At 65.1% G+C, this 56,956-nt stretch carries 51 protein-coding genes; 26 read left to right on the top strand and 25 right to left on the bottom strand.

Translation table 11 applies throughout. The annotated features are described in order from the left end of the window. Positions 1 to 102: 102 nt before the first annotated feature. The 3 genes from ACFTOW_RS00255 to ACFTOW_RS00245 are packed head-to-tail and all read left to right on the top strand — an operon-like array spanning position 103 to position 2,935. Positions 103 to 975, top strand: coding sequence for an ABC transporter permease (locus tag ACFTOW_RS00255; protein ID WP_379911872.1), 873 nt, complete (start codon positions 103 to 105; stop codon positions 973 to 975). Next, the gene (locus tag ACFTOW_RS00250) at positions 975 to 1,946 is read left to right on the top strand and encodes an ABC transporter ATP-binding protein (RefSeq protein WP_379911870.1); all 972 of its coding nucleotides are present in this window, start codon (positions 975 to 977) and stop codon (positions 1,944 to 1,946) included. Before ACFTOW_RS00255 ends, ACFTOW_RS00250 begins: the two co-directional genes overlap by 1 nt. Beyond that, on the top strand, positions 1,943 to 2,935 hold the full coding sequence (locus ACFTOW_RS00245) for an ABC transporter ATP-binding protein (RefSeq protein WP_379911868.1): 993 nt from the start codon (positions 1,943 to 1,945) through the stop codon (positions 2,933 to 2,935). The genes ACFTOW_RS00250 and ACFTOW_RS00245 overlap by 4 nt, the downstream gene beginning before the upstream one ends. Positions 2,936 to 3,091: 156 nt before the next feature. Here the strand turns inward: ACFTOW_RS00245 and ACFTOW_RS00240 are convergent, their stop codons facing one another. Then, positions 3,092 to 3,982 carry a LysR family transcriptional regulator gene (locus ACFTOW_RS00240; protein WP_379911866.1) on the bottom strand — a complete coding sequence of 297 codons (891 nt, stop codon included), beginning with the start codon at positions 3,980 to 3,982 and terminating at the stop codon, positions 3,092 to 3,094. Between the two features lie 126 nt (positions 3,983 to 4,108). Between ACFTOW_RS00240 and ACFTOW_RS00235 the strand changes: the two genes are divergently transcribed. From ACFTOW_RS00235 to ACFTOW_RS00225, 3 genes are all read left to right on the top strand, one after another. Then, positions 4,109 to 5,284 (top strand): cytochrome P450, encoded by a 1,176-nt coding sequence (locus ACFTOW_RS00235; RefSeq protein ID WP_379911929.1) that lies wholly within the window; start codon positions 4,109 to 4,111, stop codon positions 5,282 to 5,284. Between the two features lie 95 nt (positions 5,285 to 5,379). Beyond that, positions 5,380 to 6,399 (top strand): TRAP transporter substrate-binding protein, encoded by a 1,020-nt coding sequence (locus ACFTOW_RS00230; RefSeq protein ID WP_379911864.1) that lies wholly within the window; start codon positions 5,380 to 5,382, stop codon positions 6,397 to 6,399. Positions 6,400 to 6,626: 227 nt separating this feature from the next. Continuing rightward, positions 6,627 to 7,103: a DUF3237 domain-containing protein gene (locus ACFTOW_RS00225; RefSeq protein WP_379911862.1), complete on the top strand. Its 477-nt coding sequence runs from the start codon at positions 6,627 to 6,629 to the stop codon at positions 7,101 to 7,103. Positions 7,104 to 7,115: 12 nt separating this feature from the next. Here the strand turns inward: ACFTOW_RS00225 and ACFTOW_RS00220 are convergent, their stop codons facing one another. After that, positions 7,116 to 7,358 (bottom strand): accessory factor UbiK family protein, encoded by a 243-nt coding sequence (locus tag ACFTOW_RS00220; protein ID WP_024811310.1) that lies wholly within the window; start codon positions 7,356 to 7,358, stop codon positions 7,116 to 7,118. 96 nt (positions 7,359 to 7,454) lie between these two features. Here ACFTOW_RS00220 and lgt point away from each other — a divergent pair, with 96 nt between their 5' ends. From lgt to ACFTOW_RS00195, 5 genes are all read left to right on the top strand, one after another. Beyond that, complete coding sequence (gene lgt / locus ACFTOW_RS00215) at positions 7,455 to 8,357, top strand: prolipoprotein diacylglyceryl transferase (protein WP_379911859.1); 903 nt, start codon at positions 7,455 to 7,457, stop codon at positions 8,355 to 8,357. Next, positions 8,354 to 9,415, top strand: a complete 1,062-nt coding sequence (locus tag ACFTOW_RS00210) for a class I SAM-dependent methyltransferase (RefSeq protein WP_379911857.1) — start codon at positions 8,354 to 8,356, stop codon at positions 9,413 to 9,415. Before lgt ends, ACFTOW_RS00210 begins: the two co-directional genes overlap by 4 nt. Further along, positions 9,412 to 10,167: a peptidoglycan editing factor PgeF gene (pgeF, locus tag ACFTOW_RS00205; protein ID WP_379911855.1), complete on the top strand. Its 756-nt coding sequence runs from the start codon at positions 9,412 to 9,414 to the stop codon at positions 10,165 to 10,167. Before ACFTOW_RS00210 ends, pgeF begins: the two co-directional genes overlap by 4 nt. A 33-nt stretch (positions 10,168 to 10,200) precedes the next feature. After that, a complete protein-coding gene (locus ACFTOW_RS00200; RefSeq protein ID WP_379911853.1) occupies positions 10,201 to 10,602 on the top strand; it encodes a hypothetical protein in 402 nt (133 codons plus the stop codon). 282 nt (positions 10,603 to 10,884) lie between these two features. Next, complete coding sequence (locus ACFTOW_RS00195; protein WP_379911851.1) at positions 10,885 to 11,619, top strand: Hint domain-containing protein; 735 nt, start codon at positions 10,885 to 10,887, stop codon at positions 11,617 to 11,619. 9 nt (positions 11,620 to 11,628) lie between these two features. On the opposite strand, the gene ACFTOW_RS00190 is transcribed toward ACFTOW_RS00195, so the two are convergent. Then, positions 11,629 to 12,129 carry an Lrp/AsnC family transcriptional regulator gene (locus ACFTOW_RS00190; protein ID WP_379911849.1) on the bottom strand — a complete coding sequence of 167 codons (501 nt, stop codon included), beginning with the start codon at positions 12,127 to 12,129 and terminating at the stop codon, positions 11,629 to 11,631. 196 nt (positions 12,130 to 12,325) lie between these two features. Between ACFTOW_RS00190 and trxB the strand changes: the two genes are divergently transcribed. Together trxB and ACFTOW_RS00180 are read left to right on the top strand one after the other, a co-directional pair. Next, entirely contained in the window at positions 12,326 to 13,270 is a 945-nt protein-coding gene (gene trxB / locus ACFTOW_RS00185) for a thioredoxin-disulfide reductase (protein WP_379911847.1), read from the top strand. Positions 13,271 to 13,488: 218 nt separating this feature from the next. Continuing rightward, complete coding sequence (locus tag ACFTOW_RS00180) at positions 13,489 to 15,204, top strand: bifunctional sulfate adenylyltransferase/adenylylsulfate kinase (RefSeq protein WP_379911845.1); 1,716 nt, start codon at positions 13,489 to 13,491, stop codon at positions 15,202 to 15,204. A 103-nt stretch (positions 15,205 to 15,307) separates the two neighbouring features. Here ACFTOW_RS00180 and ACFTOW_RS00175 read toward each other — a convergent pair whose 3' ends face one another. Beyond that, a complete protein-coding gene (locus tag ACFTOW_RS00175; protein ID WP_379911843.1) occupies positions 15,308 to 15,535 on the bottom strand; it encodes a DUF1150 family protein in 228 nt (75 codons plus the stop codon). 5 nt (positions 15,536 to 15,540) lie between these two features. Beyond that, a complete protein-coding gene (locus tag ACFTOW_RS00170; protein WP_379911841.1) occupies positions 15,541 to 15,954 on the bottom strand; it encodes an Hsp20 family protein in 414 nt (137 codons plus the stop codon). Between the two features lie 164 nt (positions 15,955 to 16,118). Here ACFTOW_RS00170 and ACFTOW_RS00165 point away from each other — a divergent pair, with 164 nt between their 5' ends. From ACFTOW_RS00165 to dtd, 4 genes are read left to right on the top strand one after another with little or no spacing between them, the layout of a single operon-like run. Continuing rightward, entirely contained in the window at positions 16,119 to 16,355 is a 237-nt protein-coding gene (locus ACFTOW_RS00165) for a YdcH family protein (RefSeq protein ID WP_024811299.1), read from the top strand. A gap of 52 nt (positions 16,356 to 16,407) precedes the next feature. After that, positions 16,408 to 16,896: a 5-(carboxyamino)imidazole ribonucleotide mutase gene (gene purE, locus ACFTOW_RS00160; protein WP_379911839.1), complete on the top strand. Its 489-nt coding sequence runs from the start codon at positions 16,408 to 16,410 to the stop codon at positions 16,894 to 16,896. Continuing rightward, positions 16,889 to 17,965, top strand: coding sequence for a 5-(carboxyamino)imidazole ribonucleotide synthase (locus ACFTOW_RS00155; protein ID WP_379911837.1), 1,077 nt, complete (start codon positions 16,889 to 16,891; stop codon positions 17,963 to 17,965). Before purE ends, ACFTOW_RS00155 begins: the two co-directional genes overlap by 8 nt. Beyond that, positions 17,965 to 18,402 (top strand): D-aminoacyl-tRNA deacylase, encoded by a 438-nt coding sequence (gene dtd / locus ACFTOW_RS00150; protein ID WP_379911835.1) that lies wholly within the window; start codon positions 17,965 to 17,967, stop codon positions 18,400 to 18,402. The genes ACFTOW_RS00155 and dtd overlap by 1 nt, the downstream gene beginning before the upstream one ends. A gap of 141 nt (positions 18,403 to 18,543) precedes the next feature. Here the strand turns inward: dtd and ACFTOW_RS00145 are convergent, their stop codons facing one another. From ACFTOW_RS00145 to ACFTOW_RS00050, 20 genes are all read right to left on the bottom strand, one after another. After that, positions 18,544 to 19,731 (bottom strand): HlyD family efflux transporter periplasmic adaptor subunit, encoded by a 1,188-nt coding sequence (locus ACFTOW_RS00145; RefSeq protein ID WP_379911833.1) that lies wholly within the window; start codon positions 19,729 to 19,731, stop codon positions 18,544 to 18,546. 3 nt (positions 19,732 to 19,734) lie between these two features. Beyond that, positions 19,735 to 21,942, bottom strand: a complete 2,208-nt coding sequence (locus ACFTOW_RS00140) for an ATP-binding cassette domain-containing protein (RefSeq protein ID WP_379911831.1) — start codon at positions 21,940 to 21,942, stop codon at positions 19,735 to 19,737. Continuing rightward, a complete protein-coding gene (locus tag ACFTOW_RS00135) occupies positions 21,939 to 23,225 on the bottom strand; it encodes a TolC family protein (RefSeq protein ID WP_379911829.1) in 1,287 nt (428 codons plus the stop codon). Before ACFTOW_RS00135 ends, ACFTOW_RS00140 begins: the two co-directional genes overlap by 4 nt. 90 nt (positions 23,226 to 23,315) lie before the next feature. Beyond that, positions 23,316 to 27,245, bottom strand: coding sequence for an Ig-like domain-containing protein (locus ACFTOW_RS00130; RefSeq protein WP_379911827.1), 3,930 nt, complete (start codon positions 27,243 to 27,245; stop codon positions 23,316 to 23,318). Positions 27,246 to 27,571: 326 nt separating this feature from the next. Further along, positions 27,572 to 28,408 (bottom strand): alkaline phosphatase family protein, encoded by an 837-nt coding sequence (locus ACFTOW_RS00125; protein ID WP_379911825.1) that lies wholly within the window; start codon positions 28,406 to 28,408, stop codon positions 27,572 to 27,574. Positions 28,409 to 28,463: 55 nt separating this feature from the next. Continuing rightward, complete coding sequence (locus tag ACFTOW_RS00120) at positions 28,464 to 30,101, bottom strand: ABC transporter ATP-binding protein (protein WP_379911823.1); 1,638 nt, start codon at positions 30,099 to 30,101, stop codon at positions 28,464 to 28,466. Beyond that, entirely contained in the window at positions 30,098 to 30,913 is an 816-nt protein-coding gene (locus tag ACFTOW_RS00115; RefSeq protein ID WP_379911927.1) for an ABC transporter permease, read from the bottom strand. The genes ACFTOW_RS00120 and ACFTOW_RS00115 overlap by 4 nt, the downstream gene beginning before the upstream one ends. Next, the gene (locus ACFTOW_RS00110) at positions 30,913 to 31,869 is read right to left on the bottom strand and encodes an ABC transporter permease (protein ID WP_379911821.1); all 957 of its coding nucleotides are present in this window, start codon (positions 31,867 to 31,869) and stop codon (positions 30,913 to 30,915) included. The genes ACFTOW_RS00115 and ACFTOW_RS00110 overlap by 1 nt, the downstream gene beginning before the upstream one ends. A gap of 1 nt (position 31,870) precedes the next feature. Continuing rightward, the gene (locus ACFTOW_RS00105) at positions 31,871 to 33,457 is read right to left on the bottom strand and encodes an ABC transporter substrate-binding protein (RefSeq protein ID WP_379911819.1); all 1,587 of its coding nucleotides are present in this window, start codon (positions 33,455 to 33,457) and stop codon (positions 31,871 to 31,873) included. Between the two features lie 144 nt (positions 33,458 to 33,601). After that, positions 33,602 to 35,587 carry a CocE/NonD family hydrolase gene (locus tag ACFTOW_RS00100; RefSeq protein ID WP_379911817.1) on the bottom strand — a complete coding sequence of 662 codons (1,986 nt, stop codon included), beginning with the start codon at positions 35,585 to 35,587 and terminating at the stop codon, positions 33,602 to 33,604. A gap of 191 nt (positions 35,588 to 35,778) precedes the next feature. Next, positions 35,779 to 36,180 (bottom strand): RidA family protein, encoded by a 402-nt coding sequence (locus ACFTOW_RS00095; protein ID WP_379911815.1) that lies wholly within the window; start codon positions 36,178 to 36,180, stop codon positions 35,779 to 35,781. Further along, positions 36,177 to 36,587 (bottom strand): acyl-CoA thioesterase, encoded by a 411-nt coding sequence (locus ACFTOW_RS00090; protein WP_379911813.1) that lies wholly within the window; start codon positions 36,585 to 36,587, stop codon positions 36,177 to 36,179. Before ACFTOW_RS00090 ends, ACFTOW_RS00095 begins: the two co-directional genes overlap by 4 nt. A 4-nt stretch (positions 36,588 to 36,591) precedes the next feature. Continuing rightward, the gene (locus ACFTOW_RS00085; protein ID WP_379911811.1) at positions 36,592 to 36,828 is read right to left on the bottom strand and encodes an Lrp/AsnC ligand binding domain-containing protein; all 237 of its coding nucleotides are present in this window, start codon (positions 36,826 to 36,828) and stop codon (positions 36,592 to 36,594) included. A gap of 4 nt (positions 36,829 to 36,832) precedes the next feature. Further along, positions 36,833 to 38,449 (bottom strand): AMP-binding protein, encoded by a 1,617-nt coding sequence (locus ACFTOW_RS00080; RefSeq protein WP_379911809.1) that lies wholly within the window; start codon positions 38,447 to 38,449, stop codon positions 36,833 to 36,835. A gap of 1 nt (position 38,450) precedes the next feature. Further along, the gene (locus tag ACFTOW_RS00075) at positions 38,451 to 39,614 is read right to left on the bottom strand and encodes an acyl-CoA dehydrogenase family protein (protein ID WP_379911807.1); all 1,164 of its coding nucleotides are present in this window, start codon (positions 39,612 to 39,614) and stop codon (positions 38,451 to 38,453) included. Positions 39,615 to 39,704: 90 nt separating this feature from the next. Further along, positions 39,705 to 40,508, bottom strand: coding sequence for an enoyl-CoA hydratase family protein (locus ACFTOW_RS00070; protein ID WP_379911925.1), 804 nt, complete (start codon positions 40,506 to 40,508; stop codon positions 39,705 to 39,707). A gap of 2 nt (positions 40,509 to 40,510) precedes the next feature. Beyond that, the gene (locus tag ACFTOW_RS00065) at positions 40,511 to 40,993 is read right to left on the bottom strand and encodes a MarR family winged helix-turn-helix transcriptional regulator (protein ID WP_379911805.1); all 483 of its coding nucleotides are present in this window, start codon (positions 40,991 to 40,993) and stop codon (positions 40,511 to 40,513) included. Further along, on the bottom strand, positions 40,990 to 41,742 hold the full coding sequence (locus ACFTOW_RS00060) for an SDR family NAD(P)-dependent oxidoreductase (RefSeq protein ID WP_379911803.1): 753 nt from the start codon (positions 41,740 to 41,742) through the stop codon (positions 40,990 to 40,992). The genes ACFTOW_RS00065 and ACFTOW_RS00060 overlap by 4 nt, the downstream gene beginning before the upstream one ends. Then, positions 41,742 to 44,042, bottom strand: a complete 2,301-nt coding sequence (locus ACFTOW_RS00055) for a bifunctional salicylyl-CoA 5-hydroxylase/oxidoreductase (RefSeq protein WP_379911801.1) — start codon at positions 44,040 to 44,042, stop codon at positions 41,742 to 41,744. The genes ACFTOW_RS00060 and ACFTOW_RS00055 overlap by 1 nt, the downstream gene beginning before the upstream one ends. A 253-nt stretch (positions 44,043 to 44,295) precedes the next feature. After that, positions 44,296 to 45,453, bottom strand: a complete 1,158-nt coding sequence (locus tag ACFTOW_RS00050) for an acyl-CoA dehydrogenase family protein (RefSeq protein ID WP_379911799.1) — start codon at positions 45,451 to 45,453, stop codon at positions 44,296 to 44,298. Positions 45,454 to 45,724: 271 nt separating this feature from the next. Here ACFTOW_RS00050 and ACFTOW_RS00045 point away from each other — a divergent pair, with 271 nt between their 5' ends. From ACFTOW_RS00045 to ACFTOW_RS00005, 9 genes are all read left to right on the top strand, one after another. Beyond that, a complete protein-coding gene (locus ACFTOW_RS00045; protein WP_379911797.1) occupies positions 45,725 to 46,600 on the top strand; it encodes a branched-chain amino acid ABC transporter permease in 876 nt (291 codons plus the stop codon). A gap of 4 nt (positions 46,601 to 46,604) precedes the next feature. Next, complete coding sequence (locus ACFTOW_RS00040; protein ID WP_379911795.1) at positions 46,605 to 47,687, top strand: branched-chain amino acid ABC transporter permease; 1,083 nt, start codon at positions 46,605 to 46,607, stop codon at positions 47,685 to 47,687. Next, positions 47,684 to 48,454, top strand: coding sequence for an ABC transporter ATP-binding protein (locus ACFTOW_RS00035; RefSeq protein ID WP_379911793.1), 771 nt, complete (start codon positions 47,684 to 47,686; stop codon positions 48,452 to 48,454). The genes ACFTOW_RS00040 and ACFTOW_RS00035 overlap by 4 nt, the downstream gene beginning before the upstream one ends. Next, positions 48,451 to 49,320 carry an ABC transporter ATP-binding protein gene (locus ACFTOW_RS00030; RefSeq protein ID WP_379911791.1) on the top strand — a complete coding sequence of 290 codons (870 nt, stop codon included), beginning with the start codon at positions 48,451 to 48,453 and terminating at the stop codon, positions 49,318 to 49,320. The genes ACFTOW_RS00035 and ACFTOW_RS00030 overlap by 4 nt, the downstream gene beginning before the upstream one ends. Before the next feature lie 4 nt (positions 49,321 to 49,324). Further along, entirely contained in the window at positions 49,325 to 51,208 is a 1,884-nt protein-coding gene (locus ACFTOW_RS00025) for an AMP-dependent synthetase/ligase (RefSeq protein WP_379911789.1), read from the top strand. Positions 51,209 to 51,254: 46 nt separating this feature from the next. Further along, positions 51,255 to 52,415, top strand: a complete 1,161-nt coding sequence (locus ACFTOW_RS00020; protein WP_379911787.1) for an ABC transporter substrate-binding protein — start codon at positions 51,255 to 51,257, stop codon at positions 52,413 to 52,415. A gap of 284 nt (positions 52,416 to 52,699) precedes the next feature. Further along, a complete protein-coding gene (locus ACFTOW_RS00015; RefSeq protein WP_379911785.1) occupies positions 52,700 to 53,905 on the top strand; it encodes a tyrosine-type recombinase/integrase in 1,206 nt (401 codons plus the stop codon). A gap of 317 nt (positions 53,906 to 54,222) precedes the next feature. After that, positions 54,223 to 54,393, top strand: a complete 171-nt coding sequence (locus ACFTOW_RS00010; RefSeq protein WP_379911783.1) for a helix-turn-helix transcriptional regulator — start codon at positions 54,223 to 54,225, stop codon at positions 54,391 to 54,393. A gap of 11 nt (positions 54,394 to 54,404) precedes the next feature. Next, complete coding sequence (locus ACFTOW_RS00005) at positions 54,405 to 56,891, top strand: primase-helicase family protein (protein WP_379911781.1); 2,487 nt, start codon at positions 54,405 to 54,407, stop codon at positions 56,889 to 56,891. Positions 56,892 to 56,956 lie beyond the last annotated feature (65 nt).

The following is a 56,956-nucleotide window of genomic DNA, read 5'->3' as shown; positions in this document are numbered from 1 at the left end:
GACCAATGGGGGGCCAGCCCCCCAAACCACAGGACCAAATGGGGGGCCAGCCCCCCAAACCCCCCGGGATATTTCCAGAGAGAGGAAGGAGCACAGCGCGGAATGAGTGATCCGACCGACACCTACAAGGCCCAGAGCCCCGCACGCGAGGCGTGGCGCATGTTCCGCCGCAACATCCCGGCACTAGCGGGCACGGCGATGTTGACGGTGATTGTGCTGGCCACACTCTATGGCAGCTTCATCTACACCGGCAATCCGTTCGAAATCGTCTGGGCCCCGCACGAGGCCCCCGGCGTGACACCCGAGTGTCCCCTGGGCACGGATTACCTGGGCCGCGACATCCTGGCGGGCATCCTGACCGGCGGCGGCCCCACCCTAGCGGTGGGGGCCGCGGCGGCGATGATCACGATGGTGATCGGCGTCACCCTGGGCGCGCTGTCGGGATTTTACGGCGGGTGGATCGACAACCTGCTGATGCGCGTGACCGAGTTCTTTCAGGTGCTGCCCGCGCTGCTGTTCGCCATGGTGCTGGTCACGCTGTTCTCGCCCTCGCTCTGGACCATCTCGATCGCCATCGGCGTCGTCAGCTGGCCCCAGACCGCGCGCCTGACCCGCGCCGAGTTCCTCAAGATCAAGGAGCTGGAATACGTCACCGCCGCCCGCGCCATCGGGGCCAGGAACCGCCGCATCATCTGGACCGTGATCCTGCCCAACGCTATGCCTCCGCTGATCGTGTCGGCCACGCTGACCATCGGCATCGCCATCCTGTTCGAGGCGGGGTTGTCCTTTCTGGGCCTGGGCGATCCCAACGTGATGAGCTGGGGCCTGATGATCGGGGCCAACCGCGATTACATCCTAGATGCCTGGTGGCCGGTCACCTTTCCCGGCCTTGCGATCTTTTTCACCGTCTTTTCCGTTAGCCTGATCGGCGACGGGCTGAACGACGCGTTCAATCCCAAACTGAGGGAACGCTGATGGCCCTGCTGGAAATCGAGGACCTGAACGTCACCTTCAACACCCGTCACGGGCAGGTCACCGCGCTGGATTCGGTGTCGATGCACGTGAACGCGGGCGAGACCCTGGGCGTGGTGGGTGAATCCGGCTGCGGCAAGTCGATCACCGCCCTGTCGGTCATGGGGCTGATCCCGATGCCGCCCGGGCGCATTGCGGGCGGATCGATCCGCCTGAACGGCGAAGACCTGGTGGGTGCCAGCGACGCCCGGCTGCGCCAGCTGCGCGGGGCCGAGGTGGCGATGATCTTTCAGGAGCCGATGACCAGCCTGAACCCCGTCTTCACCGTGGGCGACCAGATCGCCGAGGCGATCATACTGCACCAGAACGTCAGCCGCGACCGCGCGTTCCGCGATGCCATTGCCCTGCTCGACCGTGTGGGCATCCCCAGCCCCGACACCCGCGCGCGCGACTATCCGCACCAGTTGTCGGGCGGCATGCGCCAGCGCGTGATGATCGCCATGGCCGTCAGTTGTCGGCCCAAGGTGCTGATCGCGGACGAACCCACCACCGCGCTGGATGTCACCGTGCAGGCGCAGATTTTCGACCTGCTGAACGAGATCCAGCGTGATTTCGGTGCTGCCATCGTGCTGATCACCCATGACATGGGTGCGATCAGCGAAATGGCCGACCGCGTCGCGGTGATGTATGCTGGCCGCGTGATCGAAGAGGCCCGCGCCGACGATGTGCTGGACCACCCCCAGCACCCCTATGCCCGTGGCCTGATCTCGTGCATCCCGGCCCTTGGCAAGGACGATGACAAGCTGCGCGAAATCCCCGGCGTCGTGCCGCCGCTGCACCTGCTGGGGCAGGGCTGCGCCTTTGCCGAGCGGTGCGATCACGCCCAGGCCCGCTGCCTGCGCGAGAAACCGGCGCTGATCGACCACGGCCATCACCCCGCCGCCTGCCACGCCGTTCAGGAGGGCCGGATATGACCGCCCTTCTGGACGTGCAGGACCTGACCGTGCGTTTCGCCATGCCCAAGGCGTCGATCTTCGGGCCGCGCCGGTATCTCGAAGCGGTGCGCGAGGTCTCGTTCACACTCGAACAGGGCCGCGCGCTGGGGATCGTGGGCGAATCCGGTTCGGGCAAGACCACCACCGCGATGGCAGCGATCCGGCTGGTGCCCGCCGCGAACGGCAAGGTAATCTTCGACGGCCAGGATCTGCTGGAGCTGAGCGACGAGGACATGCGCCAGCGCCGCCGTGACGTGCAGCTTATCTTTCAGGACCCCTACAGCAGCCTCAATCCGCGCGCCCGGGTGGCCGACATCGTGCGCGAACCGCTGGACCTGATGGGCATCGGCACAGCCGCCGAACGCCGTGCCCGCGTGACCGAGCTGTTCCGGCTGGTCGGCCTGCGCCCCGATCAGCTCAGCCTGTTTCCGCACCAGTTCTCGGGCGGGCAACGCCAGCGCATCTCGATCGCGCGGGCGCTGACCACCAATCCGCGCCTGCTGGTCTGCGACGAACCGGTCTCGGCGCTCGACGTGGCGATCCAGGCGCAGATCCTGAACCTTCTGGCCCGGCTCAAGACCGAACTGGGTCTGTCCTACCTGTTCATCAGCCATGACCTCGGCGTGGTGCGCCACGTCTGCGACGACGTGGCCGTGATGTATCTGGGCAAGATCGTCGAGATGGGCAGCCGCACCGCCCTGTTCGACAACCCGCAACACCCCTACACACAGGCGCTTTTGTCCGCCGCACCCAGCCTTGCCCGCCGCAAATCGCGCGGCTATGTGCGCCCGCTGAAGATCAGCGGCGACCCTCCAAGCCCGCTCAACCCGCCCAGGGGCTGCGCCTTTGTCGAGCGGTGTCCGCGCGCGCAGGACCTCTGCCGCGCCACCCAGCCCGCGCTGGAAACCGTGGCCGGCCATCAGGTCGCCTGCCACTTCCCCGGACCCGCCGAACCGGCGCACTCCTGAACTGGTCCAGCTTCATCTTGCCAGGTAAACTCCGGGGGGTGAATTGGCCCATCGGGCCAAGAGGGGGGCAGCGCCCCCCTGACACGGCGTGGCCCGCAAGGGCCGCGCAAAGCCTGCGTCGTGCCAGCGGCACGACCCATTTCCGACGGCAGTCACTCACACCTCGGTTGCCGCCTGCGCGATCAGGCCGCGCAGCCATTTGTGCATCGGTGCCTCGTGGGTGCGCCCGGTCCAGTACAGGTCGATCCCGAACGGGGCCGGGAACGGGCACTCGCACACCGCCAGCCCGGGGCCGAAACCCCGCGCCACGCGGGCGGGCACCGTGGCGATCAGGTCGGTACCGGTCAGCAGTTGCGGCAGGTTCGCGGGGCTGGGCAGTTCGGCCACCATGTTGGGCACAGCCCCCGCCCGCTCCATCTCGACCAGCCAGGCCGAGCGCCAGTTGCCCCCGTATGTCACCACCGCCTGCGGGACCGCGGTGAACCGCGCCGCATCCAGCCCGCCCCGTGCCAGCGGGTTGGCCGGGTCCATCACGCAGACATAGATATCCTCCATCAGCCGGCGTCGGAAAAACCCTGCATCCTCGATCCGGATCGGCCCGATCAGCAGATCGCTTTCGCCCCGGCTCAACTGCTCCTTGCCGCGCACGGTGCTGGAAATGATGTGCAGCCGCAGGCCGGGCGCCTGGGCGCGCAGGGCATGCATCAGCCAGGGCACAACCGTCACCCGTTCGTAATGGTTGCAACTGATCGTCACCGCCGCCTCGGCCCGGCCGGGGTCGAACCCGCGCGGCGCGCTCAGCGCGGCAAAGCGGTCCAGCATCCGCGCGGCCTCGGCCACGATCTCGTCGCAGCGGTCGGTGGCCACGATGCCGGCACCCTGGCGCACGAACAACGGATCGTCAAACGCCCGGCGCAGGCGCTCGATCGTGTAGCTGACAGCGCTTTGCGTGGTGTCAAGCGCCTCGGCCGCGCGGGTGAACGAGCCATGCGCATGCACCAGCCGCAACACCCGCAGCGCCGCGAAATCGACCGAATAGGCGTCCATCCTGCCTCCTCCATCAGGATTTCCGATGCAGCCCATCAAATCCATCGGATTGCCAGATGGCAACCCCTGCCCCTATCCTGGGCGGATCATGGATCAGGGGAGGGATCAGTGACCATCACCACACAAATGCCGCACGCGCCCGTCGACGACACCATCACCATTCCGCAGATGGTGCGTGATCCCTACAGCGTCTACGCGCGACTGCGGCGGGAAACGCCGGTGCTGCACGTCAAGGCGCTGGGGCGCACCCTGCTGACCAGAGCCGAGCACACCAAGTGGGTCAAGGATTCGCCCGAACTGTTTTCCACCAACGACCCCGACACGCCGATGCAGCGCGCCTTTCGCGCCCACACGCTGATGCGCAAGGATGGCGAGGAGCACGCCCGCGAGCGCGGCGCGATGGCTCCGGCCTTTTCCGGGCGCAACATCAACCAGTGCTGGACGCCGACCTATACCCGGATCGCCGAAGACTACGTGGCCGCCCTGCCCCGTGGCGAAACGGTGGACCTGTTCACCGACCTGACCGGCCCCTATGCCGCCGCCTGCCTGTCGCATCTGCTGGGCATCCCCGAGGTCGATGCCCACACAATGCAACGCTGGAGCCAGATCCTGATCGACGGGGCGGGCAATTTCGGCTGGGATCCGGCGCTGTTCGCCGAATGTGACAGGGCCAATGACGAGATGGACGCGGTGTTCATCACCGCTGCCGACAGGCACCGGGCCGAACCGGATCAGAGCGCACTGTCGGTCATGGTCAATGCCGAGGACCCGATCGCGCAAAGCCAGATCCACAGCAACATCAAGATCGCCATCGGCGGCGGCATCAACGAGCCGCGCGATGCCGCGCTGACCATCATCTATGGCCTGCTGTCCAACCCCGACCAGTTCGACGCCTGCAAGCGCGACGGGTTGTGGACGCAGGCCTTCGAGGAAGGCGTGCGCTGGGTTGCGCCGATCCAGGTGTCCAGCCGCGTCGCCAAGGAGGATGTCGAGATCGGCGGATTCGTGATTCCCAAGGGCGATACGGTGATGACCTCGCAAGCTTCGGCCAATCACGATGAGGCGGTGTTCGAGAACGGGCACCTGTTCGACATCTTCCGCGCCAAGACCCCGCATCAGGCCTTTGGCAATGGGCCGCATTTCTGCCAGGGCACCCATATCGCGCGGCGGATGCTGGCCAATATATTGCTGCCGATGCTGTTCGAGCGCTTTCCGAACATGGAACTGGCCGATGCGGGCAAGGTGGCCTTTACCGGTTTCGGCTTTCGCGGGCCACGCAGCCTGCCGGTGGTGCTGAATTAATTTCTGGACATAATAGTTATCTTGGATAACCATTTGCTCAGCGGTCGGATCAACCGGCCAAACCCCAGGGAGGAAACATTAAACGACGTTATCTGATGAAATCCGTGGCGGCCGCCGCGCTGGCACTGGGGCTGATGCCCGGGATCGCCGCCGCGCAGGAGGTGACGCTGCGCCTGCACCAGTTCCTGCCCCCCCCCGCGCCCGTGCCCGCGCATATCCTGAAACCATGGGCCGAGCGCATCGAGGCGCGCACCGACGGCAAGGTCAAGATCGAGCATTACGACGCGATGGCCCTGGGTGGGCGTCCGCCGGATCTGATGGATCAGGCGATCGACGGCGTGGCCGACATCATCATGACAGTCGTGGGCTACACGCCGGGGCGGTTCCCCAAGACCGAAGTGTTCGAACTGCCCTTCATGATGACCAACCCGATCGCCACGTCCAAGGCGTTTCAGGACCTTGTCGAAACCGAGCTTCAGGACGGGGAATACAGCAACGTCAAGGTCTTGGGCGCATGGGTGCACGGGCCGGGCATGATCCATTCCAAATCCCCCATCACCAAGCTGGAGGACATGGAAGGCAAGAAGCTGCGCGGCCCGACCCGCGTGATCTCGGACATGCTGGGCGAACTGGGCGCGACCCCCGTGGGCATGCCCCTGCCCGCCATTCCCGAGGCGATGTCCAAGGGCGTGATCGACGCCACGGTGATCCCGTGGGAAGTGACCGCCGCGATCCGGTTGTCGGAACTGGTGGATCATCACGTCGAATTCTCGGGCGATGAGTCGCTGTATACCGCGACGATCATCACCGTGATGAACCGCGACAAGTATGACAGCCTGCCCGAGGACATCCGCGCCGCCATCGACGCGGAATCCGGCATGGCGCTGTCGGAGTTCGCAGCACAGGTGATGTGGGACTACGACAAGCCCGCGCGGGATCTGGCCGTGGAGGCCGGCAACACCATCGTGCAACTGGACACCGACGAGGTTGCCCGCTGGAAGGCCAAGGCCGAACCGGTGATCGACCGCTGGGTGGCCGACATGGATGCCAAGGGCATCGATGGCCGCGCCCTGATCGAACAGGCCAAGGCGCTGATCGTCAAGCACGGCGGCTGAGGCTGACATCGAAGAGGGCCGCCGGGGATGATCCGGCGGCCCTTTTGTGTGAACCGGGTTGTTTAAATGAGCGCCTTTCAGGCGCACAGGTTGTCTCGGCTCCGGGCTGCGCCCTGCGCCTCGGGCCGCGGGCTGCACGGCTGGCGTGATCGTCCGGCGCGGCGGTTGTTGAAGCGGCGGATGCCTTCGGCGAGAGTTTATCCGGCAAGATGAAGCAGGGGACCCCAATGACGCACACACCGAAACTGCCGCAGCCGGTGCTGGCGCATGTCTGCGATCTGTATGTCGATCTGGACCCGATCCGCGAGATGGGGTCGGGGCGCGCGGGCCAGCGCCGGATCATTCCGATTGTCGGCGGTCATGTGACCGGGCCGCGCCTGTCAGGCCGGTTGCTGCATCTTGGGGCCGACTGGCAGACGATCTGGGGCAATGGCGTGGCCGAACTGGACACGCGCTATGCCATGGAAACCCATGACGGCGCGACCATCGAGATCATCAACTACGGCTATCGCCACGGGCCGGACGAGGTTCTGGCCGCCATCGCGCGCGGCGAGGAGGTGGACCCCGGCAGCTATTACATGCGCACCCATGCGCGGCTGGAAACCGGCGATCCGCGTTATGACTGGGTCAACCCCACGCTGTTCGTGGGGCGCGGGGCGCGGTTGGCGTCACAGGTCGTGATGTCGCTGTTCGCGCTGCAGTGAAGGACGGCAGGGTCAGCCCTGCTTGTCCATCGCATCCAGACGCGCGCGCAGCGCCTCGTTCTCTTCGCGGGCTTTCTGGGCCATGGCGCGCACGGCCTCGAACTCCTCGCGGGTGACGAAATCGCGATCGGCCAGCCAGCGGTCCATCAGGCTTTTCATCGCGGTTTCGGCCTCGGTCCGGGCGCCCTGGGCCACGCCCATGGCGTTGGTCATCAGTTGCGACAGGTCGTCGAAAATCTTGTTGCGGGACTGCATTGTGCTCTCCACCGTTACACTTGAACCCTATATGGGCCACGGGGGGCGTGCCCACAAGGTTGACTTGCGCCCTGCAACACAGGCAAGAGGACGCACATGCAGGCCGCCATCCCATTTCCCGACATCTCGCCCGAGCTTTTCACCATTTCCCTGTTCGGGATCGAATTTGCGCTGCGCTGGTATGCGCTGGCCTATATCGCGGGCATCATCATCGCCTGGCGGATTTCGCTGCATGCGCTGGCGCGGCCCGGGTTGTGGCAAGGCAACACCCCGCCGATGGACCGCAGGCAGGTCGAGGATCTGCTGACCTGGATCATCATCGGAATCGTTCTGGGCGGGCGGCTGGGGTTCGTGCTGTTCTATCAGCCGGCCTATTACCTGCAGAACCCGGCCGAGATCCTGATGGTCTGGCAGGGCGGCATGGCGTTTCACGGCGGATTTCTGGGCGTTGTGGTCGCCGGCTGGCTGTATACCCGCGCGCAAGGCATCCCGCGGCTGGCGGCGGGCGATGCGATTGCGCTGGGGGTGCCGGTGGGGCTGATGCTGGGACGGATCGCCAATTTCATCAATGGCGAGCTGTGGGGACGGCAAACCGACCTGCCCTGGGGCGTGATCTTTCCGCAGCCCATGGCACAGGATTGCCCGGGCGTGGTGGGCCTGTGCGCGCGCCATCCCTCGCAGCTTTACGAGGCGGTGCTGGAGGGCGTGGTGCTGCTGGGGCTGATGCTGTGGCTGGCCTATCGGCGCGGCGCGCTGAAGGTGCCGGGGCAGGTCACCGGCGTGTTCATCGCGGGTTATGGCGCGGCGCGCTTTGTCGTCGAATACTTCCGGCAGGCCGATCCGCAGTTCATCACGCCCGACAACCCGATGGGATTCGTGATCGGGGCCGGTGAGGTGGGGCTGACCATGGGGCAGGTTCTGTCGCTGCCCATGGTGGTGGTGGGCGTGGCGCTGATCCTCTATGCCCGGGGCCGGGTCAGGGCCAGCGCGGAAACATGAGCCTGCGCGCGCATCTGCTGGCGCGGATCGCCTCGGACGGGCCGATGCGCCTGAGCGATTTCATGGCCGAGGCGCTGCTGCATCCCACCATGGGCTATTACACGACGCGCGATCCGTTGGGGGCTGCTGGCGATTTCACCACCGCGCCCGAGGTCAGCCAGATGTTCGGCGAGCTGCTGGGCCTGTGCCTGGCGCAATGCTGGCTGGATCAGGGCGCGCCGGGGACGGTCACGCTGGCCGAGCTGGGGCCCGGGCGCGGCACGCTGATGGCGGATGCCCTGCGCGCCACGCGGTCCGTGCCGGGGTTTCACGCGGCGCTGCGGCTGCATCTGGTCGAGGCCTCGCCGGTGCTGCGCGCCAGGCAGGTGCAGGCGCTGGCGGGCTGGGATGTGACGCATCACGATCGGGTCGAGACCTTGCCAGAAGGGGCGCTGCTGCTGATCGCCAACGAATTTTTCGACGCTCTGCCGATCCGGCAGTTCCAGCGCAGCGCGCAGGGCTGGGCCGAGCGGATGGTGGGGGCCGATGGCGACCGGCTGGTGATGGGTCTGGGCACGGACACGCATCATCCCGCGCTGGCATACCGGCTGGACGATACACGCCCCGGTGACGTGGTCGAGCACTGCCCTGCCGCAGGGTTGGTTATGCAGCAGATCGGTGCGCGGATCGCGGATCGCGGCGGTGCCGCGCTGATCGTGGATTATGGCGACTGGCGCAGCCTGGGCGACACGTTTCAGGCGGTGCAGGGTCACGCGCCGGTCGATCCGCTGGCCACCCCCGGCAAGGCCGATCTGACCGCGCATGTGGATTTCGAGGTGCTGGCGCGGGCCGCCGCCCCTGCCGCGCACACGCGATTGACGGCGCAGGGCGTTTTTCTGGAGCGTCTGGGCATCACCGCACGCGCGCAGGCGCTGGCACGCGGCATGACCGGCACGGCACTGGATGCGCATGTTGCCGCGCATCGACGCTTGACGCACCCGGGTGAAATGGGTTCGGTGTTCAAGGTGATGGGGGTCTACCCTGCCACCGCCGCCCCGCCACCGGGATTGGAGCCATGACGCTGGATATCATCACCTCGGACGCGCTGCATGGCATTGTGCACGGGTTCTTTGCCCGGCGCGGGGGGGCGTCGTCGGGCGTGTTTGCCGGGCTCAACTGCGGGCAGGGCAGCACGGATCAGTCGGAAATCGTGCTGATCAACCGTGCCAGGGTGGCCAAGGCAATGGGGGTGACACCTGACCGGCTGGTGAGCGTCAATCAGGTGCATTCCGCCACGGCCGTGTCGCTGGACAATCCGCCCGAGCCAAGACCGCGCGCCGATGCAATGGTGACCGCCACGCCCGGTCTGGCGCTGGGAGTGCTGAGCGCGGATTGCCAGCCGGTGCTGTTTGCCGATGCGCGCGCGGGCGTGGTGGGCGCGGCGCATGCGGGCTGGCGCGGGGCGCTGGACGGCGTGCTGGAGGCGACGGTCGAGGCGATGGAGCGGCTGGGCGCGGCGCGCGGCAGGATTGCCGCCGTGATCGGCCCCACGATCAGCCAGCGCGCCTATGAGGTCGGGCCGGAATTCCTTGAGGATTTCATGGCCGAAGACCCGCAATATCAACGCTTTTTCGTCAACGGCGAGGGCGACAGGTACCTGTTCGATCTGCCCGCTTTCGGGTTGCACCGGCTGCGCGGGGCGGGGGTGGGCCATGCCGAGTGGACGCGGCATTGCACCTATTCCAATCCCGATCGATTCTTTTCCTACCGCCGGACCACCCATGCCGGCGAGGCGGACTATGGCCGGCATCTGTCGGCGATCCGGCTGTAATTCGGGCACAAATCGGGCCGCGCAATCGCCCCCATGGGCGAAACAATACCGCCGGTGGCCGTTGCATTGGCGGCAGATATCGCACCAAATCCTTTGAAAACAGCAACTTGCGCAATCGCTCCGGCCACTCCCGGATTGTTTGAAAAGTGGCACCAAAAAAACCGGGTACGGGCACGGGGCCGCCAAAACAATGCCCCAAACAGCCGCCATATTGTTCCCAACGACGATACAGGCGCGCAGCACAAGGGCGCGCAGGCAGCCAAGAAGGCAGGAGACCCGGGCATGACAAAGACCAGACGTTGGATCAAAGGTGTGACAGACACCGCCAAGGCAACAGAGACACCCGCCCTGCCCTGGCAGCGCGGCAGTCGCCGGGCCGAGATGATTGCGCGGCGCGATGCCAAACCTGTCAGCCCACAGCGGCGGCAGGCGTAACGACCTCCCTCGGGGTGCCGGAACGTCCCCGGACTGCGCGGTGCAAGTGCCGCGACAGGTCGCCCAGAACCGGGCGGCCTTTTTTGTGACGAATCACATTATGGCGTGGTTGTCGAATGTGCGGAAACACTTCACCTGCCCATGCGGCGATTGCGCGGCGGGACGGGTACAATTTGCGCTGCTTTTTGACACAACCCGTGGTTATGTCGCATCATGTTTCAAGATTCCGCATGCTGTATCCGGTGGGGGCCGACAGCACGCCTGACACGTCCAAGGTGCCGCATGACCATAGAAAGCCCTCACCTGACGCCACCTGTGCCGATCGCCCGCGATGACGCGCCGCGCCGTCGCGCTGAAATCGCATGGTTGCGCCGCAACGGTGACGTGGATCAGGCCACTCTGGCCATCCCCGCCATGCAGTTGTTCGAAGACTGCTTTGCCGCCTTTGCCCATGGCACCCCGATCCAGACTCCGGGCGGCCCCGTCCCTGTCGAGGATATCCTGCCCGGTGACGCGGTGCTGACCGTCGAGCATGGCGCCCTGCCCGTGTTGTGGCGTGGCAGCCTGACCTGCCTGCCCAGTGCGCAGGATCGGTGCCGCACGCTGACGCGCGTTCTGGCCGACGGGTTCGGCATGTCGCGGCCGGTGCGCGATCTGCTGCTTGGGCCGGCGGCGCGGGTGCTGCACCGCGCGCGCAACCGCCCGACGGGTGGCGCCCGCTCGGAGGCGCTGGTGCCGGTGGCGGCCATCGGCGACGGGATGGCCGCCTTTGCCGTCACGCCCGCCAGCGGCGTGCAGCTGTATCATCTTGTCCTGCCCGTTCACGCCACCATGCGTGTCGGCGGGCTGGCGATGGAGTGTTTTCACCCCGGCGGCAGCCTGCGCTGCAACCTGTCGACACAGGAACTGGCGCAGTTTCTGGCGATGTTTCCGCATATCGACCAGCCGGGCGATTTTGGCCCGCTGGCCTATCCGCACCTGCCCGGGCTGGACATGGACGCAAGCCCCGCCGCCTGACCGGCTTGGTCAGGCGCTGCGCGCCAGCCGCGCCTCGAGCACCTCGAAGGGCACGCCGGGATCGTCCTTGGCACCGCGGATCACAAGGCTGGTCTTGACGCTGGCCACGTTCTCGGCGGCGGTCAGTTCCTCGGTCAGAAAGCTCTGGAAAGTGGACAGGTCGGGGGCCACGCATTTCAGGATGAAATCGACCTCGCCGTTCAGCATGTGGCACTCGCGCACCAGCGGCCAGTCGCGGCAGCGCTGTTCAAAGCGGCTCAGATCCGCCTCGGCCTGGCTTTGCAGCCCGACCATGGCAAACACCTGCACCTCGAACCCCAGTTCGCGCGCATCCACCTTGGCGTGATAGCCACGGATGTATCCCGCATCTTCCAGCGTGCGCACGCGGCGCAGGCAGGGCGGCGCAGAGATGCCCACGCGCTTGGCAAGCTCGACATTCGTCATGCGCCCATCCGCCTGCAATTCGGCCAGGATTTTCCTGTCGATGGGATCGAGTCGCGATCCAGCCATGTGTGTCCTCCTGAAGCGGCGGTTTGTTATAGCACCTGCGCCAATGTGCGCAACAATGTTTCGCGCTTGCGCAATATCCTTTCATGATCTTCATGGCAAACGGCTATTTCCTGTGCGGCGGTGTCCCCCCTTTCCCCTTGCGCGCCCGGGCTTTATATCGCCTGCAACGCATGTCTTTGACGCGAAAGGAACACCCATGTCCGACACACGCCACACCAAGGTTCTGATCATCGGATCGGGGCCTGCGGGATACACCGCCGGGGTCTATGCCAGCCGCGCCATGCTGGAGCCGGTCCTGGTACAGGGGATCGAGCCCGGCGGCCAGTTGACCACCACCACCGAGGTCGAGAACTGGCCCGGCGACACCGAAGTGCAGGGCCCCGACCTGATGGTGCGGATGCAGGACCACGCCAAGGCGATGGGGTGCGAGATCGTGGGCGACATCATCGCCTCGCTTGATCTGTCGCAGCGTCCGTTCACGGCAAAGGGCGACAGTGGCACGACCTATACCGCCGATGCGGTCATCCTGGCCACCGGTGCGCGGGCGAAATGGCTGGGTCTGGACAGCGAAGAGGCGTTCAAGGGCTTTGGCGTGTCGGCCTGCGCCACCTGCGACGGGTTCTTCTATCGCGGGCAAGAGATCGTTGTGATCGGCGGCGGCAACACCGCCGTCGAAGAGGCGCTTTTCCTGACGAATTTCGCCAGCAAGGTCACGCTGGTCCACCGCCGCGACGAGCTGCGCGCGGAAAAGATCCTGCAGGACCGGCTGTTCAAGCATCCCAAGATCGAAACGCTGTGGCATCACACCCTGGACGAGGTTGTGGGAACCGACATGCCCAAGGGGGTCGAATCCGTGCGCGTCAGGCATGTGGATACCGGCGCTGTCACCGAGATTCCGTGCAAGGGCGTGTTCATCGCCATCGGCCACGCGCCCGCAAGCGAGCTGGTCAAGGACCAGCTGGAACTGCACAACGGCGGTTACGTCCGGGTCGAACCGGGCACCACCCGCACCAGCATTCCGGGCGTCTTTGCCGCGGGTGATCTGACCGACCACATCTATCGTCAGGCCGTCACAAGCGCCGGAATGGGCTGCATGGCCGCGCTGGATGCGGAGAAGTTTCTGGCCGAGCACGAGGCGTGACCCCGCCCCGGACCGCGCAGGCCGGACCCTCCCGAACTGGGCGGAAAATCGCACGGTTCGGGCGAATTTGCTACTGCAAAGCAACAGAAGGCGGGATTTTGCCCGCCTTCGCGTGAAAGTCGTGCCGCCTGTCTTGCCAATCCCCTGCATGCGGGACTATGGGCTGCGCGAAACCCTGATACACCATTAGAAGACCGATTAGGAAGAAGAGAGCCGAAATGAACATTCCAAACCTCGCCCCCATTCCAGAACTCTATGTCAGCTACGAAAGCGCCCAGAAGATGAAGCTGGAGGCGGCCGACCTGATCAGCTGGGATCTGAGCCCGCGCCAGGTTTGCGATCTGGAACTGCTGATGAACGGCGGGTTCTTTCCTTTGAAAGGGTTCCAGAGTGAGGCGGATTACAACGGCGTGGTCGAGGACATGCGCACTGCCGATGGCCAGCTTTGGCCGATCCCGATCACGCTGGACGTGTCCGAAGAATTTGCCGACGGCGTCGAACTGGGTCAGGACATCGCCCTGCGCGACCAGGAAGGCGTGATCCTTGCCACCATGACCGTGACCGACCGCTGGACACCCGACAAGGCGCGCGAGGCCGAAAAGGTGTTCGGGGCCGACGACCAGGCGCATCCGGCGGTCTATTATCTGCACAATCAGGCGGGCAACGTGTACCTGGGCGGCCCTGTCACCGGCATCCAGCAGCCCGTGCATTATGATTTCCGCGCCCGTCGCGACACCCCCAACGAATTGCGCGCCTATTTCCGCAAGCTGGGCTGGCGCAAGGTCGTCGCCTTCCAGACCCGCAACCCGCTGCACCGCGCGCATCAGGAACTGACATTCCGCGCCGCCCGCGAGGCGCAGGCCAACCTGCTGATCCATCCCATCGTCGGCATGACCAAGCCCGGCGATGTCGATCATTTCACCCGCGTGCGCTGCTACGAGGCGGTTCTGGACAAGTACCCGCAGGCCACCACCACGATGAGCCTGCTGAACCTGGCGATGCGCATGGCCGGCCCGCGCGAGGCCGTGTGGCACGGTCTGATCCGCAAGAACCACGGCTGCACCCACCTGATCGTGGGCCGGGACCATGCAGGCCCCGGCAAGAACAGCGCGGGCGAGGATTTCTACGGTCCCTATGATGCGCAGGATCTGTTCCGCACCCATCAGGACGAAATCGGCATCGAGATGGTCGATTTCAAACACATGGTCTATGTGCAGGAACGCGCGCAATACGAGCCCAATGACGAGATCGAGGATCGCGAGAATGTCACGATCCTGAACATCTCGGGCACGGAACTGCGCCGCCGTCTGCGCGAGGGTCTGGAGATCCCCGAGTGGTTCTCGTTCCCCGAGGTGGTCAAGGAATTGCGCCGGACCTCGCCACCACGCAGCCAGCAGGGCTTTACCGTGTTCTTCACCGGCCTTTCGGGTTCGGGGAAATCCACCATTGCCAACGCTCTGATGGTCAAGCTGATGGAGATGGGCGGGCGTCCGGTGACGCTGCTGGATGGCGACGTCGTGCGCAAGCACCTGTCATCAGAGCTGGGGTTCAGCAAGGAGCACCGCGACATCAACATCAAGCGCATCGGCTATGTCGCGTCGGAAATCACCAAGAACGGCGGCATTGCGATCTGTGCGCCCATCGCGCCCTACACCGCCACCCGCCGCGCCGTGCGCGAGATGATCGAACAGTATGGCGCCTTTATCGAGGTGCACGTCGCCACGTCGGTCGAGGAATGCGAGCGCCGTGACCGCAAGGGCCTGTACAAGCTGGCGCGCGCGGGAAAGATCAAGGAGTTCACCGGGATTTCAGATCCTTACGAGGAACCCCAGAACCCCGAACTGCGCGTCGAGACCGAGAATGTCGAGGTTGATAACTGCGCGCATCAGGTGATCCTGACGCTGGAAAGCATGGGTCTGATCACCGGCAACTGATCCGGAATTCATGACTCGAAAAGCCCGGTCGCAAGACCGGGCTTTTTTCACATATCAGACCTACGGCACCTGCCGCTGTCCCGCCCGGATCGTCCGGCAAGGATCAGTGCACGGTCACTGGCGACAGATCGTTCTGCCGGGCCAGAACAAAGGCCGTCTTGCGGTCCTTGACCAGTGCCAATTGCTGCCCGTTGGCATCGTGCACGGCATACAGCGTCTTGGTCCCGACCAGTTTTTCCTGCAACTCATCCGGCAGATCGGCCACTTCGACAGGGCGCACATAGACGATGCGATCCCCCTGTCCTGCGTCGAAATCGAATTTCACATCCATGTCGCTTACCCCCTTTTGATATTGATCGTCTGCACAACCGTTTCGGGCTGCGCGCGCGTCAGGTCGATGTGCAACAGGCCGTTTTCCATCAACGCCTCGCCCACCTCGACCCCGTCGGCCAACACAAAGCTGCGCTGGAACTGCCGCGCGGCAATGCCCCGGTGCAGAAACACGCGGTCGGCCCCGTCGTCGCCCTGACGACCACGGATCACCAGTTGCTTGTCTTCAACGGTAATGCTCAGATCGCATTCGGCAAACCCCGCTACCGCCAACGTGATGCGGTATGATGTGTCCGAAGTCTGCTCGATGTTGAAAGGCGGGTAGCCTTCGTTGCCGGATTTCGCAGTGCGCTCCAGCAACCGCTCCAACTGTTCGAAGCCCAGAAGGTACGGGTGTGACCCGAGTGTAAGTTTTGTCATCGACACGTCCTTGATCTAAGCGACAGTCCGTCCCGGCATCCCTGTTGCGGCAATCCCGAGTCATCAAAAATATGGGGGCTGTTCCGCAATCCCGCAAGGGCTTTGCGAAAACCCGGTTTTTCAGTATGTTAAGAAACCTCTCGCAAGCAACGGAATCACCTGTGATGAACGCCCATTCGGATTTTGCCAGCGATATCGCTATGAAGACCGACGAGGTGCTGCGCGTGGAACTGGAAGTGTTCCGCCGCGAACACCGCGATCTGGACGATTCGATCCGCGCCCTGCAGGATCGCGCAACGGCGGATCAGCTGACCCTGCAACGTTTGAAAAAGCGCAAACTGCTGCTCAAGGACCGCATCGCCCTGATCGAGGATCGTCTGTACCCGGATATCATTGCCTAACCCCGCGCCTTTCGTATAGTGCGCGTCTCATTCACGGCGAAGGGGCGCGGGCATGGTGGACATCAAGGTTGGCATCATCATGGGCAGTCAATCGGACTGGCCCACGATGAAAGAGGCGGCGGATATCCTGGACGAGCTTGGCGTGCCCTACGAGGCGCGCATCGTCTCGGCCCATCGCACGCCTGACCGGCTGTGGGAATATGGCAAGACCGCCGTCGAGCGCGGATTGCAGGTGATCATTGCCGGCGCCGGCGGGGCGGCGCATCTGCCCGGCATGATGGCGTCGAAAACCCGCGTGCCGGTGATCGGCGTTCCCGTGCAGACCAAGGCGCTGTCGGGTGTGGACAGCCTGTATTCGATCCTGCAGATGCCACGCGGCTTTCCGGTGGCCACGATGGCGATCGGTGGGGCCGGGGCCAAGAATGCCGGGCTGATGGCGGCGCAGATGCTGGCCATGCACGACGCGGATCTTGCCCAACGGCTGGACGACTGGCGCGCGGCGCTGTCGGCCTCGATCCCGCAGGTGCCCAGCAATGACTGATCCCTTGCACACCGGCGCGGTCATCGGCATCCTCGGCGGTGGGCAGTTGGGGCGCATGCTGTCGGTCGCCGCCAGCCGTCTTGGGTTCAAGACCTGCATCTTTGAACCGGGCGGTGATTGTCCGGCCAGCCACGTCGCCAACTATCATTTCCAGGCCGGGTATGACGACGCCGAGGCCCTGCGCGCCTTTGCGCAGGCGGTGGATGTCGTCACCTACGAGTTCGAGAACATCCCGACCTCGGCGCTGGACATCATCGAAACCCTGCGGCCCATCCGCCCGGGCCGCGAGGCGCTGCGCATCAGCCAGGACCGGCTGACCGAAAAGGAATTCCTGACCGGGCTGGGCCTGCAAACGGCGCCCCATGCCGCGGTGGACAGTGCTGATGATCTGGGCACGGCGCTGGAGAGCATCGGCACGCCCGCGATCCTCAAGACCCGCCGCCTTGGCTATGACGGCAAGGGGCAGGCGCGGATCATGTCCCCGGATGAGGCCGGTCAGGCGCTGGACGACATGGCCGGATCCGCCGCGATCCTGGAAGGGTTTGTCGAGTTCACGCACGAAGTGTCGGTGATCGCCGCGCGCGGGCTCGATGGCTCGGTCGCCTGTTTCGATCCGGGCGAGAACGTGCATGAGGGCGGCATCCTGCGCAGCACAACCGTGCCTGCGCGCCTGACGCCGACACAACGCAGCGATGCGGTGCTGCTGGCTGCGCGCATCCTGAACGCGCTGGAGTATGTCGGCGTTCTGGGGGTCGAGCTGTTCGTGACGCCCCAGGGACTGATCGTGAACGAGATCGCCCCACGCGTGCACAACTCGGGCCACTGGACGCAGAATGGCTGCGCCGTGGACCAGTTCGAACAGCATATCCGCGCCATTGCCGGCTGGCCGCTTGGCGATGGGATGCGCCACTCCGATGTGGTGATGGAGAACCTGATCGGCGATGACATCGACCGCATCCCCGCCATGGCCCGCGAACCCCACGCCGCCCTGCATCTTTACGGCAAGACCGCGTGCAAGCCGGGCCGCAAGATGGGCCATGTCAACCGCGTCAAGCCGGGCAAGCCCTGATGCGGGCCCTGATCCAGCGGGTCTCGCAGGCCATCGTCACGGTGGACGATGCCACCATCGGCCAGATCGGCCCGGGGCTGCTGATCCTTGTCTGCGCCATGCAGGGCGACGGCGCGCAACAGGCGGATGCGCTGGCCGCGAAGATCGCCAAGCTGCGCATTTTCAAGGACGACGCGGGCAAGATGAACCGCTCGCTGCTTGATATCGGGGGTGCAGCACTGGTGGTCAGCCAGTTCACCCTTGCCGCCGACACCTCACGCGGCAACCGCCCCGGATTTTCTGCCGCCGCCGCACCGGATGAGGGCGACCGCCTGTACCGGCATTTCGCCACCAGTCTTGCCGCGCAAGGCATCCCGGTTCAGACCGGCCAGTTTGGCGCGGATATGCAGGTGGCGCTGGTCAATGACGGGCCGGTGACGATCTGGATCGACACCTGACCCCTTCATCTTGCAAGATAAACTCAAATCCGGCGCGCGTCACAGGTGCAGACCTTGCGCAGAATCGCACCCACCGCACCACAGGCTCCGGAAACCAGCGCGGCGCAGCCGCTCCTTCGGGTCAGGCCCGGCGCCGCGATCTCATGGCTCGCGCAGCGCCTCGCGCGACTTGTACAGCGGTTTCAGCAGGTATTGCAGGACAGTCTTCTGCCCGGTGTGCAGCTCCACGGCGGCCTGCATGCCGGGGCGGATCTCGACGCTGGCCTGCCGGTCGGTCAGCTGGCTCATGTCCACCCGCAGCGTCACCATGTAATGCGCCGAGGCATCGGGGTCGCGGGCGCGCTCGTCCTTGAACGTGTCCGCCGAGATGAAATCCACACGTCCCTTCAGCGTGCCGAAGATGGTGTAGTCATAGGCCGACAGCTTGATCGTCGCCTCCTGCCCCCGGCGGATGTTGGCGATGTTCTCGGGCTTCACCCGCGCCTCGACATACAGTTCCTCGTCAAGCGGGATGATCTGCAATATCTCTTCGCCGGGGCGCACCACGCCGCCAATCGTCGTTACCGACAGGTTGTTCACGATGCCGCGCAGCGGGGCCACCAGCACGGTGCGGTTCAACTGATCCTGGCTGGATTTCAGGTTCTGCCGCAGCGTCGCCAGTTCTTTCAGCGTGTCGGAATAGTCCTGCGCGCGCTCCAGCTCGGTCTGCGTCACCACCTCATCATAGCGGGCGCGCGCATCGGCATGGGTCTTGCGCGCGCGGGTCACCTCGATCAGGGCGACAACCTTTTTCTCCAGCAGGTTCTCCATCAGCGCCAGTTCCTGCGCCGCCTGCTCCAGCACCTTTTGCGCGCCTTCGCTGCTTTTGACGTAGTCCGATTGCCGCGCCTTCAGCAGCGCGCGTTCCGACGCCACGATATCGGGCGAGCTTTGCGCCAGGGCTTCCGGCACCGCGAAATCGAACTGTCCCGCCAGCTCCGCCTCCAGCCGCAGGCGGCGGATCTCCAGCGCGCTGATCTGCTCGCCGATCTCATCGACCGAGGACCGGAACTGCGTGCCATGCAACCGCGCCAGCATATCGCCGCGCTGGACGATATCGCCCTCCCGGACCATCAGTTCGGCCAGGATGCCACCTTCGAGGTTCTGGATGATCTGTGGCCGGGACGAGCTGATCATCTCGCCCTCGGCGCGCACGATCTCGTCGACCCAGGCAAAGGCCGCCCAGATCACGAAGAACCAGACCGAGGCCGCGCAGAGCCACACGATCAGCGATGGTCCCTTCATCTTCTGGTTCAACTGGCTGGCCAGATTGGTGCTGGAGGTCGCCATCGTCTATGCCCCCTTCGTCGCGGCCAGGTGGGCCAGAACCTGATCACGCGGGCCATCGACGACCATTCGCCCGTTTTGCAGGATCATCGTGCGGTCGGTCAGCGACAGGATCGGCACGCGGTGGGTGGCGATGATCGCCGTGCGCCCGTCCAGCCAGTCCTTCAACCGGCTGACCAGCGTGTTTTCCAGCGTTTGATCCAGCGCCGCCGTGGGTTCGTCCAGCAGGCAGATCGCCGGGTTCTGCAACCACAGCCGCGCCCAGCCGATCGACTGGCGCTGCCCCACCGACAGGCCCTGCCCGCCGTCGCGGATGTCCAGATCCAGCCCCTTGGGGTGCGATTTCACGAACGGGCCCAGCCCTGCGAAGTCCAGCGCGCGCAGCAGGCGTTCGTCGTCACGCTCCATCAGGTTGAGGTTCAGGTTGTCGCGCAGGTTGCCGGCGAACAGCCGCACGTCCTGCCCCAGATAGCCCACAAGGCGGCGCAGGTCGCGCGGCTCGATCTGGGCCATGTCGGTCCCGTCGATCAGAACGGTGCCCCGCTCGGGCGCGTAAAGCCCCGACAAGAGTTTGAGCAGCGTGGACTTGCCCGAGCCGTTGGCCCCCAGCACGGCCAGTTTCTGCCCCGCCTGAATTTGCAGCGCGGGAATGTCCAGCGTCGGCGCGCCGTCGTCGTCATAGCGAAACTGCACCTCGCGCAGGGTGAAGGCACCGCGCAGGGTTTCGCGCCGCAGATAGCTGCGCGTGGCATCCGCGTCCTGCGCCGCATGGGCAATCCCGTCCAGCCCGTCCAGCGCGGTCTTCACGTTGCCCCAGCGCGCCATCGTGCCGGCCAGTTGTGTCAGCGGCGCCAGTGTGCGGCTGGTCAGGATACCCACGGCAATGATCGACCCGACGGTAAAGTCGCCCGAAAAGACCAGATACGTGCCGGTGATCACCGCCCCAACATAGGTGACCTGCTGCACCCCCTGCGCCCAGAATGTCAGGGTCGAGGCCAGCTTGCGCTGCTCGCTGGATTTCAGCGCCGACAGAGCCGACAGTTCCGTCCAGACACGGTTGAACCGGTCCTCGGCGCGCTGGGTCTTGATCGTGTCCAGCTCGAACACCGCCTCGTGCAGCAGCCGACCGGCCTTGGCGGATGCGCCTTGGGTTTCCTGCGTCAGCCGCATCATGCGTTTTTGCAGAAAGAACCCCGGCACCACCATCAGCACCGCGCCCGCCACCAGCACCCAGACCACGTTGCCCGCGATCGACGCCACCAGCAGCAGAAAGACAAAGATGAACGGAATATCCGCGAGCGATGACACGGTCGAGGCGGTAAAGAACTCGCGCACCGAGCCGAATTCGCGCATCGAGCTGAACAGTTGCGACGGCGCACGCCCGCGCGCATCCGACCGCATGCCCAGGATACGCGCCATGAGAAGTTGCTGCACGTTCAGCTCGATCTGCCGCCCTGCACCGTCGATCAGCCGGGCGCGCGCGATCTTCAGCGCAGCTTCCATCAGCAGGGCGATCATCGCGCCGATTGCCAGCACCCACAGTGTTGCCTCGGACTGATGCGGGATCACGCGGTCATAGACCTGCAGCGAGAACAGCGCGACCGACACCGCCAGCAGGTTGGCCACGAACGACCCCAGCGCCACCTCGGCAAAGGGTCGGCGAAAGCGCGCGAATTCGCCCCAGAACCAGTGCGGCGCCATCTGTGTGGGCATATGGGCCTGCTCCAGCGACTGGATGTCGGCCTCGGCCCGGACCAGACAGCCGGTGAAATAGGGCTGGAACTCGGACAGGGGCACGATGGCGCGGTTGTCGGTGCAGGTGACATCATAGATCACCAGATCGCCGCGCGCCTGTGACAGCACCAGAACGAACTGCCCCGATGTCATCTGTGCCAGCGCCGGCCACAGATCATCGGTCAAGGTTCCTGCGGTCTCGACCTTCGCCAGCAGGCCCGCCGCGGTTAGCCCGTCAGCCAGCCGCTGCGGCTGTGCGGCAGGGCCCTGCGCCGACGAGGTTGTCATCGCTTCCAACACGTCGCTGGCCACCGCTTCGACGCCCAGCAACCCGGCATAGGTCACTGCCAGACCGGCGCGCGACAGGGTTTTGCCATCGTGCCGCGCACCGGGCGTGTCATTGGCCGGTTCGGGCGTGATCGCGGTCAGCCGCGCGCCACCCCGCCGGGCCGAAGTCAGCGAGATGCCACGGGCGGTCATATCCTGCCCCCGTCGGCCAGCAGGCCCAGATCGCGGGCGATTTCCAACTGCGCGCGCGCCGCGTCGTATCTCAGGTCGACCTGCGCCTCCTGCTGGCGGGCATAGGCTTCGTAAACGCCGACCACATCCATCACCTGCCGCTGGCCCGCGTCATACTGCGCCTGAAACATATCCAGATTGCGCCTCGCGGCCTGCGTCAAGGCGGTCGCTTCGGTCGCCTGGCGGGCCAGCGCGCTGCCCTGCGCCTCAAGCCGACGCAGGCGGCGATTGGCGTCTTCACGGGCCTGACCCACCTTGCGGTCGGCGGCTTGCGCCTGCGCCGCGATGGCCTGCAGGCTGGCCCCGGTGCCAAAGCCCAGCGGCTGATCGGATGTCACCGTCAGCGATGGCCCCGACCCATTGTCGCCCAGCACCGCATTGGCCGAAACCTGGGGCATATACCCCGCCTTCTCGATCTTCGCAGCCTCGGCGGCGCGCAGCTTTTCGGCCTCGGCCAGCATCACTGCCAGAGGCTCGGGCTCACCGGCGGCCACCTGTAGCGCCGAAAGGCCCGAGACATCCCCCAGCAGACGGATCGCCATCGCGTTCAGTTCGGCTAGTGCCGCCGCCGCCGCCTCGGCCTGGGCCTGCTTGTCCGCGCGGATTTCCGACAGCTTTTGCCGCAGCACGTTCAGATCCGAACTGTTCGAGATGCCGCCCTGCACGCGCTCGTTCATCACCCATTCGAAACGGGCCATGTCGGTTTCGGACTGCGCCGCCAGCGCCGCCTTTTCGCGCGCCTTCTGCGCATCCAGATAGAGCGACAGCGCGATGAACACACGCTGGTTGGTGTCTTGCGCCAGCGACACGGCGGCGACCTCGACATCGGCCCTGGCAAAGGCGCGCTCGGCCTTCTTGCGCCCCCCGCCGAACAGCACCTGATCGACCACCAGTTGCGCGGCAACCTGCGACAGGCTGGAAAGGCTGACCTGCGGGCCAATCGTGGGCAGCCAGTTCTTGGCGGCGGCCTGCGCGCGCAACCGCGCGCTGCGCAACTCGGCCTCGGCGGCGCGCGAATTGGCCGCCAGCACCGCGTCGGCCACGGTGTCGAACGCGCCCCCCTTGGGCAGCGCGCTTTGCCGCGACAAGAGCGCGTCGATGATCGGGCTTTCGGCGGCTTCGCCCCGAGCGGCCCCAAGGGCCGTGACCGGCTGCGCAGGCGCGGCGCGCGTCACCGTATCACCCGGCCCCATGCAGGCCGATACGGCCAGACCGACTGCGCCAACGATTACTGCCCTACTCATACACTGCCCCATGACCGCCTCTTGTACCCAGAGGCTTGTGGTGTTGTCGGGGCGCGCAAACCGATGCACGCCCCATCGTCCCGGACCGCGTCAGATGACGGTGTTGATGTCCTCGTCCACCACCACGGTGGCATCACCCAGGCTGTAGACCTGATAGGTCTGGCCCTCGATCACGCGGGTTTCACCGGTGTTGCTGGCCCCCGTGATCGTCACCGTGTCATCCGCACCGCCCGCAACGACCAGCGTGTCGGTGTTCGACGACAGCGCGGTGATCTGCGCCTCGGTGATGGTCAGGTGGCTGTCCTCGGCGAATTGCAGGTCGACCGCTTCGATGTTGAACGCGCCCAGCCCGGTGTTCGACAGATCGACGCGCGCGTTGGTCAATTCGTCCAGCACCAGATAGGTGCCCGAGCTGTTGCCTGCCGCATCCACGCTGTGCACGATCAGATGCGAGCCGTCGGGGATTTCGGGGGTAAAGCGGAACGCCTCGATCCCGAAGACATCCACGGGCACGCCGTCGCCTCCGACCTGACCACCCGGTGTGCCCTGATTGACCTCATAGACGCTGATATCATCCGACGTCAGATCAACCGAGATGGCCGCAAAGCCGTTCAGGTTGCGGGTGTAATCCACGATCACCGGCGTTTCAGGCGCTTCGAGATCCAGCGCCAGCGCCTGTGTCAGATTCGACGTGTTGCCCGCCGGATCGGTGGCATCGATGCTGACATCGATGCTGGTCAGCCCCGCAGGAATGGCATTGCCCGGCAGATCGATCGACCAGTCGCCAGATGGCGTGACATCTGCCTGATAGGCCATGCCCGCCACCGTCACCAGAACGGTCGAGCCGGCTTCGACCTGGCCATTCAGGCTCAGCCCGGCCTGCGCCTCGGCCAGATTGACCACACCGTCGCCGCCGGTCGGATCGCCCGTGCTGGTCAGCCGGTTGACCAGCGTGTCCAGTTCCACGGTGTCGCGCAGTTCGGCGCGATTGCCGTGCCGGTCGATCGCAGTCACGAGTACGGGCAGGGTTTCTTCGCCCGTCGGCAGGCTGCCGTGCAGGAAACCGGCGCTCCATGTGCCATCCGCCTGCACCTGTGCCGTGCGGGTCACCCCGCCGATCATGACATTGACGGTCGAGCCGGGTTCAACCGTGCCCGTCACCTCGACCACGCCCTGTTGCTCCGCCCCGTTGATGACGCCGTCGCCGCCGATCGTTTCAGGTGCAAAGCCGAAGTTCTCAACCACGGTGTCCACGCCGACGCTGCCGGTCACGGTGCGGGTGTTGCCCGCCGCATCCGTGGTGGTGGCAACGATGGGCGCATCGGCCGTATCTGCGGGGATCTCGGCGCGCGTGAACAGGCGCTGCCAGTTGCCTGCGGCGTCGGTCACCGTGCTGTGGGTCACCCCCCCAAGGCTGACCTGCACAACCGCACCCGGATCGGACGTGCCGCGGATGACCACGCCGTCAAGGTTTTCTTCGTGGTTGATGACATTGTCGCCTTCGATCGGGGCGCGGCTCAGCGTCAGGATGCCCGCCTCGGTATCCACCTCGACCGCTTGTGTCAGGGTGTCCACGTTGCCCGCCGCGTCGGTGGATGTGACCGTCATCGTGGTCGTGTATTCGCCGCGCGTGATCTGGTTTTGCGGGATCGTCACGGTCCAGCTGCCGTCAGTATCCACCTGCGCGGGCAGGTTGGCCTGCCCCATCTGCACCATCACGCGCGCACCCGGCTCTGTCGTACCCGTCACCGTCAGCCCGGCCTCAGCCTCGACCGCGTTCAGGACGCCATCCGCGCCGCCCGGTGTGCTTGTCAGGGCGAAATCGCGCACCAGCGTGTCGATGGTCACCTCGCCCGTCGTGGTCGAACGGTTGCCGGCCGCATCCGTGGCCTCAACGGAAACCGGCGCCACCGTTTCACCTGTCGGCACCTCGCCGGGAAGGAAAGTCACGGTCCAGTTGCCATGGACATCGACCTGCGCAGGCCGGGCCGTCCCGGCCATGGTCACGATCTCGCTCGCCCCCGCCTCGGTCGTGCCGGTCAGGGTGACGCCGCTGGCGGCGCGTTCGGCCGCGTTCACCACGTCGTCATCGGTGATCGGCGCGTCCGAGATCTCGACGAAGGTCTGCGTGTCGATGTCCAGCGTGCCCGTCGTGGTGGCAGAGTTGCCCGCCGGGTCGGTCGCCGTGACCGACAGCGTGGCCGTGCGTTCGCCCGGGGCAAGGTCCGCGGACGAGACCTGCACCGACCAGTTGCCCGCCGCGTTCACCGTGGCAGGCAGCGCCACGCCATCGACGCTGACCGTCACGCTTGACCCCGGCTCGGCGGTGCCGGTCAGGGTCACACCCGCCGCGAGTTCGGCGGCATTCACCAGATCGTCGCCGCCCGCAAGGCCAGTGTCGATGGTCACGAAGGTTTCGGTGTCCACGTCAAAGCTGCGTGACGCAGTGGCCACGTTGCCCGCCGCATCCGTCGCGGTCACTGTGGCCGTGGCGGTGTATTCGCCACCGGGCAGCGCGCCGGCTGGCAGGGTCAGCGACCACGCGCCATCGGCGGCCACATCGGCAGTGTACTCCGTCCCCTCGACCGCCACGATCACGCTCGCACCCGCCTCGGCGGTGCCGGTCAGAGTGATGGCCTGCGCGGCCTCGGCCCCGTCGACAAGGTCGTCACCCGTCACCGGCGTGTCGCTGATCGTCACACTGGTTTCGGTATCAACCCGCACCATCGCCGTGACGGTATTCACGTTCCCCGCCGCATCGGTCGAACTGACGCTGACCTCGGCCTCATACTCGCCACGTGCCAGCGTTTCGGTGGGAAAGGTCGTCTCCCACAGGCCATTGGCATCGACCGTGGCCAGCAACGTGGCCCCGCCCAGAGTCACGGAAACGGTCTCCCCCGGGACGGATGTGCCGGTGACGGTGATGCCGTCCTCGCGTTCTACGAGGTTCATCACGCCGTCACCTTCAAAGGTCTCGGTGTCGATGGTGATGGCATTTGGAACAGTGTCGATCACCACCGTATCCACGAAAACCGCGCTGTTGCCATGGCTGTCGGTGGTGGTCACGGTGATCCCGGCCTCGTATTCGCCGGGTTCCAGAACCGTTGTGTCGACCACGACACCCCATGTGCCATCCTCGGCCACGGTTGTTTCATAGCTTGCGCCATTCACCTCGACCACGACCGCGGCACCTGCCTCGCCCGTTCCGGCGATCTCGACACCGTCGGCGTGATCCTCGGCATTGGTGATATCCCCGATCGAGACCGGACCATCAGTGAACGTCAGCTCCGGCGGGGTCAGGTCGATGATCACCTGCGGGCCTTCGATCTCGGTCAGCGTGCCGTCGGGGTCGGTCACCACCACGATGGTGTCGTGGTCGCCGTCGGCGGGCAATCCTTCGCCCTCCAGTTCGACCGCCCATGTACCGTCATCGTCGATCGTGGTGGTCGCCGTCTGATCGCCCACCGTCACCACAACCTCGGACCCCGGCGCCCCGGTTCCCGAAATCCCGACGGACGGGCCGGCCTCTGCAACGTCGTCGCCACCGATCACCAACGGACCTTCCTCGTTGACGGTCGGCACGATGGGGCCGTTGCCGCCAATGTCGCCGCTGCCGCCACCAAGCAAAGCAGCCCCGCCTATGGCCGCACCGGCAGCGCCCAGAACTCCGCCAAGCCCGCCGCCGCCCAGCAGCGCCGCGCCCAGCATGCTGACCTCGTTGTCATCCCCATAGCTTTGATCGTTGACGACATTGCTTTCGTTCAGAAAGATCAGATCGTCCGCCGGGCTCCATTTGCCCCATTGCGCGGTCGGGCCGTATTGCGCGTACAGCTCTCCGCTCGATCCTTCGACCAACGCCACCTCGTTCAGATACCCGTCTGCACTGATGAACAGGCGCGAAGCCGTCTCCGAGCCGGAAAAATAGTTCTCCAGCAGCACGACCCGCCCGTCGACCAGCACGATTTCAAGACTGTTGCCGATCCGGGTGAAGCCTTGCAGATCGACTTGCCGGACGTTCAATGAAAATTCGGAACCGCCTGTCAGGGAAACCCGTGTTACCGCCTCGCTTGCCGAAATCTGACCGCGCTGCGCTGCGCCCATACCTGTACGGACAACGAAATCAATCGCCTGCATAATCACACCACTCTTACCTCTGGTGCACGATTTGCCTCGGCACCTGTTATATAGATGCCTTTTTCCTAACGCAGTTTTGCCACATTCGAAAGTGTGTTTTTAATTGGCAATACACGAAAAACGGTCGTGGTCCCGACGTGTTGCGGCAAAGACTCGCAAATGCGCACCCCTCGAGTCCGCGAAGAGTCCGCGAACACGCATTGAAAAAGCGCCTACTCCAGAAACGGACGCGCCTGCATCGTCTCTGGCAGCGGCGCGCCCAGCCGCGTCAGGATCGTGGGCGCCAGTTGCAACTGATCCAGAACCGTATCTGGGGCAGGCCCCTGCGCGTCGCCAAAGTAATACAGCGCGAACTCCTGTTGCAGCGGATCATGCCCGCCATGATGGCCGCGCGCGTCCTGACCGTGATCGGCGGTCACGATCACCTCGTATCCCAGCGCGCGCCATTTCGGCACGAAGGGTGCCAGCATCTCGTCCATCACCACGCAGGCGTGATCCATCTCCTGGCTCTCGTGAAAGAACCGGTGGCCCATGCTGTCCAGCGTACAGGTGTGCAGCAGGCCGTAGTCCAGCCCGTGCCGCGCACACAGGCTGGTCAGGGTGGCAAACAGATCCACGTCCGAGGGCGTCATCTGGTTGATCAGCCCATAGCCGGTCATGGTGTGGAACCGGCCGTGATTGATGGTGTCGCTGTCCGGCTCGTCATATTCGATATCGCGCACCAGATCGAACGGGTGGCGGTTGAAGAACGACGACCAGAAGGAATGCGCCACCGCCCCGGTCACCCCGCCCGCGCGCCGCACCTGGCTGAAGATGTCCGGCTGGCTCAGCCGGAACACGTTGCCGTTGCCGGTGCAGCCATGCACCTGCGGCGTCACCCCGGTGTGGATCGACGCATAGCACGAGGCCGAGATTGACGGCAGCACCGACCGCATGGTCCAGCGTTGCGCCTCGCCGGATTGCACCCAGCCTTCCAGGTTGCCAAACAGCCGCGTCCAGTTGCGCAGCGGCACGCCGTCCAGAACGATCAGCAGCAGCTTGCGGTCCATCTTGCCCCCTTCGATCGGGCATGTCTGCCCGGNACGCGATCCCAAACCCCTGATCTCAGTTCCCGGCGCTGGCCATCTTGCGGTTCTCGATCACGTCTTCCAGCCAGCCCAGGCGCATTTCGGGCACCGACCCCAGCAAAAGGTCGGTGTAATCGTCAAAGGGCGGGCTCAGCACCTCGGATTTCGTGCCATAGCGCACCACCTGCCCCTGATACATCACCGCGATGCTGTCCGCGATGGCGCGCACCGTGGCCAGATCATGTGTGATGAACAGGTAGGCCACATCCTCGATCTTCTGCAGGTTCAGCAGCAGCTTCAGGATGCCATCCGCCACCAGCGGGTCCAGCGCGCTGGTGACCTCGTCGCAGATGATCAGCTTGGGCTTGGCCGCCAGCGCGCGGGCAATGCAGACGCGCTGTTTCTGCCCGCCCGACAGTTCGGCGGGATAGCGGTCGATGAACCCCTCTCCCATCTCGATCTCGTCCAGCAACTCCTGGATGCGCCGCCGCTTCTCTGCGCCTCTGAGCCCGAAATAGAACTCCAGCGGTCGGCCGATGATGGTGCCCACGGTCTGGCGCGGGTTCATCGCCACGTCGGCCATCTGATAGATCATCTGGATCTCGCGCAGGTCATCGCGCGGCCGCGACGGCAGATCGGGCGTCAGGGCGCGATCCTCGAACACCAACTGCCCGTCACGCGGCGGGAGCAGCCCGGTGATCACCCGCGCCAGCGTGGACTTGCCCGAGCCGCTTTCGCCCACCACGGCCAGGGTCTGACCGCGATAGATCTCGACATTCACATCCTTCAGCACGTCGAATTTCGTGCCGCGATACCGCGCGGTGATGTTTTCCGCCCTCAACAGCGGATTGTCGGTGGGCTTTTTTTCGTCGTGCCGGATCGACCGGACCGAGACCAGCGCCTGCGTATACTCTTCCTGCGGGTGGTTGATGATCTGGTCGGTGGGGCCGTATTCCACCATGTCGCCCAGTTTCAGCACCATGATGTCATCGGCCACCTGCGCCACCACGGCCAGGTCGTGGGTGATATAGATCGCGGCCACGCCGGTGTCGCGGATCGCCGCCTTGATCGCCATCAGAACGTCGATCTGCGTGGTCACGTCCAGCGCCGTCGTCGGTTCGTCGAACACCACCAGATCGGGTTCGGGGCACAGCGCAAGGGCTGTCATGCAACGTTGCAACTGCCCGCCCGACACCTGATGCGGATAGCGTTTGCCGATGGTCTCCGGCTCTGGCAGGCCCAGCTTGGCAAACAGCGCCACCGCGCGGTCCTCGGCCTGCTTCTGGCTGAACTTGCCGTGAAGCACCGCCGCCTCGATCACCTGCTCCATGATCGGGCGCGCAGGGTTGAAACTGGCCGCCGCCGACTGGCTGACATAGGTCACCTCGCCCCCGCGCAGCGCCCGCAGATCCAAGAACGAGGATTTCAGGATGTCGCGGCCGTTCACCCAGACCTCGCCGCCGGTGATCTCGACCCCGCCACGGCCATAGCCCATGGCGGCCAGACCGATGGTCGATTTACCGGCCCCGGATTCCCCGATCAGGCCCAGCACCTTGCCGGGCTCAAGATCAAAGCTGATACCATGCACGATTTCGATATCGCGCGGACGCTCGCCCGGGGGATGGACCGTGGCCCCGATTTTCAGGTCACGGACCTTCAGCATCGGTTCGCTCATCCCCGGCCCCCTTTCAGGCTTGTCGTGCGGGTCAGAACCCAGTCGGCCACAAGGTTGACGCTGATCGCCAGCGTGGCGATCGCCACCGCCGGCCACAGGGCCGCCCCGATACCATAGACGATGCCATCCTTGTTTTCCTTGACGATCCCACCCCAGTCGGCGGCGGGTGGCTGCACCCCCAGCCCGAGGAAGGACAGGGTCGACACAAACAGCACCGCAAAGATGAACCGCAGCCCCATTTCCGCCACCAGCGGCGACAGAGCGTTGGGCAGGATCTCGCGAAAGATAATCCAGACCCGCCCCTCGCCACGCAGCTTTGCGGCCTCGACGAAATCCATCACGTTGATATCCACCGCCACCGCGCGGGCCAGACGGTAGACGCGCGTGGAATCCAGCAGGCCCATGACCACGATCAGCACCGGGATCGTGACCGGCATCACCGACAGCACCACCAGCGCAAAGATCAGCGACGGGATCGACATCAACAGATCGACGAAACGGCTCATCGCCTGATCGACCCAGCCACCGATGACCGCCGCCAGCAGGCCAAAGACCGATCCGGTGGTGAATGACAGGATCGTGGCGGCCGTGGCGATGAAGATCGTGGTCTGCCCGCCATAGATCATCCGCGTCAGCAGATCGCGCCCGATGTTGTCGGTGCCGATCAGATGCTCGCGGCTTGGTGGCTCCCACACGCCGCCCACGACCTCGGCCATGCCATAGGGCGCGATCAGCGGCGCAAAGATCGCCATCAGGAAATACAAGGCGGTAAAGAACAGCCCGATGGCCGCCGCGATGGGGATGTTGCGGATCATTTCGGATGCCTCAGCCGCGGGTTCGACAGGATCGACACGATGTCGGCCACCATGTTCAGCCCGATATAGACGGCGGCAAAGATCAGCCCGCAGGCCTGCACCACCGGCACGTCACGCTTGCTGACGTGATCGACCAGGTACTGCCCCATTCCGGGATAGGTGAACACCACCTCGACCACCACGACACCCACGACCAGGTAGGCCAGGTTCAGCATCACCACGTTGACGATGGGCGCGATGGAGTTCGGGAACGCATGCCGCCAGATGATGGTGAACATGCTCAGCCCCTTCAACTCGGCGGTTTCGATATAGGCCGATTGCATCACGTTCAGGATCGCGGCGCGGGTCATCCGCATCATATGCGCCAGAACCACCAGCGTCAGCACCGCCACCGGCAATGCGATCGCGTTCAGCTTTTGCCCCAGCGACATGCTGTCATTGATCATCGCCACCGACGGGGCCCAGCCCAGTTGCACGCCGACCAGATACATCAGCAGATAGCCGATCAGGAATTCCGGGATCGAGATCGAGGCCAGCGTCACCCCGGATATCAGCTTGTCCGGCCAGCGGTCCTTGTAGCGCACCGCCAGCAGCCCGAGAAAAATCGCCAGCGGCACCGAGATGATTGCCGCCCAGAAGGCCAGAAACAGCGTATTGCTCAACCGTCGCCCAAGGCTTTGCGCGATGTCCGCGCCATTGGTCAGCGCTGTGCCCAGATCACCCTGCAAGGCGCCGAACAGCCAACTGAAATAGCGCGCAACCGGGGGGTCATTCACGCCCAGTTCGGCCCGCAGGTTCGCCAGTGCCTCGGGCGTGGCGGATTGGCCAAGGATGGATTGCGCCACATCACCCGGCAGGATCATGGTTCCGGCAAAGATCAGCACGGACACCATGAAAAGCAGCAGGAGGCCCAGCGCAAGGCGCTGGACCACCAGTTTCAGTGCAAGCCCCATATCAGGCGGCGACCCACATCTGCACCGGAGCGTAGAAGTTCATCAGCTCGTAGCCGACGCCGCCCTCTTCGTAGCCCGCAACGCGATCGCTGATCGCATCGATGAAGTCGTTGAACATCGGGCAGATCAGGCCGCCTTCGTCGCGCACCAGCGCGCCCATGTCGGCATACATCTGGGTGCGCTTTTCCTGATCCAGCTCGGCCCGGGCCGCGATCAGCAACTGGTCGAACTGCTCGTTCTGGAACCGCGTGTCGTTCCAGTCGGCGGTCGACAGATAGGCGGTGGTGAACATCTGGTCCTGCGTCGGACGCCCGCCCCAATAGCTGGTGCAGAACGGCTGTGCGTTCCAGACCTCCGACCAGTAGCCGTCGTTGGGCTCGCGCTTGATCTCCAGCGGGATACCCGCCTGCGACAGCGTCTGCTGGAACAGCGCCGCCGCATCGGGCGCACCGGGGAACGAGTTGTCCGAGGTGCGCAGCAGCACCGATCCGTCATGGCCGGATTTCTTGAGGTGGAACGCCGCCTTGTCCGGGTCATATTCGCGCTGCTCGAACGCGGTATGCAGCGGATAGGACTCGTTGATCGGCGTATCATTCCCGACCGAGCCATAGCCGAACAGGATCTTGTCCACCATTTCCTCGCGGTTGATCCCGTATTTCAGGGCCAGCCGCAGGTCGTTGTTGTCGAACGGCGCGGTGTTGCAATGCATGATGAACACATAATGCCCGGGGCCGGACTTGTTGTGCACCTTGACGCCCGGCGCGCGATCGATCAGCCCGGCGGTGCGCGGCGGCACCCGGTTGATCATGTCCACCTGCCCCGACTGCAGGGCCGCCACGCGGGCGGTGTCGTCGTTGATGACCAGCAATTCCACCGTGTCGGCATTGCCATCGCCGTTCCAGTGGTCGTCGAAGCGTTCGAACACGAAACGCACGCCCGGCTCGGCATCCTTCAGAGCATAGGGTCCGGTGCCGATGGCGGCGGTCGGATCATCGTTGCCGCCGTTCGGCTGGATGATCAGGTGATAATCGGCCATCAGGTAGGGCAGGTCGGCATTGGGCTGGTTCAGTTCGACGATGAAATTGTCGCCATCCACACTCAACGACTTGATGTCGCGCAGCAGGCCCAGCGCGCCCGATTTGGTGTCCTCGCCAGAATGCCGTTCGATCGTGGCCCGCACATCCTCGGCCGTGACGGGCTGACCGTTGTGGAAGGTCATGCCCGACCGGATCTTGAAGGTCCATGTGACGGCATCCGGGGTCGAGGTGAAGCTTTCGGCCACTTTCGGGTCCAGCCCCTCGCCACTGGCGGCCAGTTCCACCAGCGGTTCGCCCCACAGCCGCACGATCTGGGTCATCGTGGCGTTCGCCGCCATTGCCGGATCAAGGCTGTCGCCCGAGCCGCCACCCTGAATGCCCACGCGGATCGTGCCGCCCTTTTGCGGGCCGGCCGCGCGGACGGCATTGGTCAGCATCACGTTGGCCACCGCCGCCGACACACCCAGCGCCCCCATGCGCCCGATGAATTCACGCCGTGTAATGCGCCCCAGCGCCGCGCGCACCTTGAGATAGTCGATCTGATCGTTCATTGGTTTTTCCCCATCTGACTGGCCCGAACCTGACTGTCCGGGTCTTTATTGACTTTGCGGTCAAGCATGCCGATTGCGCCCGTCGCTTCAAGCAAAATTTTTGCTGGTTTCCGACAGTTTGATCCCGTTTGCGACATACGCCTGTTACATATGGTCCCGCGCGATGCTGTCGGTCACCACCCGCTCCAGGATAAGCCGGTCGTTCTCATAGGCTTCCAGCCGCCCGGTGACATGAAAATGCGTCGCGTCCGACCACATTTCCGAATGCGTTTCGGTCCGCGTGCGGACATCGCCCCGTTCAACCTCGGCGGTCCAGTGCGTGCGGGCGCGCGCGCTGTGCGGATCATCGGGATGCACCGACCACCATTCGCGCGCCACCCCGCCCGAGATCAGCCCATGGCCCAGATCGCGGCGCTTGCCCGCATCGCGCTCGATGTGGTGGGTGACCGTGCCGCTGACCATGTCGGTGGTCACCTCGCGCCGCTCGCCCGGCGGGCGCAGCGTCTCGATTCGCTGCGGCGTCGCAGCCTCGGGTTCGGGAAACTGCCACTCATCACCCGTGGCCGTGGGCCGCACCGACAGGTGCAGCGCGCCCTCCAGCAGCGTGACGGCCGCCGCCTGCGGCGCGGGCCAGATCATCGGCCAATAGGCCGTGCTGACCGCCACCCGCACGCGATGGCCTGCCGGCACGCGATAGGCGATGTGATCCAGCACCACGTCCACCTCTTCCTCCTGCCCCGGCACCATGGGCGCAGGGCTGGCAGAGCCCGCCCGGTGCGACAGGTTCAGCACACCCCATGTGATCCGCGTGCTGGCCCCGTCCGGGTGCACATGGCACAGCCGCACGGCGATCTGCGCCTGCGGCTGATCACTGCGCAACCGCAGCCGCAACACCGGCGCGCCCACGATGTCGCTGTCGGCCTCCAGCGGGGCGCTGTCGAAACAGGCCGACATCGCGTCATCCCCACGCTGATCGCCCGGCCATTCCGGCCCGGCCGATCCGCCAAAATACTCTCCGCCCTCAAGGCCGCAATGCTGGGGCGAGACAACAGTCACGCCCAAGGGCTCCGCCGCACGACCCAGCCGCCCCGGGGCCAGCGGCCACTCCACAGTTGCCCAATCCACGCCATCATCGGCCAGCCACCGCCCCGGACGCGCGGCATAGCTGCGATCGGGGCGCGCGCCATCCATCAGGTAGTGGCGATAGGCCGGATCATCCTCGACCCCGGTGTCGATATCCTTCAGCCAGCGATCCCACCAGCGCAGCGCCTCCTGCAGAAAGCCGATGCGCGGCTCGGGCACCGCGAAATGCGGGTACTTGTGAATCCACGGCCCGTTGATTCCCTTGGTGCCGGGGATGTTGCGCACCAGGTGCGGAACGGTGTTCAGATAGCCGTCGCCCCAGCCGCTGATCGCCAGTACCTTTGCCTTGATCCGGCTGTAATCCTCGCAGATCGAGCCATGCTGCCAATATGCATCGCGCCGCTGATGCCGCAGCCAGGTCGAGATCAGCAGCGGTTCGGCCTCCAGCCGTTGCAACCAGACCTCGCGCCAGTCCGCGCGCAGCGCCGGATCGGGCGGACGCGAGGAATAGGCCCACATGACCGAGGACCAGCCGAAATTCTCGCCCAGCAGGCAACCGCCCTTGAAATGGATGTCATCGGCAAAACGGTCCACGGTCGAACACAGGCTGATCACCGCTTTCAATGGCTCGGGCTGCATATAGGCGACCTGCAAACCGTTGAACCCGCCCCAGCTGATCCCCATCATCCCCACGCGTCCCGAACACCAGGGCTGCGCGGCCAGCCAGCCGATCACCTCGACCGCGTCGGCCAGTTCCTGCGGGATGTATTCATCCATCATCAGCCCGTCGCTGTCGCCGTTGCCGCGCATGTCCACGCGGATGCAGGCATAGCCGCGCGCGGCGAACCACGGATGGGTCAGCGCATCGCGCGCGGCCGTGCCGTCACGCTTGCGATAGGGCAGGTATTCCAGGATCGCAGGCACCGGATCATCGCCCGCATCGGCGGGCATCCAGACACGGGCGGACAGGACGCAGCCATCGGACAAGGTGATCCGCATGTCGGGCGTCTCTTTGACGGGGCGCAGGGCACTGGGAGTATCAATCATGTCCAGACATTCGGCACCGCACGCCGCAAGGTCAAGCAGAACCGGCCCGGTCCTTCATCTTGCCCCTAAACTCCCGCCGGAGGCTTCCGCCCGCGCCACCTGCGCCACGCCAGCAGAGGTACCCCGCCGCCGATCCGGGTGCGGGGCGGGCGGGTGGGCGCGCCCGGATCGGGGGCGGCCTCGCAACCCGCTCATCCTTGCGGGATCTGCGCCGTCGCCTCGATCTCCAGCAGCGCCTCATCCTCGACCAGCGCCTGCACCACCACCATTGTCATGGCCGGAAAATTCCGCCCCAGAACCGCGCGATAGACGCGCCCCACATCGGCCTGATGGGCCAGATAGTCCTGCTTGTCCGTCACATACCACGTCAACCGCACCAGATGCTCCGGCCCGCCGCCCGCCGCCTCGATCACCGCCACGATGTTCTTGAGCGTCTGTTCCATCTGGCCGATGAAATCATGCGCCTCGAACACCTGCTCGGCGGTCCAGCCGATCTGCCCGCCGACATAGAGCGTGCCCTCGGTGGTCAGCACGCCATTGGCATAGCCTTTGGCGGCGGCCCAGCCTTCGGGGTGGATGATGCGGTTGGTCATTGGCTTGTCTCCTCATGATGGGCCATCAGGGCCGCGCGGGCATCCTCGGGCCAGGGTGCCGGTCGCAGGCCGGTGCCCACATGCACGATCACCGAAGCGGCGCGCAGCCGCGTTTCGCCGTCGCAGGTTGCAACGAACCGCGTGTGCAGGCTGCTGCGCCCCACGCGCGGGAATGTCAGGGTAAACTCCAGCACATCACCCAGCCGGCTGGGGGCCAGGAATTCGGTCTCGATCCGCGCCGTAGGCACCGCGCGGTTGGCGTGCATGTCTGCAAACGTGTGCCCGGGCATCGTGGCGAACAACGCCTCGACGCAATCGTTCAGCATTTCAAAATAGCGCGGGTAGAAAACGATCCGCGCCGGATCGCAATGCCGGAACAGCACCTCTTGCCGGAATTGAAACGCCATGTGCCTAGAACGCCTTGAAGGTCAGGGTGGTCAGGCTGCGTTCCACCCCCACCACGTCCACCAGCATCTCGTTGATGAACTTGCCGATATCCGCCTCTTCGGGGATGTACAGCTTGATCATCAGGTCCCACTCGCCGCTGGTCGAATACAGCTCGGAATGCAGTTCCTTGAGCATGATCTGCTCGGCCACCTTGTAGGTCTGGCCGGGCTTGCAGCGCAGTTGGATGAATGTGGCGCGCATGGTGTCATTCCTCTTTCAGGCGAAAGCGCTGGATCTTGCCGCTTTCGGTCTTGGGCAGCGTGTCGCAAAAAACCACCGAACGGGGGTATTTGTAAGGGGCGATCGTCGCCTTCACGTGATCCTGCAGGCGCTTTGCCGTGTCGTCCCCGGCGGTCACGCCCTCGCGCAGCACCACATGGGCCTGCACGATCTGGCCGCGCGCCTCGTCGGCCAGCCCGACCACCGCGCATTCGGCCACATCCGCATGGGCCAGCAACGCCGCCTCAACCTCGGGGCCGGCGATGTTGTAGCCGGAACTCAGGATCATGTCGTCGTTGCGCGCGGCAAAATGCAGATAACCGTCCTCGTCCATCACAAAGGCATCGCCGGTGACGTTCCAGCCGTCCATCACATATCCCGCCTGCCGGTCATCCGCCAGATAGCGGCACCCGGTCGGCCCCCGCACCGCCAGCCGCCCGACCTGCCCGCGCGGCACCTCGGCCCCGTCCTCGCCGATCACCCGTGCCTCGTATCCCGACACGGGCCTGCCGGTGCAGGCGGGGCGGTGATCGTCAAAGCGGTTGGTGATGAAGATATGCAGCATCTCGGTCGCCCCGATCCCGTCCAGCATCGGCTTGCCGGTCTTGGCGATCCACTCGTCATAGACCGGCGCAGGCAGGGTTTCCCCCGCACTGACGGCTGCCCGCAGGCTGGACAGGTCCGCGCCCTCGTCCATCGCCTGCAACATCACGCGATAGGCCGTGGGTGCCGTGAAGCAGACCGTGGCGCGGAATTTCTGGATGATCTCGATCATGTTCGGGGGCGAGGCGTTTTCAAGCAACGCCGCCGCTGCACCAAAGCGCAGCGGGAACACCGCCAGCCCGCCCAGGCCAAAGGTGAACGCCAGCGGAGGCGAGCCGACGAACACGTCCTCGGGCTGCACATCCAGAACCTCGCGCGCATAGCCGTCGGCGATGATCAGGATGTCGCGGTGAAAATGCATCGTCGCCTTGGGCGCCCCGGTGGTGCCGCTGGTGAACCCCAGCAACGCCACGTCATCGCGCCCGGTGCGCACCGCATCATACTGCACCGGCTTTTCCAGCGCCAGCCGATCAAGTTCCGCATCGTGGTTCGAGGTCCCGTCAAAGCCGACGACCGCCTTGAGGAACGCCGAGGTCTTGGCACAGATCGCCATCTCGTCCATCAGCCGGGTGTCGCACAGCGCATGGGTGATCTCGGCCTTGTCCACGATCTTGGACAACTCGCCCGCCCGCAGCATCGGCATGGTATTGACCGCCACCGCGCCCACCTTGGTGACCGCCAGCCAGGCCGCCACCATCGCCGGGTTGTTGGCCGAGCGGATCAGCACCCGGTTGCCGGGCTTCACCTTCAGATCATCGACCAGCGCGTGCGCCAGCCGGTTGGTCCAGTCCGACAGTTCCTTGTAGGTGCGCCGCCGCCCGTTGCCGATGAGCGCGGTGCGGTCGCCAAACCCGCGCGCCACCATCGCATCGGTCAGTTCGACACCGATGTTCACATGGTCTGGATAGTCGAACCCCTCCAACAGGAAATCAGGCCACTGATCCAGCGGCGGCAGGTTGTCCCGCGTGAACGTGTCGTTATGTGCGCTTGGTCCCAGCATGTCAGCCCCCCTGATGCATCCCCAGGGCCTGCCGCGCGATCACCACGCGCTGCACGTCCGAGGCGCCTTCGTAAATCCGCAACGCCCTGATATCGCGATACAGTTCCTCAACCTTCTGACCCTTGCGCACGCCGTCCCCGCCGTGCAGCTGCACCGCGCGGTCGATCACCTGCTGCGCTTGGTCGGTGGCGAACAGCTTGGCCATCGCCGCCTCTCGGGTGACCCGTGGCGCGCCGCTGTCCTTGGCCCAGGCGGCGCGATAGACCAGAAGCGCGGCGGCATCCACATCCAGCGCCATGTCGGCGATATGCCCCTGCACCATCTGCAGATCGAACAGCGGTGCACCCTGCACCTGCCGCGTGGTCACCCGCGTCAACGCCTCGTCCAGCGCGCGGCGGGCAAAGCCCAGCGCCGCCGCCGCCACGGTCGAGCGGAACACATCCAGCACCGACATCGCGATCTTGAACCCCTGCCCGCGCTCGCCCAGCAACGCATCCTTGGGAATGCGGCAATCGGTGAACCGCAACCGGCCCAGCGGGTGGGGCGCGATCACCTCCAGCCGCTCGACCACCTCGAACCCGGCCAGACCCGCCGGCACCACAAAGGCCGACAACCCGCGCGCGCCCGGACCCTCACCGGTACGCGCAAACAACGTGTAAATATCAGCGATCCCGCCGTTCGAGATCCAGGTCTTTTCACCGTTCAGAACGAAATGATCGCCATCCTCGACCGCCGACAGGGTCGATGCCGCCACGTCCGACCCCGCCTCGGGCTCGGTCAGCGCAAAGGCCGAAATCGCAGCCCCTGCCCGCGTCTGGGTCAGCCACCGGCGTTTCTGCTCAGGCGTGCCGAACAGTGAAATCGCCCCGGTGCCCAGCCCCTGCATGGCAAAGGCGAAATCCGCCAGCCCGTCATGGCGCGCCAGCGTCTCGCGGATCAGGCACAGGCTGCGCACATCCAGCCCCGCACCACCCTCGGGTTCAACCGCGGACAGGCGCAGAAATCCCGCCTCGCCCAGCCCCGCCACCAGGGCGCGGCAGGCGGCATCGGTGTCGGAATGATCCACCGCTGACAGGTGACTGGCGCACCATGCCTCCAGATCCTCGGCCAGCGCGCGATGACGCTCCTCAAAGAACGGCCAGGTCAGAAACGTCTTATCCGCCATGTCGCAACATCCCCTTCATCTTGCCCACTAAACTCCCGCCGTAGGCCAAAATTCGTCTGCGAATTTTGTGAAAAATCGATCTTCGATTTTTCAATCGCCCTCAAAAACCGGCGTCTCCTTGGCCACGAAGGCCTTGTAGGCGCGTTCGAAATCCGCCGTCTGCATGCAGATCGCCTGCGCCTGTGCCTCGGCCTCGATGGCCTGCTCGATCGACATCGACCATTCCTGCGCCAGCATCGTCTTGGTCATCATATGACCGAACCCCGGCCCTTCGGCGATCTTCGCGGCCCAGGCCACCGCCTCGGCCTCCAGCACCTCGGGCTCGACCAGACGGTTGAAAAAACCCCAGCGCTCGCCCTCGTCCGCCGTCATCGCGCGGCCGGTGTACAGCAGTTCCGCCGCCCGCCCCTGCCCGATGATGCGCGGCAGGATCGCACAGGCCCCCATGTCACAGCCCGCAAGGCCCACCCGGGTGAACAGGAATGCGGTCTTGGCCCGGCCCGTGCCGATGCGCAGGTCGCTGGCCATGGCGATGATCGCCCCCGCGCCAACGCAGATGCCATCGACCGCCGCGATCACCGGCTTGCCGCAGTTCACGATGGATTTCACCAGATCCCCGGTCATTCGGGTGAATGCCAGAAGCTCTTTCATGTTCATCCGGGTCAGCGGGCCGATGATGTCATGCACATCCCCGCCCGAGCTGAAGTTGCCCCCGTTCGAGGCAAAGACCACCGCCTTGACGTCATCGGCATAGTGCAGATCGCGGAACCAGTCGCGCAACTCGGCGTAGCTGTCGAAGGTCAGCGGATTCTTCCGCTCGGGCCGGTCCAGCCGCACCGTGGCGATGCCGTCCTCGATCTTCAGCAGAAAATGCTTCACATCCGTGCGCATCATGGTCATGGCTTGTCTCCCCTCGCCTCAAGTGCCCCGGCCAGTTCCTTCAGCCGGGTTGAAAATTGCTTGGCCTCTTCGGCGCTGATCTCGGCAAACAGCCGGTCGATCAGTTCTTCATGCTCGGCGGCCTGCCCGGCAAACACCGTGTGCCCCTGCGCCGTCAGCCGCGCCACCATGGCCCGGCGGTCGCCCGGCACGGCCACGCGCTCCACCAGCCCCTCTTCGGCCAGACGGTCCACGATGCCGGTGACATTGCCGTTCGACACTTTCAGCACGCCCGACAGTTCCGACATGCGCAGCCCGTCGGGGTGCCGGTGCAACGCCGACATCACGTCAAAGCGCGGCAGCGTCGTGTCATGCTCGCGCCGCAGCTTGTCGCGCAGCTCGGCCTCGATCTTGCGGGTGACCCCCAGCAGCCGCAGCCACAGCCGCAGCCGCGCCTTGGACGCAACCGTGCTGCGCGTCAGGTCCAGTTGCCCGCTCATATCTCGCCCCCCGTCAGGGACAGGCCATGCCCGTTGACCGAACGTGCCGCGTCCGAGCACAGCCACAGCGCCGCACCCGCCACCTCGTCGGTCTGGATGAACCGCCCCTGGGGGTTGCCCGCGCGCAGGGATTTCGCGGCTTTCTCGGCGGTCATCCCGGTCTTGTCCACGATATTGGCGATCGACCGGTCCAGCAGCGGGGTTTCGATGAACCCCGGGCACAGCGCATTCACCGTAACGCCGGTGCGGCCCAGTTCCACCGCCAGCGCGCGCACCAGCCCCAGAACCCCGTGCTTGGCCGCGACATAGCCGGCCACATAGGGATAGCCCTTCAGCGACGCGGTCGAGGCGACGGCGATCATCCGCCCCCAGCCCGCCGCCTTCATGTCGGGCAGCGCCGCCTGAAACGTGTTGAAAACTCCCAGCACGTTGACCCGCAGCATCGCGTCCAGATCCTCGCCGGTCATCGCCTCGAACGGCTTGCTGTCCGCGGCACCGGCATTGGCCACCACCACATCCACCGCACCGTTCAGGCCGCGCGCATCGCGGAACGCCGCGCGGACGGCGGCCCCGTCGGTCACGTCACAGGTGATCCAGCCGATGAACCTGTGCCGCCCCGCCACCTCGCGCAAGGGCGCTTCGCGGCGGCCCAGGATGGTCACCTTGGCCCCGGCATGGGCAAAGGTCTCGGCCATCTCGGCCCCCACCCCCGACCCGCCGCCGGTGACGATGACGTGCCGCCCTTCCATCACACGCGCACCTGCGCCTGCTCGGCCTCGCGGTCCGCCAGCCGCCACGCCTGATCGCGCCCGGCCAGATAGGGCAGCGGCCAGGGCGCGTGCCGGTCGCCGATCTTGGCCCCCTCGTGCAGGGTCCAGTAGGGGTCGGCCAGATGCGGCCGCGCCACCGCCACCAGATCGGCCCGCCCGGCCATCAGGATCGAATTGGCATGATCCGCCTCGAAGATGTTGCCGACCGCCATGGTGGCGATCCCCGCCTCGTTGCGGATGCGGTCCGAGAACGGCGTCTGGAACATCCGGCCATAGACCGGCTTGGCATCGGGCGTGGTCTGCCCGGCCGACACATCGATGATATCGGCCCCCGCCGCGCGGAACATCAGCGCGATCTTGACCGCCTCCTCGGGCGTCACGCCGTCATCGCCGACCCAGTCATTGGCCGAGATGCGTACCGACATGGGCTTGTCCTCGGGCCAGACGGCGCGCATCGCGGCAAACACCTCCAGCGGATAGCGCATGCGGTTTTCCAGACTGCCGCCATAGTCATCCGACCGAACATTCGACACCGGGCTGATGAAGGACGACAAAAGATACCCGTGCGCGGCATGCAGCTCGATCATGTCGAACCCGGCCCTTTCGGCCATCTGCGCGGCGGCCACGAACTGATCGCGCACCTGGTCCATCTCGGCCCGGGTAATCTCGCGCGGCACGGCATTGCCGGGTGCCCATGGCATCGCCGAGGCGCTGACGATATCCCAGTTGCCAGAGGCCAGCGGCGCATCCATCTTCTCCCAGCCCAGCTGGGTCGAGCCCTTGCGCCCCGAATGACCGATCTGGCAGCAGATTCTAGCTCCTGTCTCGGCATGGACAAAGCGGGTCAGCCGCGCCCATTCGACCTCATGCGCGGGATCATACAGGCCCGGACAGCCCGGCGTGATCCGACCCTCGGCCGACACACAGGTCATCTCGGTATAAACCAGACCGGCCCCGCCCTTGGCGCGCTCGGCGTAATGCACGAAATGCCAGTCGGTCGGGCAGCCATCCACCGCCTTGTACTGCGCCATGGGCGACACCACGATGCGGTTGTTCAACGCCATCCCCCGCAAACGGTAGGGCGCGAACATCGGCGCGCGCACCGGGGCATCGTCAGGGGCCCCTGCTTGTGTCTGGAACCAGCGCTCTGCGCTTTCCAGCCATTCAGAGTCACGCAGGCGCAGGTTTTCATGGGAAATCCGCTGTGACCGCGTCAGCAGGGAATAGTTGAACTGCACCGGGTCCAGATCCAGATAGCGCTCGACCTCTTCGAACCACTCCAGCGAGTTGCGCGCAGCCGACTGCAGACGCAGCACGTCCAGCCGCCGCTCGTCCTGATACTTTTCGAACGCCGCTTCCAGCGTCGGTTCGCTGTGGACGTATTCCGCCAGCGCAATGGCGCTGTCAAAGGCCAGCCGCGTGCCCGATCCGATGGAAAAATGCGCCGTGGCCGAGGCATCGCCCATCAGCACCACGTTCTGATGATGCCATTTCTCGCAATTCACCCGCGGGAAATTGATCCACACCGCCGAGCCACGCAGATGCTTGGCATTCGACATCAGATCATGACCGCCCAGATGCCCCTCGAATATCTGCCGGCAAGTCTCGACCGTCTCTTCCTTGGTCATGTCCGCGAAACCCCAGTTGTCCCAGGTCTGCTGCGTGCATTCCACGATGAAGGTCGCGGTGTTGTCGTCGAACTGATAGGCATGCGCCCACACCCAGCCATGCGGCGTTTTCTCGAAGATAAAGGTAAAGGCATCGTCGAACTTCTGATGCGTGCCCAGCCAGATGAACTTGCACAGGCGGGTGTCGATATCGGGCTTGAAATGCTCGGCCCAGGCGTCGCGCACCCGGCTGTTCAGACCGTCCGCCGCCACCACCAGGTCATAGGCGGCGGCATACTCCTCGACCGGGCCCACTTCCGCTTCGAACTGCAGGTTCACCCCGACCTCGCGTGCGCGCTCTTGCAGCAGAAGCAGCAGCTTCATCCGGCCGATCCCGGCGAACCCGTGCCCGCCCGAGACGATCCGGTTGCCGTCATGCACCACGGCGATGTCATCCCAATAGGCGAAATTCTCGCGGATCGCCTCGGCGCTGACCGGATCATTGGCGCGCAGGTTGCCCAAAGCGTCATCCGACAGGACCACGCCCCAACCAAAGGTGTCATCGGCCTTGTTGCGCTCGAACACCGTGACATCCGCCTCGGGCCGCCGCAGCTTCATCGAAATCGCGAAATACAGCCCCGCCGGCCCGCCGCCCAGACATGCAATCTTCATCCCGAAATCTCCCCGAATCCATGTGTTGACCCAAGCGTAACGCAGGCCCGGATTATTTCAAAGACAAATATTTTAGGCTTGAAGCATACCGGGTCCACACAGCTTCATCTTGCCAGGAAAACTCTGGGGTGAATGCGCGCCCCGGCGCGCAGTGGGGCATCGCCCCTTGGGGGTCCGGGGGCATGGCCCCCGGCGCCTCCGCGTGGCGTGAACACGAACTATAGGGCGCGGGCCAACGGCCCGCACCTTTGGATCACACGTCGATCGAGCGCGCGATCAGTTCCTTCATGATCTCGTTGGTGCCGCCATAGATCATCTGCACCCGGGCGTCCGCATAGAGCCGCGCGATGGGGTATTCCATCATGAAGCCATAGCCGCCGAACAGTTGCAGGCACTCGTGCATCACCTCGTTCTGCACCTCGGTGCCCCAGTACTTGGCCATGCTGGCGGTGGCGGCGTCCAGCGTGCCCGCCTCGGCCCGCGCAATGCCGTCATTGAGAAACGCGCGCAGCACCTCGGCCTTGGTCTTCATCTCGGCCAGCTTGAACCGCGTGTTCTGGAAATCCATCACCCGCTGACCAAAGGCGCGCCGCTCCTGCACATAGGCGATGGTTTCCTTCAGCGCGAAATCGATCGCCCCCAGCGCGGTGATGCCGATCACCAGCCGCTCCCAGGGCAGTTGCTTCATCAACTGATAGAACCCCTGCCCCTCTTCCGCGCCCAGCAGGTTGGTCTGCGGCACCTTCACATCCTCGAAGAACAACTCGGACGTATCATTGGCCCGCATCCCCAGCTTTTTCAGGTTGCGGCCCCGGCGAAAGCCATCGGCCTGATCCGTCTCGACCACGATCAGCGACACGCCCTTGGCCCCGGCCGCCTTGTCGGTCTTGGCCACCACCACGATCAGATCGGCAGTCTGCCCGTTGGTGATGAAGGTTTTCGAGCCGTTGATGCGGTACTGGTTTCCATCCTTTTCCGCATGGGTCTTGATCGCTTGCAGGTCCGATCCCGCGCCAGGTTCGGTCATTGCAATTGCCGCCACCTTGCGGCCCGCCACCAGATCGGGCACCCAGCGCTGCTTTTGTTCTTCGCTGCCGTAGGCCAGCAGGTAATGCAGCACGATGGACTGGATCGAATAGCCCCAGCCGCAATCGCCCACCGCGCCTTGCTGGTAGACGGTGATGGCGTCGAACCCCAGCCCGCCACCGGCACCGCCATAAGCCTCGGGCACAGCGCCGCCCATGATCCCCTGATCGCCTGCAAGCGTCCAGAAATCGCGGTCCACCACGCCCTGCTCGACCCATTTTTCGATGTTCGGTTCCAGCGCGTCGGCAAAGACGCGCGCGACCGCATCGGCGAACATCTTGTGCTCGTCCCAAACCCAGCTTGCCGTCGGTGTGAAAAGACCCATACTGACCTCCCATGAGTGTATCTTGATGCAACCATGCCCAGCGCCCGGTTCATGCGTCCAGCATGCCGTTGCGTCGCACCAGCCTGCGCCGATATTCCGCATGGCGGATTTGATTTCCGCAACGTCACCTTGCTGCGCCATGTTGACCCGTGACCGATTTTGTGGACGGATCATTTTGTCGCTCATAAAGGGCGATCCGCGTCTGGAGGGTTGGCGCATACGGGACCGCAGCGATCAAGACTGCGGACCGTGACATATAGGGAGGATCGCGGTGGAAGTTCTTCAGCTTCTCATCAGTGGCATGGCCAATGGCTGTGTCTACGGCCTGATTGCCTTGGGCTTCGTGCTTATCTACAAGGCGACCGAGGCGGTGAATTTCGCACAGGGCGACTTCATGATGCTGGGTGCCTTTGTCACCATCGGCTTCGTCAATCCTGAATTCATGGGCATCCCGTTCTGGCTGGCGCTGCCGCTGGTCTTCCTGGTGATGGGCACCTTCGGCTACCTGCTGGACGTGATCGTTCTGCGCGCCGTCTTTGGCCAGAATCAGGTTGCCATCATCATCCTGACCATCGCGCTTGGGTTCGTCCTGCGCTTTGTCGCGGGGCTGATCTGGGGGCACGAGCCGCTGTCGCTGCATTCGCCGCTGGCGCTTGGGGATGTCCGGCTGGGCACACTGGTGCTGGGCATGGCCGATGTGGCGATCATCATCGTGACCCTGCTGCTGACCTTGCTGCTGTGGCAGTTCTTTCAGCGCACCAAGATCGGTCTGGCCATGCAGGCCGCCAGCCAGAACCAGATGGCGGCCTATTACATGGGTATCCCGGTCAAGCGCGTGCACGGTTTCGTCTGGGCGCTGGCGGGCATCGTGGCCGCCGTGGCGGGCATCCTCTATGCCTCCAAGGGGGCCATCGACCCCAACGCGGGCTTCATCGGGATCAAGGCATTCGCGGCAGCCGTGATCGGCGGCTTCGGCAGCCTGCCCGGCGCGCTGATGGGCGGGCTGATCGTGGGCATCATCGAACCCTTCGCCGCCCGCTACCTGCCTGCCGGCTGGTCACAGATCGCGCCCTATGCGTTGCTGATCGCGGTGCTGCTGTTCCGTCCTCACGGCCTGTTCGCACAGGTCCGCACCAAGAAGGTCTGAACCCATGCGCGTGCATTTCAAAACCACCTATGATGACGACATCCGCCTGTTCAAGGACCGCTGGCAGGCGTCGCTGTACATCGCCCTGCTGGCGCTGATGGTCGCCCTGCCCTTCCTGATCGACACCTTCTTTCTGGGCGAGGCGACGAACGTGCTGATCTGGGCCACCGCCGGGCTGGGCCTGATGCTGCTGACCGGCCAGACCGGGCAGGCCAGCCTGGGCCATTCCGCCTTCATGGCACTGGGGTGCTATTCCTGCGTGCTGATGATGGAGGCCGGCGTGCCGTTCCTGATCGCCTTTCCGCTGGGCGGCATCATCACCGGCATGATCGGCGCGCTGATCGCCATTCCGGCGCTGAAACTGCATGGCGTCTATCTGGCCATCGCGACGCTGGCTCTGGCGATCCTGACCGACGACATCATCGTGATGCTGGAACCCTGGACCGGCGGTGTGGGCGGCAAGTTCGCCCCGCCGATCACCGTCTTCGGGTACGAGATCAACCGCTGGTCCAGCCCGGTGGCCTGGTATTACATGGCGCTGATCGTGGTGCTGGTTGTCACGCTGTTCTACCGCAACCTGCTGCGCGCCCCGATGGGCCGGGCCTTTGCCGCCGTGCGCGACAGCGAAATCTCGGCGCAGGCGATGGGCGTGAACATCTCGCGCACCAAGACCATCGCCTTTGGCCTGTCTGCCGGGATCACTGGCTTGGGCGGTGCGCTGATGGGGCTGTTCTCCGAGGTGTTCAACAACGAGACCTTCACCTTCATCATCTCGATCCAGCTTTTGATGATGATCGTGGTGGGCGGGCTTGGCTTTATCCATGGCGCGTTCCTGGGGGCCATCGTCATCGCCTTCCTGCCGCAGTTCCTGTCGATCATATCCGACAGCATGGGCAGCAACGTCGCCATTCCGGGGCTGGAAATCGGGGTGTTCGGGGCGATCATGATCGGCTTCATCCTGTTCGAACCCATGGGCCTGTATGGGCGCTGGCTCAAGATCCGCACGTTTCTCGAGCTGTTCCCCTTCGCGCGGAAAGACATGTTCCGCCGTCAGAAATCCTATCTGAAAACGGAGCGCCTGAGATGAGCCTGCTGACGCTTGAGAACGTGACGCTCAAGTTCGGTGGTCTGACCGCCGTGAACCGCCTGAGCATGGAAGTGAACGAAGGCGAGGTCTTTGCCCTTGTCGGCCCCAACGGTGCTGGCAAATCGACGGTGTTCAACCTGATCTCGCGGTTCTACACCCCGGTCGAGGGCAAGATCATGTTCGACGGGCAGGATCTGCTGAAACTGCCCCCCGACGAGGTGCCCAGCCTTGGCATCGCGCGCACGTTCCAGAACATCGAACTGTTCGATCAGGCGACGGTGCTGGACAACCTGCTGGTCGGGCGCCACCGCCTGCGCAAGACCAACATGGTCGAACAGTTGCTGCACCTGCCATCGGTGCGCCGCGAAGAACGCGAGCATCGCGCCGCCGTCGAAGAGGTGATCGAGTTCCTCGATCTGCAACCCTACCGCAACAAGCGCATCGCGGGCCTGCCCTATGGCGTGCGCAAGGTGGTCGAGGTGGGCCGCGCGCTGGCCTCCAAGCCCCGCCTGTTGCTGATGGACGAACCCGCCAGCGGCCTGTCCGTCGAGGAAACCCAGAACATGCGCTGGTGGATCGACGACATCCGCCGCCAGATGGGGATCACCGTTCTGATGGTCGAACATGACATGGGGCTGGTCAGCAAGGTCTGCGACCGCGTGCTGGCACTGGCCGACGGGGCCAAGCTGGCCGAGGGCACCCCGCAAGAGGTGCAAAGCCACCCGGCGGTGATCGCCGCCTATCTGGGCACGGGAGACGCGGCATGACCGACAAACCCCTGCTTGAAATCCGCAACCTTGAAACCTTTTACGGCCCGATCATGGCCATTCGCGGCGTCAGCCTCGAGGTGCACAAGGGCCAGGTCGTCACCGTTCTGGGGGCCAATGGCGCGGGCAAGACGACGCTGCTGAAAACCGTCTCGGGGATCATGGACCCGGAAAAGGGCGAAATCCTGTTCCAGGGCAATCCCATTCAGGGATGGGAGCCGCACAAGGTGGTCAACGCGGGCATCGTGCATGTCCCCGAAGGCCGCGAGGTGTTTCCCCTGCTCACGGTCGAGGACAACCTGAACCTTGGCGCCTACACGCGCAACGACCGCGCCGCGATCGCGCGCGACAAGGAACTGGTGTTCGAATACTTCCCGATCCTCAAGGAACGCCGCAATCAGGAGGCGGGCACCCTGTCGGGCGGCCAGCAGCAGATGCTGGCCATCGGGCGCGGGCTGGTGCTGTTNCCGATCCTCAAGGAACGCCGCAATCAGGAGGCGGGCACCCTGTCGGGCGGCCAGCAGCAGATGCTGGCCATCGGGCGCGGGCTGATGCTCAGCCCGTCGCTGATGCTGCTGGACGAACCCAGCCTTGGTCTGTCGCCTTTGCTGGTGCAGGAAATCTTTGCCATCCTGAAACGGTTGAACAAGGACGAAGGCGTGACCATGATGCTGGTCGAACAGAACGCCAATGTCGCGCTGAACCTCGCCGATCAGGGCTATGTGATGGAGCTGGGCCGGATCGTGATGAACGCCAGCTCCGAACGCCTGCGCGCCAGCGAGGATATCCAGAGCTTCTATCTGGGCCATACCGACGAAGGCGCGCGCGGCGAGAAACGCTGGAAGCGCAAGAAGACATGGAGGTGATGCGATGAACGCCAATGCCGCATCGGACAAGATCACCATCAACGGGGTCGTGTTCAACGCCATCCCCAATGCCCGCCCCGTCACCGTGGATGGCACCGACACGATCGCCAAGCTGTTCGCCGCGCGCTGCCGCGCGCTCGGCAGCCGCACCGCGCATCGTGAAAAGGATCTGGGGATCTGGAAGGCCTACACATGGGACGACTACTGGACCCATGCCAAATGGATCGGCATGGCCCTGCGCAAGCTGGGGCTGCAACGCGGGGAATGCGTCTCGATCCTGTCCGAGGACCGCAAGGAATGGGCCTATTTCGACCTTGGGATTCAGGCCGTGGGCGGCATCGCCTCGGGCGTCTACACCACCGATTCCGCCGCGCAACTGTCCTATCTGCTGCGCGACAGCGGCTCGCGCTTTCTGATCGTCGAGAACGAGGAACAGTTCGACAAGTTCCTCGAGATCGAAGGCGAAGTGCCCGAGCTGCACAAGGTCATCGTGCTTGAGGACGAGGGCCTGCACGACCTGAACCACGACCGCGTCATCTTTATCGACGAGTTCTACCGGATCGGGCAAGAGGCCGACGCGGCCGAGCCGGGCGTCTTCGAGGCCGAGATCGACAAGTCCCGCCCCGAAGATACCGCCCTGCTGATCTATACCTCGGGCACCACCGGCGCCCCCAAGGGCGCGATGCTGTCGAATGAAAACATCATGTCGGCCATCACCGCAGGCGCGCATGGCCTGCCCGCCGACCCCGATGACGAGCAGCTTTGTTTCCTGCCGCTGTGCCATATCCTCGAGCGTGACGTGTCGATCTATTTCCCGCTGGCGGCGAAATGCACGGTCAACTTTGCCGAAAGCCCGGAAACCGTGTTCGACAACCTGCAAGAGGTCAGCCCGATGACCTTTACCGCCGTGCCACGGGTCTGGGAAAAGATCTATTCGCGCATCCTGATCCTGGCACAGGAAAGCACGTGGATCGGCCGCATGGCATTCGGCATGGCGCTGAAGGCCGGGCAGGCCCGCACCAAGGCGCTGATGGACAAGGGCAGCGTGCCCACCGGCACCGCGATCAACTTCTGGATCTGGGATCAACTGGTGCTCAAGAACCTGCGCCGGATGCTGGGGTTCGACCGGATGCGCCGGGGCGGCACCGGGGCCGCGCCGATCAGCCCCGAACTGCTGAAATGGTACTGGTCGATCGGCGTGCCGCTGGTCGAAGGCTACGGCATGACCGAAACCGCCGGAATTGCCACCATCAACACGCCCGACGAGAACCGCGTCGGCACCATCGGCAAGCCGGTGCCGGGCGTCGAGGTGCGCATCGCCGAGGATGGCGAGATCCAGACCAAGGGCCTGAACAACTTTCAGGGCTACTGGCGCAACAACGAAAAGACCGCCGAAACCTATAGCCATGACGGCTGGCTGCGCACCGGCGACGTGGGTCGCATCGACGAGGATGGTTACGTGACCATCACCGGGCGTCTGAAAGACATCATCATCACCGCCGGCGGCAAGAACATCACCCCCGCCGAAATCGAAAGCCGGCTGAAGTTCAGCCACTATATCAACGATGCGGTGATCATCGGTGACAAACGCAAGTACCTGACCGCGCTGGTGATGATCGATCAGGAAAACGTCGAGAAATACGCGCAGGCGCAAAAGGTGCCGTTCTCGGATTTCGCCTCGCTGTGCCGCGCGCAACAGGTGCAGGACCTGATCAAGGCCGAGGTCGATCAGGTCAACAAGGAGTTCGCCCGCGTCGAACAGATCAAGGATTTCCGCCTGATCGACGTGCTGCTGACCGCCGAGGACGAAGAACTGACCCCCACGATGAAGCTAAAACGCGGCTTCGTGGAAAAACGCCACAAGGCGTTGATTGATGATATGTACTGATCAAGCCCCGCGATAACGGGGCGTTTCTAGGGAGGAGAACCTGAAAATGAAGACTCTGATGACAACCCTGATGGGCGGGGCGATGGCCCTGGGCCTGTTTCAGGCGGCGCTGGCCCAGACCCAGGGCGTGACCGACAACGAGATCGTGATCGGCTCGGTCAACGACCTGTCGGGCATCTTTGCCGCCGTCGGCGTGCCCGCAATCAACGGTGCCAACCTCAAGATCAACGAGGTCAACGAAGCCGGCGGCGTGCATGGCCGCCAGATCCGTTTCGTGGTCGAGGATCACAGCTACCAGCTTCCCAAGGCGTCACAGGCCTATAACAAGCTGGTCAACCGCGACGAGGTCTTTGCGATGATGCTGTCGCTGGGCACCCCGCACAACCTGGCCGGTTTCCGCATCCTTGACCCGCGCGGCATCCCCAACCTCAACCCGCTGTCGGCCGCGCGCGAGATGCTGAACGAGCCGATCGACAACAAGTACACCGGCTTTGCCAGCTACTATGACCAGACCATCGCCGGCATCCGCTATCTGAACCAGGAGTTCGGCCATACCAACGTCTGCGCGATGTACCTGCCCACCGACTTCGGCATCGAAATCTCGGACGCGGCCAAGGAAAGCACCGAGGAGCTGGGCACCAGCTTTGTCTCGGAGACCACGCACAAGCCCGACGAGCAGGATTTCGTAGGCGCGGTGCAGAAACTGCGCAGCGACGATTGCGAGATCATCGTGATGGCGCTGGGTGTGCGCGCGGGCATCACCGTGGTGGGCACCGCCAAGCAGCTGGGCTGGTCCGACGCCAAGTTCCTCAACACCTCTGCCGGGTTCCTCGAGCCGGTGGCCGCCGTTCCCAACGGCGTGACCGAGGGGCTTTACGCCGCCGCAGGCTGGGTCGATCTGGCCGCGCGCGCCGAGGATCCGGTGCCCGCCGCCTTCATCGAGGCCTATGAGGAAGAGTACGGCCAGCCCGCCAGCGGCTTTGCCATGCTGGGCTACAACGCGGCCGAAACGCTGGTCATGGCGCTCGAGGCCGCAGGCCCCGACCTGACCCATGAAAGCTTTCAGACCGCGATGGAAAGCATCGACTACTACTCGGACCTGCTGGACACCCAACTGACCTATGGCCCGGGCGACCACCAGGGGGCAAACGACATCACCATCTCGATAGTCGAAAACGGCCAGTGGAAACTGCTCGCCCGCGAGTGATCCTCGCCAGGACACATGCAAAGGGGCGCTTCGGCGCCCCTTTTTGCGTGCCTCGGTCAAGGGCAGCGAGATGCTGGCGATCCCACGAGGACTCGAACCCCGAACCTGCTGATTAGAAGTCGGCGGACTGTAACCCTTTCCCGCCCTCACGTCCACCCTAAACAGTAGCGTTCTCAGTCATTTGGAGCTACCTTTCCCCTAGGCTGCCCTAACCCGCCCGATCCGCTCCCGGTTCGTTTACGGTTCGCAGGCAGGCTGCCACACGGTTCGCAGGAGGGCAACGGATGCCGGAGAAGCTGACAGAGGCGCGGGTGAAGGCCCTCGCCTTCGACGGGAAGCCCGCAGTGGTGCGGGACGCGAAGGTGACGGGGCTCCTCGTTGCCGTGAACAAGACAGGGAAGTCATACAAGGTCCAGCGCGACCTCTGGCAGGGTCCGCGCGGGCGCAAGGTGCTGGTCAAGACGGTGCGCCACACCCTCGGCACCACAGAGGACATGACGCTGGACGATGCGCGCAGCCGGGCGCTCGCGGTGCTGGACCAGATCAAGCGCGGCATCGACCCCAACGCCCCGCCGCCTGACGACGCGGGCGCGTGGACGGTGCGCCGCATGTTCGAGGAGTATGGCGCGGACATGCTGGCCCGGGGCTGTGTCGAGCGGTCTGTCACCGACATGATGGAGCGGCTGGACCGCTACCTGCCCAAGTGGGCCGACACGCCGATAACGGAGGTGAAGCGGAGCGCCGCCCGCGAGGAGCACCGCCGGATCACCGACAAGCACGGGGCCACGACCGCGAACAAGGCCATGCGCGACTTCCGCGCCGCCTACAACTTCGCCCTCAAGGTTGTTGACGACCCGGACGCGCTGCCGGGCAACCCGGTGGCGGCGGTCACGTTCAACAAGGAGCGGGCCAGCAACCGCGTCATCATGCCCGAGGACCTCGCGGACTGGTGGGCGCGGGTGCAGGCGCTGCCCAACCCGCTCCGGCGCGACATGCACAAGCTCGGGCTCCTGTCGGGCCTGCGCCCCGGGACCCTCGTTGCGCTGCGCCGGGACTGGGTGCGGCTGGACGACAGCGCCGTGTCCATCCCCCGGATGAAGTCGGGCCGCTCCTTCGACCTGCCCCTGTCTGGGCACATGGTGGAGGTGGTGCGCCGGGCGATGGCGGCGGGTGACGTGCTGTTCCCGGGCGCACCGTGGCTGTTCCCGGCCCGGTCCAGCAAGACGGGCGAGGTGATCGCAACGCAGGTCTGGAAGGAGAAGGCGCTGCCCAGCGAGACAGGCCACATCCTGCGCCACACCTACCGCACCGTCGCCCAGCGCACGGGGATAGACCGGGTGAACGCCCGCCTGCTGCTGGACCACACCGTGCCGGGGATTGAGGGCGTCTACATCCACGAGCGGGCGCTGTTCGACACGCTGCTTGCTGAGCAGGAGCGCATGACAGCGACCATCCTCGCCCTGCTTGAGCCCTCCACAACAACGGATTGAGGGCTGGAGGGGGCTAATTAGGGTTTCCCAAGGCGGGCCGCCAAGGGTAAGATCGGGGCAGACTACCCTGAAACAGGGGACGCCGGTGAACCCCGGCGTTGGGAACCGCGTCGGCCCACCGGGACGTGCCGCGCGCGGGGAGCGCCCCATGCGGGGGGCGCGGGGCAACCCGGAGATGGCCCTGTCACCTAACCGACCGCCTGCCACAGCAGGGCGGTCTGGAATGGTGACTAGACGTGGACCAACAGACCATTGATGCCGTAGCGGAGGCCGTCGCAGAGCGCCTCCTGCGTGAGCTGCCCCGTGGGCGGCTCCCCATGACCCCGGAATACCTGACCCCCGACCAGGTGGCCCAGATGACGGGCTTCTCAACCAAGTCGCTTGAGGCATACCGCGCCAAGCGTCAGGGGCCGCACTTCCTGAAGGTGGGCACCAGCGTCCGCTACCGCGCCGATGACGTGCGCGCGTGGATGGAGGCAGGCGAATGAAGGGGGGCGAAATGAACGCCCCCAGCTCCGGGACGGAAGCCGGGGGCGCAGGAGAGGACCGGGCAGGTCATCAGAACATCATCGGGGATAGTATAGCCCCGGATGCCGCCGGAGCCGACCAAAAATCCTTGGGGCCGAACGCGGACATGATCCGTGAGGCGCTGCGCTACCTGCACCCAGACGGGCCTTGGATGGTCAACGCAAAGACCGCCAAGGGGATGCTCGGCCACATCGGCGCGGACCTTGACGCCGCCGTCCAGTGGGCCGTTGAGCAGAACAGCGCGCACCGCCGCAACACCTACATGGCACCGGCCCGGCTGCGGCCTGACTATTCCTTGCCCAAGAAGGCGAAGGACGTGGACGTGGCGGGCTCGCGCTGGCTCTGGGCGGACCTTGACCCCGACAAGAAGGACGCGGGCAAGCCGTTCGCGGAGCGGAAGGCGGCGTGTCTGGCGCGGCTGACCAACGAGCGCACGGCGGACGTGCCCGCGCCCAGCGCCATCGTTGACAGCGGCGGTGGTTACTGGGGCCTGTGGCGGCTGGACAAAGAGGCGGACCCGGATGCGATCCGGGCGCGGCTTCGCTGGCTGGCCGACCGGCTCAAGGGCGACAAGACCACCGACCCGTCCCGGATCATGCGGCTGCCGGGCACGGTCAACTGGCCCGATGCAGACAAGCGCGCCGCCGGTCAGGTTCCAGCTCTGGCAAAGTTCGTCACCTGGACGGGCGTGGCGCATCCCCTGAGCGCATTCGGTGTGATGGAGGGCGTCAGCACGAGGGGGGACGCGGCCCGCGTGGAGCTGCCCAACGACTTGCCGCCTATGTCGCTGGACGACCTGCCCGCTGCTGTGACGCACCGAACCAAGATGCTGATCGTCAACGGTGATGACCCTGACGACCCGGCCAAGTATCCGTCGCGGTCTGAGGTGCTGTTCGCCGTCCTTTGTGAGATGGTCCGGGCGGGATGCACGGATGAGCAGATGGCGTCGGTGATCCTAGACCCGGACCACGGCATCAGCGGCCACGTCCTCGGGCAGCCCCGCCCGGCGCAGTATGCCGCAAGGCAGGTCCAGCGCGCCCGCGATGAAGCCTTTGAACCCGAGATGGCGGAGCTGAACATGCGCCATGCCGTGTTGCTGAACGAACAGGGCAGGACGCGGGTGCTTGAATTCGTCAGGACGACCATCAGTGGTCAGACCCGGAACATGGTGACGCTCCAGAGCTTCGATGACTTCCGCAACCGCTACATGAACCGGCCTGTTGTCGTAGCGACCGACAAGGACGGAAACCCGGTCAAGAAGCCGCTCGGGGCGACGTGGCTTGCTTGGCCGCACCGCCGCCAGAACCATTCCCTTGTGTTCGCGCCGGGCGAGGGTGACGAGGTGGGTGAACAGCTCAACCTCTGGCGCGGCTTCGGCATCGCGCACGCGCCGGGTGACTGGTCCCTGATGCGCGCCCACGTCCGCGACGTGCTGGCGGGCGGCGACCCCGAGGCGGCTGACTACATCATCAAGTGGGCAGCCTTCGCGGTCCAGAACCCAGCGGAGCCCGCCGAGGTCGCGCTGGTGTTCCGGGGCAAGAAGGGCACCGGCAAGGGCCTGTTCGCGCGGGCGCTGATGCGGCTGTTCGGGCAGCATGGCCTCCACATCCCGAACGGCAAGCTGCTGACCGGCAACTTCAACCTGCACCTGCGGGACTGCTGCCTGCTTTTCGCGGATGAGGTCGAATGGCACGGCGACCGGCAGGCGGAGGCGGCGCTCAAGGTGATGGTCACCGAGCCCGAGCTGATGATTGAGGGCAAGGGCCGCGATGCCTTCCAGTCGGCCAACCACCTGCACATCGTCATGTCGAGCAACGAGGAGTGGGTGGTGCCTGCGTCCATTGACGAGCGCCGGTTTGCGGCCTTTGGCGTCTCCGACGCGCGACAGGGCGACAAGGCATACTTCACTGACCTCGTTGCTGAGATGGACGGCGGCGGGCTCGCGGCGATGCTGCACGATCTGCTGACGATGGATTTGGACGGCTGGCACCCTCGCTGGAACATCCCCCAGACAGACGAGCTGATGGCCCAGAAGCTGGCGAGCCTGAGCGGCGCGGCGGCGGTGGTGCACGAGTTGCTGATGCGCGGGGAAACGCCCATGGTGGAGCGCGATGACGGGCGCTGGCCGACGATCCACAATGGCGACCGCGTGTTCATCCCGACCAGCGACCTTGCGAGCTGGGCAGCGGCGCGGCGGCTGGTGGCAGAGGTCCGGCCCGGGCTGGCCGAGCGCCTCGGACACGAGCTGGCGAAGGCCGCTGGACCCGGCGCGGAGCCCGAGCGGGAAACTGTCCAACGGCGGCAGGTGCGCGGCTGGTGGCTGCCTGCGCTGCCCGAGGCTCGCCGCCTCTGGTCTGATTCCCGGGCGCTGGCCGTTGATTGGGGTGAAGGCGACGAGGCCGCATGGGACGTGGTGCGCGGCATTGGGGTGGCCGATGACGGTGACATCCCATTCTAGACTGTCAATCTGCATTCAAAACTGACCCATCGTGATCATTTAAAAATGACCCACCCGGGGGGTAG

This window comes from Lacimonas salitolerans, assembly GCF_042677865.1.
GTDB lineage: Bacteria > Pseudomonadota > Alphaproteobacteria > Rhodobacterales > Rhodobacteraceae > Lutimaribacter > Lutimaribacter salitolerans.
The sequence above is the reverse complement of the archived record's forward strand: the minus strand, read 5'-3'. Positions and strand labels throughout refer to the sequence as shown.

Excerpts from the sequence above, each read along its gene's own strand:
- ACFTOW_RS00255 (WP_379911872.1), top strand. The coding sequence starts at position 103 with ATGAGTGATCCGACCGACACCTACAAGGCCCAGAGCCCCGCACGCGAG.
- ACFTOW_RS00250 (WP_379911870.1), top strand. The coding sequence starts at position 975 with ATGGCCCTGCTGGAAATCGAGGACCTGAACGTCACCTTCAACACCCGT.
- ACFTOW_RS00245 (WP_379911868.1), top strand. The coding sequence starts at position 1,943 with ATGACCGCCCTTCTGGACGTGCAGGACCTGACCGTGCGTTTCGCCATG.
- ACFTOW_RS00240 (WP_379911866.1), bottom strand. The coding sequence starts at position 3,982 with ATGGACGCCTATTCGGTCGATTTCGCGGCGCTGCGGGTGTTGCGGCTG.
- ACFTOW_RS00235 (WP_379911929.1), top strand. The coding sequence starts at position 4,109 with ATGCCGCACGCGCCCGTCGACGACACCATCACCATTCCGCAGATGGTG.
- ACFTOW_RS00230 (WP_379911864.1), top strand. The coding sequence starts at position 5,380 with ATGAAATCCGTGGCGGCCGCCGCGCTGGCACTGGGGCTGATGCCCGGG.
- ACFTOW_RS00225 (WP_379911862.1), top strand. The coding sequence starts at position 6,627 with ATGACGCACACACCGAAACTGCCGCAGCCGGTGCTGGCGCATGTCTGC.
- ACFTOW_RS00220 (WP_024811310.1), bottom strand. The coding sequence starts at position 7,358 with ATGCAGTCCCGCAACAAGATTTTCGACGACCTGTCGCAACTGATGACC.
- lgt (WP_379911859.1), top strand. The coding sequence starts at position 7,455 with ATGCAGGCCGCCATCCCATTTCCCGACATCTCGCCCGAGCTTTTCACC.
- ACFTOW_RS00210 (WP_379911857.1), top strand. The coding sequence starts at position 8,354 with ATGAGCCTGCGCGCGCATCTGCTGGCGCGGATCGCCTCGGACGGGCCG.
- pgeF (WP_379911855.1), top strand. The coding sequence starts at position 9,412 with ATGACGCTGGATATCATCACCTCGGACGCGCTGCATGGCATTGTGCAC.
- ACFTOW_RS00200 (WP_379911853.1), top strand. The coding sequence starts at position 10,201 with ATGGGCGAAACAATACCGCCGGTGGCCGTTGCATTGGCGGCAGATATC.
- ACFTOW_RS00195 (WP_379911851.1), top strand. The coding sequence starts at position 10,885 with ATGACCATAGAAAGCCCTCACCTGACGCCACCTGTGCCGATCGCCCGC.
- ACFTOW_RS00190 (WP_379911849.1), bottom strand. The coding sequence starts at position 12,129 with ATGGCTGGATCGCGACTCGATCCCATCGACAGGAAAATCCTGGCCGAA.
- trxB (WP_379911847.1), top strand. The coding sequence starts at position 12,326 with ATGTCCGACACACGCCACACCAAGGTTCTGATCATCGGATCGGGGCCT.
- ACFTOW_RS00180 (WP_379911845.1), top strand. The coding sequence starts at position 13,489 with ATGAACATTCCAAACCTCGCCCCCATTCCAGAACTCTATGTCAGCTAC.
- ACFTOW_RS00175 (WP_379911843.1), bottom strand. The coding sequence starts at position 15,535 with ATGGATGTGAAATTCGATTTCGACGCAGGACAGGGGGATCGCATCGTC.
- ACFTOW_RS00170 (WP_379911841.1), bottom strand. The coding sequence starts at position 15,954 with ATGACAAAACTTACACTCGGGTCACACCCGTACCTTCTGGGCTTCGAA.
- ACFTOW_RS00165 (WP_024811299.1), top strand. The coding sequence starts at position 16,119 with ATGAACGCCCATTCGGATTTTGCCAGCGATATCGCTATGAAGACCGAC.
- purE (WP_379911839.1), top strand. The coding sequence starts at position 16,408 with ATGGTGGACATCAAGGTTGGCATCATCATGGGCAGTCAATCGGACTGG.
- ACFTOW_RS00155 (WP_379911837.1), top strand. The coding sequence starts at position 16,889 with ATGACTGATCCCTTGCACACCGGCGCGGTCATCGGCATCCTCGGCGGT.
- dtd (WP_379911835.1), top strand. The coding sequence starts at position 17,965 with ATGCGGGCCCTGATCCAGCGGGTCTCGCAGGCCATCGTCACGGTGGAC.
- ACFTOW_RS00145 (WP_379911833.1), bottom strand. The coding sequence starts at position 19,731 with ATGGCGACCTCCAGCACCAATCTGGCCAGCCAGTTGAACCAGAAGATG.
- ACFTOW_RS00140 (WP_379911831.1), bottom strand. The coding sequence starts at position 21,942 with ATGACCGCCCGTGGCATCTCGCTGACTTCGGCCCGGCGGGGTGGCGCG.
- ACFTOW_RS00135 (WP_379911829.1), bottom strand. The coding sequence starts at position 23,225 with ATGAGTAGGGCAGTAATCGTTGGCGCAGTCGGTCTGGCCGTATCGGCC.
- ACFTOW_RS00125 (WP_379911825.1), bottom strand. The coding sequence starts at position 28,408 with ATGGACCGCAAGCTGCTGCTGATCGTTCTGGACGGCGTGCCGCTGCGC.
- ACFTOW_RS00120 (WP_379911823.1), bottom strand. The coding sequence starts at position 30,101 with ATGAGCGAACCGATGCTGAAGGTCCGTGACCTGAAAATCGGGGCCACG.
- ACFTOW_RS00110 (WP_379911821.1), bottom strand. The coding sequence starts at position 31,869 with ATGGGGCTTGCACTGAAACTGGTGGTCCAGCGCCTTGCGCTGGGCCTC.
- ACFTOW_RS00105 (WP_379911819.1), bottom strand. The coding sequence starts at position 33,457 with ATGAACGATCAGATCGACTATCTCAAGGTGCGCGCGGCGCTGGGGCGC.
- ACFTOW_RS00100 (WP_379911817.1), bottom strand. The coding sequence starts at position 35,587 with ATGATTGATACTCCCAGTGCCCTGCGCCCCGTCAAAGAGACGCCCGAC.
- ACFTOW_RS00095 (WP_379911815.1), bottom strand. The coding sequence starts at position 36,180 with ATGACCAACCGCATCATCCACCCCGAAGGCTGGGCCGCCGCCAAAGGC.
- ACFTOW_RS00090 (WP_379911813.1), bottom strand. The coding sequence starts at position 36,587 with ATGGCGTTTCAATTCCGGCAAGAGGTGCTGTTCCGGCATTGCGATCCG.
- ACFTOW_RS00085 (WP_379911811.1), bottom strand. The coding sequence starts at position 36,828 with ATGCGCGCCACATTCATCCAACTGCGCTGCAAGCCCGGCCAGACCTAC.
- ACFTOW_RS00080 (WP_379911809.1), bottom strand. The coding sequence starts at position 38,449 with ATGCTGGGACCAAGCGCACATAACGACACGTTCACGCGGGACAACCTG.
- ACFTOW_RS00075 (WP_379911807.1), bottom strand. The coding sequence starts at position 39,614 with ATGGCGGATAAGACGTTTCTGACCTGGCCGTTCTTTGAGGAGCGTCAT.
- ACFTOW_RS00070 (WP_379911925.1), bottom strand. The coding sequence starts at position 40,508 with ATGATGCGCACGGATGTGAAGCATTTTCTGCTGAAGATCGAGGACGGC.
- ACFTOW_RS00065 (WP_379911805.1), bottom strand. The coding sequence starts at position 40,993 with ATGAGCGGGCAACTGGACCTGACGCGCAGCACGGTTGCGTCCAAGGCG.
- ACFTOW_RS00060 (WP_379911803.1), bottom strand. The coding sequence starts at position 41,742 with ATGGAAGGGCGGCACGTCATCGTCACCGGCGGCGGGTCGGGGGTGGGG.
- ACFTOW_RS00055 (WP_379911801.1), bottom strand. The coding sequence starts at position 44,042 with ATGAAGATTGCATGTCTGGGCGGCGGGCCGGCGGGGCTGTATTTCGCG.
- ACFTOW_RS00050 (WP_379911799.1), bottom strand. The coding sequence starts at position 45,453 with ATGGGTCTTTTCACACCGACGGCAAGCTGGGTTTGGGACGAGCACAAG.
- ACFTOW_RS00040 (WP_379911795.1), top strand. The coding sequence starts at position 46,605 with ATGCGCGTGCATTTCAAAACCACCTATGATGACGACATCCGCCTGTTC.
- ACFTOW_RS00035 (WP_379911793.1), top strand. The coding sequence starts at position 47,684 with ATGAGCCTGCTGACGCTTGAGAACGTGACGCTCAAGTTCGGTGGTCTG.
- ACFTOW_RS00025 (WP_379911789.1), top strand. The coding sequence starts at position 49,325 with ATGAACGCCAATGCCGCATCGGACAAGATCACCATCAACGGGGTCGTG.
- ACFTOW_RS00020 (WP_379911787.1), top strand. The coding sequence starts at position 51,255 with ATGAAGACTCTGATGACAACCCTGATGGGCGGGGCGATGGCCCTGGGC.
- ACFTOW_RS00015 (WP_379911785.1), top strand. The coding sequence starts at position 52,700 with ATGCCGGAGAAGCTGACAGAGGCGCGGGTGAAGGCCCTCGCCTTCGAC.
- ACFTOW_RS00010 (WP_379911783.1), top strand. The coding sequence starts at position 54,223 with ATGACCCCGGAATACCTGACCCCCGACCAGGTGGCCCAGATGACGGGC.
- ACFTOW_RS00005 (WP_379911781.1), top strand. The coding sequence starts at position 54,405 with ATGAACGCCCCCAGCTCCGGGACGGAAGCCGGGGGCGCAGGAGAGGAC.